The following is a 41,117-nucleotide window of genomic DNA, read 5'->3' as shown; positions in this document are numbered from 1 at the left end:
ATATTCGCGAGGATGAAAAGAAAAACAGTTTAAGCCGTCCATACATGCGGAGTAAAACTTATGAAACCGACTATGATCCAGATATGACAATAGAAGAAGCATACGAATTTTTAAAAACACTTCCAGAATTTAAAGATGCAGAAGATGTATAAGGAGGCTGACAATGAAAGAAAAACTTGTGAAATTATATAACACAATGAATATGATCGAAACAAAAGGTCGAAATACGAAAATCATGGCTGAATGTCTCGGATTTGTAGAAGGACTTATCAAAGAGGAACAGAAAAAGGAAGAACAGAAGAATGAAGTAAAGGAAAATACAGAAGAATGAAATATAATTTAGAAATCAGAGCAGGACCCACAGAGGTCTTATTTTTATGCGATAAACTAATAAAATTTTAATCTACAGTAAAGAAACAACGGAGGGCAAGGAATGCCAAACACAGGTTTCATAATTACATCAGAGCAGATTATCTGGTTCTGTTCATTTGTGGCCGGACTTTGGACACTTTGGAAGATTGTGAAAGAGATTCGGAAACCAAATGATGATCTGAAAGCTAAAGTCGAAAAGCATGATAAGCTTCTTGATAATGATAACAAGAGACTGAAAGAAATTGAAAGCTCAAATCAGATGATCTTAAGAAGTCTTTTGGTAATAATCAACCACGAGATCACAGGTAACGGAATCACTACGATGAAAGAAATCCGAGATGAATTACAAGATTTTTTGATCAAAAAATAGGAAGGAGCATACATATGTTTAAAAACACAGTATTAAAAGTTAATGTTAATACAAAAAAATGGCTGAAAGCTGCTGCGATTAGAGCTGTAAAAACTATGGCACAAACTGCAGTATCCTTAATCCCTGCAGCACAGATGATTCAACAAGTGGATTGGAAAGTTGTAGCAGGAACTGCAGCATTAGCCGGAGTAGCATCTATCTTAACAAGTGTAGCAGGAATCCCAGAAATCTCAGAGAACGAAGAATAATAGGAGGTATAAGAATATGGCAGTATATAACATTCACGGAGGACACAACCCAGCAGGAAAGATCGCATGTGGGGCAAGTGATCTGTTAGATGAAAGCAGAGAAGACAGAAAGATCTGCAAAGAGGTTGTAAGATTATTAAAGAAAAAAGGACACAAAGCATATAATTGTACAGTTAGTAACGGAACAAGCCAGACAGATGTTCTGAAAAAGATTTGTGCAAAATGTAACAAGAGAAAAGCAACACTTGATGTATCAATCCACCTGAACAGTGGTAGAAATGACCGAAAAGGAGATAAGAAAGTTGCTGGAACGGAAATCTGGTGTACAAAAGAAGAAGGCATTAAAAAGACTGCAGGTAACAGAATCCTTGCAAATATGAAAAAGCTTGGATTCGCAAATCGTGGTATTAAAACAACCGGCGGTTTATATTATCTGAATCACACAATCAATAAAGCAATTCTGATCGAGGTATGCTTCGTTGATGATAAAGATGACTATGATCTTTACAAGAAGGTTGGTTATAAGCAGATCGCAAAAGCAATTGCCGATGGTATCACAGGATAATAAACTTCGCCAACAATTTCGCCAACAAAGATATTTTAAAATATGAATTATATAAAGATATTTTAGAAATTTGGTTGAAAAAATGGCATAAAAGCGTTAGAATGAACGAAAAGAACTCGTAAAATTGCCCTCTCAAGGTCGAATCACGAGTTCGATTCTCGTTGGAGTCATAAGCCTTAAGCACGATTGTGTTTAAGGCTTTTCTTTTTTAGAACAAAGGAATGACTTGACAAAAAAATATCAATATGGTAGTCTACAAATAGAGTGAATCTGAAATGATCGGGTCCACAAAGGGGCACACCACCTTGGGTGTGAAGCTTCTTCGTGGACCCCTTTTTTTATGCCTTTAAAAGAAAGCAGGAAGAAGGAGGAAGCAGATGCGTTTAAATGGCGAGATAAAAGCATTAAAAGAACCAGTTGCACTATCTGATTTTTTAACACAGGAAGGATTTTCGGATAAGAGAATTGCAGTGGAAAAAAATGGGGAGATTGTTCCGAAAGGAGAATACTCCAATGTAATTCTAAGTGACAGTGATACATTAGAGGTTGTAGCATTTGTTGGAGGTGGATGATCAGAAGATAACAGAAAGCAAAAAAGGCAATAAATTATACATATATAAAGGAGAATAACATGAAACAGGACAAGTTAATCATCGGTGGACATGAGTTTGACTCAAGATTTATCTTAGGATCAGGAAAATATTCCTTAGATCTGATCAATGCAGCAGTGCAGAATGCAGGAGCACAGATCATTACGCTGGCACTTCGAAGAACAAACACAAATGATACAGCCAATATTCTTGACTATATTCCAGAAGGTGTCACACTTCTTCCAAATACATCTGGGGCAAGAAATGCAGAAGAAGCAGTTCGTATCGCAAGACTTGCAAGAGAAGTTGGATGTGGAGATTTTATTAAGATCGAAGTGATTCATGACTCCAAATATCTGCTTCCAGATAACTATGAAACGATCAAAGCGACAGAAATCCTTGCCAAAGAAGGATTTGTTGTTATGCCATATATGTATCCAGACTTAAATGCAGCCAGAGATCTTGTAAATGCTGGGGCAGCTGCAGTTATGCCTCTTGGGTCTCCAATTGGATCTAACAAAGGAATCTGTACGAAAGACTTTATCCAGATTTTGATCGATGAGATTGATCTTCCGATCATTGTAGATGCAGGAATCGGAAAACCATCACAGGCATGTGAGGCAATGGAAATGGGAGCAGATGCTGTTATGGTAAATACAGCAATTGCAACAGCAGGAGATATTCCAGCTATGGCAGAAGCATTTAAAAATGCAATCGAAGCAGGAAGAAGTGCGTATCTTGCAGGACTTGGAAGAGTCATTGAAAAAGGTTCTAGTGCATCATCACCATTAACAGGATTTTTGGAGGATTAATCATGAGTGTAAGAATTGATGAAAATACAGATCATATGAAATATACCGATGACATGGAAGCAATTGATTCTGATATCATGGACCGTGTCATTGCGGAGATGAACAGTTACGACGCAGATATTTATACTGCAGAAGATGTGAAGGAAGCATTGGCAGCCGAAACTTGTTCTGTTGATAATTTTAAAGCATTATTATCACCAGCAGCACTACCGTTCTTAGAGGAGATCGCACAGAAAGCACAGAAAGAGACAAGAAAACATTTTGGAAATTCTGTAGCAATCTTTACTCCATTATATATAGCAAACTACTGTGAAAATTATTGTGTTTATTGTGGATTTAACTGTCACAATAAGATCAAACGTGCACAGCTTAATTATGAAGAGATTGAAAAAGAAATGCAGGCGATCGCAGCGACAGGACTGGAAGAAGTTCTGATCTTAACAGGAGAAAGTCCTAACAAATCAAGTGTGGAATATATCGGAGAAGCATGTAAGATCGCGAAGAAATATTTTAAACTGATCGGTCTTGAAGTATATCCAATGGATTCTAAAGATTATGCATATCTGCATGAATGTGGGGCAGATTTTGTTACAGTCTTCCAGGAAACATATAATTCAGACAAATATAAGACACTGCATTTGGGTGGAAGAAAGAGAATCTTCCCATACCGTCTCAATGCTCAGGAACGCGCGATCATGGGTGGAATGAGAGGTGTCGGATTTGCTGCTCTCTTAGGATTGGATGATTTTAGAAAAGATGCACTGGCAACAGGAATGCATGCATATCTTTTACAGAAAAAATATCCACATGCAGAAATCGCATTTTCATGTCCTAGATTACGTCCGATCATTAATAACGATAAGATCAATCCAAAAGATGTTCATGAACCACAGCTTCTACAGATCATTTGTGCATATCGAATCTTTATGCCATTTGCAAGTATTACGATCTCAACACGTGAATGTGAAAGATTCCGTGACAACATCATTCAGATCGCAGCGACAAAGATTTCAGCAGGAGTAAATGTTGGAATCGGAGGACACAGTCAGGAAGAAGAAAAAGGTGATGAGCAGTTTGAGATCAGTGACGGAAGATCAGTCGATGAAATTTATCATATGATAGAGGACAATGGTATGCAGCCGGTTATGACAGATTATATTTACGTATAAAGATTTTCGTGTTACGATAAAGAAAAAACAGATGAGGTGACTGAAAATGGAATATCAAGGAATTATTTTTGATTTCAACGGAACATTATTTTTTGATAATGATAAACATGTGAAAGCGTGGAATGAGATTTCTAAGATCTTACGTGGAAAAGAAATCACATTGGAAGAACTTCACACGAAATTAAACGGAACACCGAATATACAAAATATTTTATATTTTACAGATGGAAAAGCAACAAAAGAAGATCAGAAAAAATATTCTCAAAAAAAAGAAGAATATTATCGCAAATTCTGCAAAGAAGATAAAGACAGTTTTCATCTGGTCGATGGTGTATGTGAATTCTTTGATTATTTAAAAGAAAAAGGTATTCCATTTACGATCGCGAGTGCTTCAATTAAAGAAAATATTGATTTCTTTATCGAATCATTTGGACTAGATCGCTGGATCAAGCCGGAAGATATCATTTATGATGATGGAACTTATGAAAATAAGATCGCAATGTTTCACAAGGCAGCGGATGTGATCGGTGTCGATATGAAAGATATCAGAATTTATGAAGATTCTAATTCAGGACTTAAAAATGCATATGATGCCGGATGCAGACAGATTGTTGCAATCTGTGACAAAGAAAAGGAAGAAGAATTCTTAAAACGTCCGGGAGTGATAAAGACAATGCAAGATTTTTCTTTCGCAAAAGAATTGTAATACAAATTTAAAATTGATTTTAGGGAGTTTCATAGACGAAACTCCCTTTTTGTGATAAGATAAATTGAATATACCTTAACTACTATAGTAAGGAAAGGTATAACCTTTTGAAATATAAAAATAAAGATATAAAGGAGAGTTCGATGATCAATCAGTTAGTAAACAATATTAAGAAATTAGATGCACCTATTGTTGTTGGATTAGATCCAATGCTTGATTATGTACCAGAGTATATCAAGAAAGCAGCATTTGCTGAGTATGGGGAGACTTTAGAAGGAGCGGCAGAAGCAATCTGGCAGTATAACAAAGGAATTATTGATGCTACATATGATCTGATTCCAGCAGTGAAACCACAGATCGCTATGTATGAACAGTTTGGAGTTCCAGGACTTGTTGCATTTAACAAGACTTGTGAATATGCAAAGAGCAAAGGTCTTGTGATCATCGGAGATATCAAACGTGGAGATATTGGATCAACATCCAAGGCATATGCGGTTGGACATGTAGGAAAGGTTGCAGTTGGAAGCAAGACATATAGTGGATTCTGTGAAGATTTCGTAACAGTCAATCCATATCTTGGAAGTGATGGAATCCGTCCATTTATGGAAGTATGCAAGGAAGAGAAAAAAGGAATGTTTATCTTAGTTAAGACGTCTAACCCATCCAGTGGAGAATTTCAGGATCAGCAGATCGATGGTAAACCATTATATGAGATGGTAGCAGAGAAAGTCGCTGCTTGGGGAGATGAACTTATGGGAGACTCTTACAGCTATGTCGGAGCTGTTGTTGGAGCAACATATCCTAAGATGGGAGAAGTCTTAAGAAAGATCATGCCAAAATCATACATTTTAGTTCCAGGATACGGAGCACAGGGTGGTCAGGCAAAAGATCTTGCACCATTCTTTAACGAAGATGGATTAGGTGCGATCATCAACTCTTCCAGAGGAATCATCTGTGCATATAAGCAGGATGCATATAGTCAGTTTGGAGAAGAAAATTACGCCGATGCATCAAGACAGGCTGTGCTTGATATGAAAGAAGATTTAAAACAGGCTTGGGTAAAATAAATAATTTCCCAATTATTTTGTGAGAAATTTTGTAAGGAAAGAAAACATCCAGATAAAGGAGAATTACAAGATGAGTAAGAAACAGGTAATGGCAGAGATCATTCGTCATACATCTTTATCAGACGGAATCTTTGATATGACATTGAAAGCAGAAGAGATTGCAAAAGAAGCGAAAGCAGGACAGTTCATTTCTGTTTATTTAAATAATAAAAGCAAGATTCTTCCAAGACCGATCAGTATCTGTGGGATCGATAAAGAAGCAGGAACTTTAAGGATCGTATACCGTACAGTTGGAGACGGAACCAAAGAGCTATCCGATTATAAAGAAGGCGAAACAGTGAAAATTTTAGGGCCTTTAGGAAATGGATTTACACAGAAAGATAAAAAAGCGATCTTGATCGGTGGAGGAATCGGAATTCCTCCAATGCTAGAGTTGATGAAACAGTTAGATTGTGAGAAGACAGCGGTCTTAGGATATCGTGACAGCGATATGTTTTTAAAAGACGAATTTGAGGCAGTTGGAGATGTCGTGATTTCCACAGAAGATGGATCTTATGGAACAAAAGGAAATGTTATCGATGCGATCAAAGAGCAGGGTGTCGAAGGAAGCATCATCTATGCATGCGGACCAACACCAATGCTTCGTGGAATCAAGGCATATGCCGAAGAAATGGGAATCGAAGCACAGATTTCCATGGAAGAGAGAATGGCGTGTGGAATCGGTGCATGCTTAGCATGTGTGTGTAAGTCAAAAGACGTAGACTCTCATTCACATGTTCATAATAAACGTGTCTGCAAAGATGGACCAGTATTTGATGCCAGGGAGGTGGAACTATAATGAATTTATCAGTTGATATTGCCGGAGTAACAATGAAGAACCCTGTCACAACTGGATCAGGAACTTTTGGTTCAGGTGAAGAATTCAGCGAATTTGTGGACCTTTCTAAATTAGGGGCGGTAACAACAAAGGGAGTTGCCAATGTCCCATGGCCAGGAAATCCAACACCAAGAGTGGCAGAAGTTTATGGTGGAATGTTAAATGCGATCGGGCTTCAGAATCCTGGAATCGATGTATTTGTAGAACGTGATGTCCCATATCTTAAGAAAGCAGGAGCAACGATCATAGTCAATGTTTGTGGAAAGTCAGAGAAAGATTATGTGGAAGTTGTAGAAAGACTTTCTGATGAACCGGTAGATCTGTTAGAGATCAATGTTTCCTGTCCGAATGTTAAAGAAGGCGGGATTGCTTTTGGACAGGATCCAAAAGCTTTATATGAGATTACAAAGGCGGTAAAAGCAAAGGCAAAACAGCCGATCATTATGAAGTTAAGTCCGAATGTCACAGATATCACAGAGATGGCAAAGGCAGCGGTTGATGCTGGAAGTGATGCACTTTCACTGATCAATACATTAACAGGAATGAAGATCGATATTGAAAGACGCGATTTTGTTTTGGCCAACAAAACTGGTGGAATGTCAGGACCAGCGATCAAGCCAGTTGCTGTCCGTATGGTATATCAGGTTGCGAATGCAGTAGACGTGCCGATCATTGGTATGGGTGGAATCGCAACAGCTGAGGATGCATTGGAATTTATCATGGCTGGTGCCACAGCAGTATCTGTAGGAACTGCAAACTTTATCAATCCAGCAACGACACTTGAAGTTGTTGACGGAATCAAAGCTTATATGGAAAGACATCAGATCAATGATATCAATGAATTGATCGGATGTGTCAAATAGATAAATAAAGGAGGATGAGGGTATGAATATTTTATTTTTCCTGACTCCGAAAAGCGAGGTTGCATATATTCCTGCCAATGAAAGTTTGAGGCAGGCATTTGAAAAACTAAAATATCACGGATATTCGGCGGTGCCGACATTAACCGATGATGGGAAATATGCAGGAACGATCACAGAAGGTGATGTATTACGTGCCATGGAATCTATGTGTCACTGGAATATATCAGAAGCTGAGAAAATCAAACTTCCAGATGTAAAAAGAAAGAGAAACATTCAGGCAGTGACGATCAGCACAGATATGGATGATCTTGTCGATGTAATCACAGACCAGAATTTTGTTCCGGTTATCGATGATCAGGAGAAATTTATTGGAATCGTGACAAGAAAAGATGTGATCCGTTTTTATTACGATGAATACAGAAAACAAGTAAAGAATTAAAAGATATGGAGGTTTCGATAGAAGATGGAACAGTACAAGAAAGAATTTATTGAATTTATGGTAGAAAGTGATGTATTAAAATTTGGAGAATTTACACTAAAGAGTGGAAGAAAATCTCCATTTTTTATGAATGCAGGAGCTTATGTAACAGGTTCTCAGTTAAAGAGACTTGGGGAATATTATGCAAAAGCAATTCATAGTACATATGGAGATGACTTTGATGTATTATTTGGACCTGCATACAAAGGAATTCCATTAGGAGTTGTCACTGCGATTGCATACAGTGAATTATATGGAAAAGAAGTACGTTACTGCTCTGATCGTAAAGAAGTAAAAGATCACGGAGCAGACAAGGGAAGTTTCCTTGGAAGTGAATTAAAAGATGGTGATCGTGTGATCATGATCGAAGACGTTACAACATCAGGAAAATCTATGGAAGAAACAGTTCCAAAAGTAAAAGGAGCTGCAGATGTTGAAATCGTTGGATTAATGGTATCCTTAAATCGAATGGAAATCGGAAAAGGCGGAGAAAAATGCGCACTTGATGAAATAAAAGAATTATATGGATTTGATACAGCAGCGATCGTTGATATGGATGAAGTTGTAGAATGCTTATATAACAAAGAGTGTAATGGAAAAGTTGTGATTGATGATACATTAAAAGCAGCAATTGACGCATACTATGAACAGTATGGCGCAAAACATTAAGGATGGTTCTTGTGACGGTTGAGAAAAAGAAGTTGGCCAGACGAGGAGTAAAAATATTATTTTATCTTTATATTGTAGTTATATTTTATTTTGTATTATTAAGTGAACGATATGGGAGGAGTACAGGATATGACACCTCCCACGTAAACTTAGTGTTGTTTAAGGAAATCAATCGGTTTTGGAGATATAGACATTTGTTATCTACTGAAGCAGTTGTAACGAATCTGTTTGGGAATATTTTTGCATTTAGTCCATTTGGATTTATGATACCAATTGTGATCAATAAGAAGAAAGCTTTTTTTCGTGCAGTATTTGCAACATTTTTCTTCAGTTTATTGATCGAAACAAGCCAGCTGATCATGAAAGTAGGGGTTTTTGATGTCGATGATCTATTAATGAATACGATTGGAGGACTGATCGGGTACATTGGGTATAGGATCATGGTTGCAATATATGATGTATATGACAGAAAGAGGGCGGCAAAATGAAGAGAAACAGAAGAAAAACATTTGCGTATCGTCCATCTGACAGAATTGTTTCGCGGGAATCTATCATTTCCGTGGTTTTAGGAGCAGCAGGAATTTTGGGATATTACCTGCTGCTTTTAGGTTCTGTAAAAACAGGTGGAACAAGTGGAGTATTAAGCGGAGCAGTCGGATGGATTCTGACAGCACTAGCAGCACTGGGATTGTATCTTGGAGTGCGTAGCATGGAAAACACAGCGGCAGTAATGAAATGGAAGATCATAGGCTTGGTATGCAATGGAATCGTACTAGCAGTTTCTATCATTGTTTTTGTGATCGGACTTATCACAATGATCTGACAAAATGAAAGGAAGAAAGAACTTGAATACGATGTTATCAGAAAGACATGAATTAAATAAGATCGCATTATCAGAATTAAAGAAAGATGTAGAAAAGACAAGACAGTTTTCTTCATATTTTTCCAAGATGGCAGATCTATTATTATTTTTAAATGAGATTTATGATACAAAAGAAAAATCTTTAGAGCAGTTGAAACAGTGGAATAAGATTTGGTATGAAGAAGTTTCACCAGAGAAATATGTAGATAGTTTGGGAAATCCAGCATTTTGTGTACAGGAATACGGAAAAGATTATGGACAGATTTTTTCATTTTTATATACAGAGATGCGGAGTGGATTTATTTATGCTATTGAGGGAAGACTGTTTGATCTAGTGATCAACAATGAATTATTTTTGGAAATCAGTAATTTGTTTCTGGCAGGGGAAGAACATCCACAGCAGATCAAAAATATTATTTTTGATCATATGAGAGATTACAGTGAAGATGTTTATGAGTACAGAGTGAGAGAACAATTAGATCCAGAATTGAATTTTGCAACAAAGATCGTGATGGAATCAGATTTAAGCAATCCAGATATTTTATATCAGTATGGAGAGTATATTTCTAAGAATGAAATTGATATGTTGAAGTTTTTAAATAAACTGCCAAGGGAAGAAATTACAGCAATGGCAAAGACATATGTGGATGGATTTCATGAAGGATTTATCGTTAATAATATTGATATGAGCCAAAAAAGAAGTGTAAATATCCGTTATACGATCGGGTTTGAACCAGTTGTAAGAGAAGCAGTTCGATTATTCGCAGAGATCGGCCTTGCACCGATCATATATCGCTGTGGTAAATCTGTTCTTACACGGGGATTGAATAAGATTGGTTATATTTCATCATCTCCAAACCCACAGTATGAATATGATCATAGATATGATCAGGCAGTTTTCTTTGATAATCGATTTATGAAACATAAGTTAGAATGTTATCACAATGCGTATGAACGTTACAAAGAAGAAGCTTATGTGTTCGCAGGACCAGCCTGCATGGAAACATTTGGTGAAACACCATTTTTACCTGAGAATAAAGAAGAAAATTTAAAATTAACCAAGAAACAGCAGGAGCTTTCTGTAGAATTCCAGATCAAAGCATCTGAGATCATGAACCAGTATATCAAACCAGAACAGAGAAGTTTTACGATCATAGCATATCCGATTCCAGAGATTGGAGATAGGTTTGAAGAGATTTTTCGTGAAGTGGTAAAAGTAAATACACTGGATAAAGATAAATACAGAAAGATTCAGCAACATTTGATCGACACGCTGGATCAGGCGGTAGAAGTCCACATCAAAGGTAAGGGAGAAAATAAAACAGACCTTTATGTGGCAATGCATGAAATGGGTAATCCATCCAAAGAGACAAATTTTGAAAATTGCCTTGCAGATGTGAACATTCCAGTTGGAGAGGTATTTACATCGCCGAAATTAACAGGAACCAATGGCGTATTGCATGTTGGAGAAGTTTATTTAAATGACCTTAAATTTGTGGATCTTGAAATTACTTTTAAAGACGGAATGATTTCTGAATACACTTGCAAAAATTTTGAGACAGAAAAAGAAAATAAAGCATTTATTAAAGAAAATCTGTTATATAACAGAGATACGCTTCCAATGGGTGAGTTTGCGATTGGAACGAATACAACAGCCTATGTGATGGCAAAGAAATATGATATTTTATATCAACTTCCGATTCTGATCGTTGAGAAGATGGGACCTCATTTTGCAGTAGGAGATACATGTTATAGTCATTGTGAAGAGACAGAAGTCCACAATCCAGATGGAAAAGAAATTGTTGCAAAGTATAATGAATGCTCCAAAGAAGGAGAGTATTTTCAGTGTCATACAGATATCACGATTCCATATGAAGAATTGGATTCGATCTGTGCGATCACTCTTGGAGGGGATGAAATTTTACTTATAAAAGATGGTAAATTTGTGCTTTTTGGTACAGAAACATTAAATGAACCATTGACGGAGATCGACTAAATCAGTACAATGATAAGAAAGATAAATTCCTGTAAGGGTAATATTATTGTTAATTTCATAAGATAAGGAGAAAGAAACATGGCAAAAGTAGCAATTGTAATGGGCAGCGATTCTGATATGCCTATCATGAAAAAAGCAGCAGAGTTTTTAGATCAGATGGGAATTGATTTTGAAATGACGATCATTTCCGCCCACAGAGAACCTGATATTTTCTTTGAGTGGGCCAAAGGTGCCAAAGATCGTGGAGTGAAAGTAATCATTGCAGGTGCTGGAAAAGCAGCACATCTTCCAGGAATGTGTGCAGCTCTGTTTCCAATGCCAGTTATCGGCATCCCAATGAAGACATCTGATCTTGGTGGTGTTGATTCTTTATATTCTATCGTACAGATGCCATCTGGAATTCCAGTAGCAACCGTAGCGATCAATGGTGGACTGAATGCAGGAATTCTTGCAGCAAAGATCCTTGCAACATCCGATGAAGCACTGCTTGAGAAATTAGGAGCTTACAGCGAAGAGATGAAACAGTCAGTTGTAGCTAAAGCAGAGAAGCTTGATAAAGTTGGATATAAAGACTATGAGTAATAATTGTCACAGTATAATGAAATTGATCAACATTTTAAATAATCAGGAGGATAAGTAACAATGGATTACAAGAAAGCAGGCGTAGATATCGAAGCAGGATACAAATCTGTAGAACTGATGAAAGAACATGTAAAGAGAACCATGAGAGAAGAAGTACTTGGTGGACTTGGAGGATTTTCTGGGGCATTTTCACTAAAGAAGATCAAAGACATGGATGATCCAGTCTTACTATCAGGTACAGACGGATGTGGAACAAAAGTGAAACTTGCAATGATCCTTGATAAACATGACACGATCGGTATTGATGCTGTTGCCATGTGTGTGAATGATATCGCATGTGCTGGTGGAGAACCACTGTTCTTCTTAGACTATATTGCCTGCGGTAAGAACTATCCAGAGAAGATCGCTGAGATCGTAAGCGGTGTAGCAGAAGGATGCGTACAGTCTGATGCAGCCCTAATTGGCGGAGAAACAGCTGAACATCCGGGACTTATGCCAGAAGAAGATTACGATCTTGCAGGATTTGCAGTTGGTGTATGTGACAGAAAAGATCTGATTACAGGAGAGAACTTAAAAGATGGAGATGTTTTGATCGGTATGGCATCTACAGGAGTTCACAGCAACGGATTTTCATTAGTAAGAAAAGTATTTGACATGAGCAAAGAATCCCTAAATACATATTATGATGAATTAGGAAAAACATTAGGGGAAGCGTTACTTGCCCCAACAAGAATTTATGTAAAAGCATTAAAGAGCGTGAAAAATGCTGGTGTTACAATCAAAGCATGCAGCCATATCACAGGTGGTGGATTCTATGAGAACATCCCACGTATGCTTCCAGAAGGAATGAGAGCAGTTGTTAAAAAAGACAGCTATGAAGTACCAGCAATCTTTAAACTTCTTGCCAAAGAAGGAGATATTGCAGAAGAGATGATGTACAATACATTCAACATGGGACTTGGAATGGTTGTTGCCGTTGATAAAGAAGATGTTGATAAGACAATGGAAGCAATCAAAGCAGCAGGAGATACACCATATATCGTAGGTCATATGGAAGCAGGAGAAAAAGGAGTTACTTTATGCTAAAAGTGGCAGTGCTTGTCTCTGGAGGAGGAACAAACCTTCAAGCTATCATTGACGGAATCGAGAATGGAAGTATTACAAATGCCAAGATTGATGTTGTGATCAGCAATAATAAGAATGCATATGCCTTGGAGCGTGCCAAGAAACACGATATTGAAGCAGTTGCACTTTCTCCAAAAGATTTTGAGACAAGAGATTTATTTAACGAAGCATTATATAATGAACTGGTAAACCGTAAGATCGATCTGATCGTTCTTGCGGGATGTCTGGTTGTGATTCCAGAGAAGATCATTCATGAATTTGAAAACAGAATCATTAATATCCACCCATCACTGATTCCATCATTTTGTGGAACAGGATATTATGGACTGAAAGTTCATGAGAAAGCTCTGGCAAGAGGTGTTAAAGTATCTGGTGCCACCGTTCATTTTGTTGATGAAGGAACAGATACAGGTCCGATCATCGCCCAGAAAGCAGTAGAGATCAAACAGGGAGACACTCCAGAAGTTCTTCAGCGTAGAATCATGGAACAGGCAGAATGGATTATTATGCCAAAAGCTATCGATGATATCGCCAATGGAAGAATCAAAGTCGAAGACGGAAAAGTTATTTATCTATAAATCATTCAGATCACGAAAGAAAGGAAATGAAAGATGAAAGTTTTAATCGTAGGAAGTGGTGGAAGAGAACACGCGATCGCATGGTCTGTTGCCAAAAGCCCAAAAGTAGACAAGATTTTTTGTGCACCAGGAAACGCCGGAATTGCTGAATTCGCAGAATGTGTGAATATCGGGGCAATGGAATTCGATAAACTGGTTGCATTTGCAAAAGAAAATGCAATCGACCTTACAATCATTGGAATGGATGATCCATTAGTTGGTGGTGTTGTTGATGCATTTGAAGCAGAAGGACTTCGTGTCTTTGGCCCTAGAAAGAATGCAGCGATCATCGAAGGTTCCAAAGCATTTTCCAAAGATCTGATGAAGAAATATAATATTCCAACAGCAGCATATGAGAACTTTACAGATCCAGATGAAGCAATCAAATATTTAGAGACAGTTAAAATGCCAATCGTATTAAAGGCGGATGGATTAGCTCTTGGGAAAGGAGTACTGATCTGTAATACATTAGAAGAAGCCAAAGAAGGTGTCAAGACATTAATGCTTGACAAGCAGTTTGGTGATGCTGGAAATGAGATTGTGATCGAAGAATTTATGACAGGAAGAGAAGTATCTGTTCTTGCGTTTTGTGACGGAAAAACGATCAAGTGCATGACATCTGCGCAGGATCATAAACGTGCTAAAGACGGAGATCAGGGACTTAACACAGGTGGTATGGGAACATTCTCACCAAGTCCATTCTATAACGATGAAGTAGAAGATTTCTGTGAAAAATACGTTTACCAGCCAACGATTGATGCGATGGCAGTAGAAGGAAGACCATTTACAGGAATCTTATTTACAGGATTGATGCTCACAGAAGATGGACCAAAAGTCTTAGAATACAATGCACGTTTCGGAGATCCAGAAGCACAGGTAGTTCTTCCAAGAATGAAGAATGATATCATTGATGTGATGGAAGCATGTATCGATGGAAAATTATCTGATGTAGAATTAGAATTTGAAGATAATGCAGCAGTATGTGTTGTCTTAGCATCTGATGGATATCCAGAAAAATACGATAAAGGATTCGAGATCAAAGGATTAGACACATTTAAAGACAAAGACGGATACTATGTATTCCATGCGGGAACAAAGTTTGATGGTGATAAGATCGTGACAAACGGAGGACGTGTTTTAGGCGTTGTAGCCAAAGGAGAAGATCTGAAAGCTGCCAGAGCAAATGCTTACAAAGCAACAGAATGGATTGACTTTGCAAACAAATATAAGAGAAATGATATCGGTAAAGCAATCGATGAAGCATAAAAAGATAAAGAAAAAGGATGGCGTCGGCCATCCTTTTTTACATTGTAATAATACCAAATGCATTTGCAACAGAACTGATCAAAATGATTGCTGCAAAAAACGGACAAAGATATTTGATCATAAAGCAGAAGATCTTCTTACGACGAAATGGCTGTCCATCCTTTGTGATCTCTTTTTCTAATTTATCAACTCCAACGACTTTGGATACCAGAAGGCATGTTGCGATCGCTGCGATTGGCATCATCACAGAATTTGTCATGAAATCAAAGAAATCAAGAAACTGCATTCCAAGAATCTTAAAATCCGCAAGTGGACCATATCCAAGACAGGAAAGAGTTCCAAGAAGAATCATGATCACACCCATAAAAACAGTCGATTTTCTACGGCTCCAGTGCAATTCATCTTCGAATGTTGAAACAGCACTTTCTGTCAGTGCAATAGAACTTGTCACAGCTGCGAACAGTACTAATAAGAAAAATACAATACCGATCGCAGTTCCAAATCCCATGTTTGCGAAAACTTTCGGGATTGTGATAAACATCAGTGCAGGACCAGATTTTAAAGTTGCTGCATCACCTCCAGAGAAAGCAAAAACAGCAGGAATGATCATAAGTCCAGCCATGATCGCAATGGCAGTATCAAAAATCTCAACATTTTCTGTTGATTTCTCAATGGAAGTGTCTTTTTTCATATAAGAACCAAACGTGATCAGAATTCCCATAGCGATTGATAAAGAATAAAACATCTGTCCCATGGCAGATACCACCGTCATCCATGAAAAATGCTCAAAGTTCGGCACAAGAAAATATTTAACACCTTCTATGGCACCGGGTCTTGTTACGGAATAAACTGCGATGATCAATGATAAAACGATTAGGATTGGCATCATGAATTTGGAAACGCGTTCGATTCCATTGCGGACACCAGCATAAATAATTCCAAGAGTAAATAATGTAAAGATCAAAAAGCAGATTTCGGTGGAAATCCCATTGGAAATAAAACTTGTGAAATAAGTATCACCAGCTAAAGCTTTGCTATGTCCAGAAAAATACTCGATCAGGTATTTGATGACCCATCCGCCAATGACAGAATAATAAGGAACAATAAGGATTGGAATGATCGCATTGATCCATCCGCCAAGGGATATAAAACGAGATTTTCCAAAGTTTCCAAATGCTCCAACAGGACTTTTCCTTGTCATACGTCCAAGAGAAGTCTCCGCCATGATCAAAGTGTAACCGAAGGTTAATGCCAGTATGATATAAATAAGTAAAAAGATTCCGCCACCATACTTTGCAGCAAGATATGGAAATCTCCAGATATTTCCAAGTCCTACGGAAGCACCAGCGGCCGATAAGACAAAGCCAAGCTTTCCGGAGAAAGTGCTTCTTTTGTGTTTGTTCATTATAAATTATCTCCTTTAAATAATGTTTGCATACGCATTGAGCGTATCTGAATCAGTTTAACACAGCAACAGGAAAAAAGTAAAGAAACTTATAAAAAATCTTGTGAAAAATATTGCACATGTATGCCGTAGAAAGACAAATGTTTTTGTATAATATGCCGAAAGTGTCAGATTATTAAAAAAAATACTTGCAAATATCAGAATCATCATATAAAGTAAATATTGCGGATAAGAAAAATAAACATAGATATTTCTTTCTGATGAACAAAAAGAAAGAAACTCTGGAGAGTCTCATAAGTGAGCGCCGAAGGTGTACAGTTTTCAAATAGGGAACTAATCTCTCAGGCAAAAGGACAGAGCTTTATAAGCAATGTATTCGATACTCTTTAGAGCTGATTTTATCAGCTCTTTTTTGTATATTCAGATATACAAAAATCAAGCTGTTCAAGGTTACATTCGCAAAGATTTACTTTTGGAGGAATGAAAAATGTTAAACACGCTAAACGATGTATTAAACAACGTTGACAATTTTATCTGGGGTATGCCACTGATCATTTTGATCCTTTTTACAGGTATCTTATTGACAGTCAGACTTCGAGGATTGCAGGTTAGACATCTTGGGAAGGCACTTCATTATGTATTTCATAATGAAGATGATGGTGAAGGAGAAGTTACGAGTTTTGGAGCATTATGTACAGCGCTTTCAGCAACGATCGGAACTGGTAATATCGTAGGATGTGCAACAGCGATTGTCGCAGGTGGACCAGGAGCGTTATTCTGGATGTGGCTGGCAGCATTTTTCGGAATGGCAACAAAATATGCTGAAGGAATGTTAGCAGTCAAATACAGAGTGATCGCAGAAGATGGTCACGCACTGGGTGGTCCGTTCTATTACATTGAAAAAGGAATGGGTAAAAACTTTAAATGGCTTGCAAAATTATTCTGTATTTTTGGAACAATGGTAGGTTTATTCGGAATCGGAACATTTACACAGGTGAACGGAATCACATCAGCAGTGAATAACTTCTTTGATTCATCCAATGTACATACGATCAGCTTATTTGGAATGAACTATTCTATCAGTGTTGTTGTAGCTGGAATTATCGTAACAGTTTGTGCAGGACTTGTTATTATTGGAGGAATCAAGAGAATTTCTAAAGTATCAGAAATCATTGTACCATTTATGGCTGTGACATATATCGGTGTTTGTCTGCTTATTGTGCTGACACATTTACCACAGGTGCCAGTAGCATTTGGTCAGATCATACAGTCAGCATTTGGATTAAAGGCAGCAGCAGGTGGAGCAATCGGAGCTATGACAGTTGCAATGCAGAAAGGTATTGCACGAGGAATCTTCTCTAATGAAGCAGGACTTGGATCAGCACCGATCGCAGCGGCAGCAGCACAGACAAATGAACCAGTACGTCAGGGTCTTGTTTCTATGACAGGAACATTTATTGACACAATTATCGTATGTACAATGACAGGACTTGCAATCGTTATGACAGGTGCATGGGATATGGGACTTGAAGGCGTCGCAGTTACAACTAAAGCATTTGCATTAGGACTTCCATTTCCAGCCAAAGTATCAGCATTTATATTAATGATGTGTCTGGTGTTCTTTGCATTTACTACAATTCTTGGATGGGCATACTATAGCGAAAGGTGCTTAGAATATCTGGTAAATGGAAAGAAATTCGTGATCACAGTATTCAAATGGTTGTATATTTTGGCAGTATTTATCGGACCATTTATGACTGTCAGTGCAGTATGGACGATTGCGGATATTTGTAATGGTTTAATGGCATTCCCGAACCTTGTAGCATTGCTTGCGTTAAATGGAGAAGTTGTATCTGAGACAAGAGGATATCTTGAAAGAATTGGCATCATGAAGACAGCAGTCGACGAAGCATAAAGAAAATATTACTTTACTTTAGCACTCTGATATAGTATAGTGGAACTATAAGATCAGAAAGGGAGTAAGTGCTAATGAGCAAGAAAATCAAGACAGAAGCGGCAAAAAGATTATTTCAGGCAGTACTGACATTAGAAACAGAAGAAGAATGTTTTACATTTTTCGAAGATCTTTGTACGGTAAATGAATTAGAATCGTTAGCTCAGAGATTTGAAGTGGCATCTATGTTATATGATAAGCATACATACTTAGAAGTTGCAGATAAGACAGGTGCTTCCACGGCAACCATCAGCCGAGTGAATCGTTCACTGAATTATGGGAGTGATGGCTATGATATGGTATTTAAACGAATGAAGAAATAGGCAGATGCCTATTTCTTCTTTTTTGCTTTTTTATCTTTTTTTTCTGATTGTACAGGCTGGTATAATTGGTCGATCATTTTCTCAATCATCTGTTTTCGCAAATAGATATCATAACCGAGCAAAGTAATAAAAGCAAATTGCTGAAGTTTTTCTTTCTCATTGGAATCTTCAAGATCAGAGAAGGTATTAGCTGCTTTATTAAAAGCTTCGGTGATAGATTTTTTGATCGAACTGTTATGATTATGTTCCAGATGGAAAATTTCATCATAAATCTGATAAAAAGAAGGTTTCATATCACTGTCTTCAAAATGTTCATTCAAAGGATCCAAAAGGTTCTTGATATCAGAAATTGATAAAAAGTTCTTCAAATAATAAATATAAATCAAAAGAATCATATGATTTCTTGAGTATTTCTTCTTATTAGAAGGTGGAAGAAGATGATTCTTTGTATAGTTATTGATCATGGTTTTTGTAAAGATCTTATCTTCTTCAAAACGTTTTGTATTCTTTAATTGTTCTTCCAAAAAAGTGGTGACCTGATCCATATACAATTCGATGTTTGGAAGGTCTTCTGGAAGCACATAATCAAGTTTCATCCATTCTTCGAGTTGTTTTTCAAATTCCATAATGATTTCTCCTTATCTTATGACTATATTATACGGTTATTTAAACCAGATGACAAGAGAAAATGCATAGTCCATCGGACTGGACTCGCTTCGCTCGATAAGGTATAATATCTCTTACAGTTTTAAGGAAAGGAATTTATTTATGGGAATTTATGATACATTGAATGAACAGCAGCAGGAAGCCGTATTTTGTACGGAGGGACCGCTTTTGCTTCTTGCTGGTGCGGGGTCTGGGAAGACTCGTGTTTTGACGCATAGAATTGCTTATCTGATGGATCAGGGCGTGAATCCTTATCATATCATGGCGATTACGTTTACAAATAAAGCAGCGAAGGAAATGAGGGAGAGGGTGGATGACCTAGTTGGATATGGAGCGGAACATATCTGGGTCAGTACTTTTCATTCTACTTGTGTAAGAATATTAAGACGTCATATCGATAAGCTTGGTTATGGAAATAGCTTTACGATTTACGATGCAGACGATCAGAAATCTCTGATCAAACAGATCTGTAAGCAGTATAAGATCGATACAAAGATGATGCCGGAAAGAAAGATCATTAATGAGATTTCTTCTGCCAAAGATGAATTTATGACACCTTCTGAGTATGAGACAAGACATCAGTATGATTTTAAGAAGAAAAAGATTGCACAGATTTATAAAGAATATCAAAGACAGTTAAAAGCAAACAATGCACTGGATTTTGATGATCTGATCTTTAAGACCGTGGAACTATTCCAGTTCCATCCAGAAGTGCTTGATTATTATCAGGAGAGATTCCGTTATATTATGGTTGATGAGTATCAGGATACAAATACGATTCAGTTTCAGTTAGTCAGTATGCTTGCAAGAAAATATCACAATCTCTGTGTTGTAGGTGATGATGATCAGTCCATTTACAAATTCAGAGGTGCCAATGTAAAGAATATCTTAAATTTTGAAAATGTATTTCCAGAAGCAGTAACAATAAAACTGGAGCAAAATTATCGTTCAACAAAGAATATCTTAAATGCGGCCAATGAAGTGATCAAACATAATAAAGGAAGAAAAGCAAAGAAGCTTTGGACAGAAAATGAAGAGGGGGATTTGATCGAATTTCATCAGTATGGAACAGAATATGAAGAAGCACGACAGATCATTGACAAAATAGAAGCTTTATCAAATGAAGGTTATGATTATAAAAATATGGCGATTCTTTACCGCACAAACGCACAGTCTCGTGTATTTGAAGAAAGTTTTATGATCAAGAATATTCCATATCGTATTGTTGGTGGTACAAACTTCTATCAGAGAAAAGAAGTCAAAGATATTTTAAGTTACTTAAAAGTAGTTGATAATGGTCTGGATGATCTGGCAGTGCGAAGAATCATCAATGTTCCAAGACGAGGAATTGGAGCGGCAACGATTGAAAAGATCAATGTCTATGCTGTAGAACATAATATCAGTTTCTTAGATGCATGTTTTTCGGCAGACCATATTGAAACTCTTGGAAATGCAAAGAAGAAGATTAATGGGTTTGCAGATTTGATCCGGGATTTCCGTCGTAAGATGGAAGAAGGCTCTCTGGAAGAGTTATTTAAATATATCACAGAAGAAACGGGCTATATTGCAGATTTGAAGGCGGAAGAAACAGAAGAAGCAGAAGGTAGAATTGAAAATATCAACGAACTTTTAAATAAAGTGGTAACGTATGAACAAGAGGCAGAAGAAGCAAGTTTATCAGAATTATTAGAAGAAATTGCATTAGTTGCAGATATTGATAATCTGGAAGACTCTGATAACAGAGTTGTTTTAATGACACTACATAGTGCAAAAGGTCTGGAATTTCCATATGTATTTATTTGTGGAATGGAAGATGGAATCTTCCCAAGTTATATGACAGTCATGTCTGAAAATGACGATGACATGGAAGAAGAACGACGTTTATGTTATGTAGGAATCACGAGAGCAAAGAAGAAACTTTATTTGAGTGCGGCAAAACGCAGAATGATGCAGGGAAGAACGCAGTTTAATAAGGTTTCAAGATTTATTGATGAGATCCCTGAACAGTTATTACAGTTAGATAAAGGAATCAATCTAAAAGAAAAACGTCCAGATAAAGCATTATTTTCAGCAAATCGTGGACATAAATTTAGAAAACCATATCAGGCAAAATCATTTACTTCGACCAAAATGGATACTTTATCTTATAGTGTCGGAGATATGGTAAAACATATAAAATTTGGAAAAGGGAAAGTGCTGGAAATCGTACCAGGAGGACGTGATTATGAGGTAACTGTCGACTTTGAGAAAGTTGGCGTGAAAAAAATGTTCGCTTCCTTTGCAAAGTTAAAAAAAGTCGAATAAAATGAATGAAAAAGTTAGTAAAATATAGTCAGAAGTGATATAATAAAGAAAACACACAAGAAAGGAAGGAAACGGCATGGAAAAATTAAGCGATCTTTTAGAAATGGCAAAAGTTTCAGACATCATTACAAAGAAAGAAAAAGAAGATAACAAAATCGTCTGGGTATTAGCAATTATCGGAGCTATTGCAGCAGTTGCAGGAATCGCATTTGCGGTATACAAATACCTGGCACCAGATTATATGGATGATTTTGATGAAGACTTTGATGATGATTTTGATGATGATTTCTTCGATGATGAAGATGATACGGATGTGAAAGAAGAAGATATCGAGGAAGTAGAGTAAGATTTCCTTTCTAAAGGCGAATATCTGATCACAGATAAGAACTGAAATTTTTGAAGAACACCTAATTTTTAGGTGTTCTTTTTTTGATACAATTTGTGATAAAGATGATACAAAATGTAAAACAGGTTAGAAATATAACATCAAAAAGTAAAAAAATATAGGGCGAAAAACCGCATAAACAGGAGGTTTGCGAGAAAATATAAAGAAAAAATAAAAAAACTTGAAAAAAGTTGTTGACATTTATGAAGTGATTCTATATAATAAATCTTGCTGTTGAGGAAATAACAAAACAGACAAGCACTTACGGGGTGTGGCTCAGCTTGGCTAGAGCGCTTGATTTGGGATCAAGAGGTCGCAGGTTCGAATCCTGTCACCCCGACTGTAAGCGGGTGTAGTTCAATGGTAGAACTCCAGCCTTCCAAGCTGATCACGTGGGTTCGATTCCCATCACCCGCTTTTATGAGTCTGTAGCTCAGTTGGATAGAGCAACGGCCTTCTAAGCCGTGGGTCGGGGGTTCGAATCCCTTCAGGCTCGTTTTATTATTTGTTGTTTGGATGAGCAGCAAGAATATATGGTGGGTATAGCGCAGCTGGTTAGCGCGCCAGATTGTGGCTCTGGAGGCCGTGGGTTCGAATCCCATTACCCACCCTATTATTTTGTTCATAAGATATGCAAAATAATAATAAAATTATATAAGGGTGTGTAGCTCAGGTGGTAGAGCACTTGACTTTTAATCAAGTTGTCCGGGGTTCGAATCCCCGCACGCTCACTAAAAAGCACGGATGCCAGAAATGGCTTGAATCCGTGCTTTTCTTGTATTTATGCGGTTTTTAAGGGTATGACCTGTTTAAAAATCACACCCTTAAAAGTAACCGAAAGTATCTAAAGTTTAGGAAAGTATTTGTTCCATCCGTGTTCCAATGTTCCATCTATGTTCCAAAAATCTAAGATACCATTTCATTTAGTTGTTCCATTTCTCGTTCCATAGGTTGTTCCACTTTTTGTTCCAAATTTAAAGCATCGTTTACAGCGGATATGCTATCTTCTTTTTCTAACATTAAGTGATTGTATACTTCCAGAACGACCTTTTCAGAATCCCCTACAAGCCTTGCAATCATCTTTATGCTAATCTTAGGGAACTGGTAGCATAAGTTTGTGCAGTAATTGTGACGGAAGATGTGACTTGTTAAATCTTCGATAGGACTTTCACTGACCGCCTGCATTGCTTTTATGATTCTCCCCCACATCCTGCGGAAACCAGATTTTGTCATAGGCTTGTAATCACGATTTATGAATAAGTATTTCCTACCATCTTTTCTAAGTTGTTTTATGTAACTAGAGATTGTATCAAATACGTTATCTGGTAACGGTAACGTTCTTTCTCCGTTCTGTATGTTTTTTACTGTTTTTTTCTTTGGTATGTTGTCTGATATGTCGTGTGATTTGTCGATAGATACTGTATGTGCTTTTAAGTCAAAGTCCGCTTCTGTTAGTGCTAAGGCTTCTCCACACCGCAATCCACAGCCGTAAATGATATAGACATATATTTTATCCATTAAATTAAAATCTGCCTTAAAAACGGCTCTCTGTTCGTCTGGTGTCAATGGGCGTTTTTCTTTTGCTTTGTAACTTATAGATTCAAAGTTGTCAAATATATCTGCAAATGATTGTGCGGAATAAATGCGATCGCAAACAGCAGAGTGCAGGACCTGCTTAAATGTCATAACTATTTGTTGTTGTGTCCGCGGTTTGCCTTTAGCACCGTTCAGAATCAATTGTAAGTGGCTTCGCTGTACATCTTGTAGCTTAATGTATTTAACGCTGTCAAAATGGACGTTAATTACATTGTCGTACATTTTATTTGTATTGTTAGCTCTGTTAGATTCTTTATATAAGACTTTCCATTGTCTGGCATAATCAATAAATAGTATATCAGAGTCAATCATTGCCTGCCGTTGGTCCCTTAGTTGCTCAAACTCCTTTACGATTCTTTCTAAATCTTTAGAGCTTTTCTTGGACCGCAGGTGTTTGTATCGTTTTTTACCGTTATCCTTGTATGTACCATCCCACACGTTGGTAGAATAGTAACCATCTTTTCCTTTTTTAAACTTAGCTGTTGCCATTGTATCACTCCTTTGTTAATTAAAAATGGGTACAAAAATAACAGCCATGCAAGAGTAGTTTTTTTAGAATCTTGAAAAATAATATAGGTGTGTTACAATAGATATGGAATTTTCTATATTAAAATTTTACGATGTTATGGAAAAGAGTTGCCGTTTCTTTTTAGTCTTCTAACGGTGGCTCTTTTTTTATGCTGTTGAAATTATAAGCTGTTAATGATACAATATAAATGTATAAAATGTATAATATGTGTCTTACAAATTCTTTATAAAAGGGCTACCGTGATTTCTGCCTTTCTGCGGTAGCTCTTTTTTTACACCCTTGCATGACCGTGCTGTTAATGATACAATAGTAATTGGCGAAACTTTCTTATCAAAAACAGCACCAATTGTTTTTGGAGACTGTACCCATGGGCTGTGGGTGCGGTCTTTTTTTATTGTTATTTAACTTCCCAAGATTTACCGCAGTCTTGACAAATTGCCATTTGTTTACTGTTAATGTCTGTCTTGGATTTCTTTGTTTCTTTGTATTTAGATTTCTTAGGTGTTAATGCCCATGCACCAAAGGTCATGCCGATCATGGCTTTACGACCTAAACTGTTACCTGCACGAGTCACAACACTTTTCTTTCTTACTTCTGATTTTCCTTTAGTTTTAGCGGAATCCTGCACAAACTCATATCCTATGTTTAGGCTGTGACATTTAGGACAATAAGGTGCATCAAGATAAAAAATCTTATAAAATTCTTCGGCTTTTTGGCTGTCTACCTTTTTCAAAATCTCATAGTAAGCATCCCTAGACCTGTCTTTATCCGCTTTAATCTTGCTTGCATTAAATCCAAAATTACCGTTAAATTTACGCATTTCATAATCGTATGTAAACTGATTAATAGCATCTTTTGTATAATCCAATTTGACGATAATATCCTCTTTTGGGTTCTCTTCTGCCTTATCAAAACGGCATAAATAAAAGCTGTCTTTTGCCACATAAAGTATATGCGTTAGTGTAGAAAGAAAACCGCTATCTGTATATTTGCCTGCTGTGATAATTAAATCACTAGGTTCATTAATAATACCTTTTTCTATAGCAATTTCTATCGTTTTTTCATCAATTTCATACTGCGGAACTTCATTATCAGCAGTAGAAACAGTAGTTAATTCTTTTAAGATTTCCTCTGTAGGGCATCCGCAGTTAGGACACGCAGGAGCTTTTTCGGAGAACTCTTTTCCACATTCTGTACAAGTTATTAATGCCATGTAAAATCCCTCCTTTTGTTAATGTGTAACAGGCAACATACCAACCACAATCCCCAACAAATCCCCATCAAGAAACCACGGTTTTATGCGGTTTGTAGGACTTTTTACATAGTAGAATCCCCAACAAATACCCAACAAATCCCCATCAAAACACCATCAAGGTATGTTTTTTACTTCTGAAAATCTCAAAAACCACGTATTTATGCGGTTTTCAGCACTATGCAAAAAAATATTTTATTTTATGGTTGACAAATCACGTTTTATGGTGTATTTTTATTTTCTTATATATAACTATAGTATCTAAAGACTATAGTTATATATAACCTATATAGTATTATAATAAATAATATATTTATATTTAATTAAAAAGAAAAAAATAAAACAAAAAAAGAAAAAGTTTAGAGCTGTTTAAATGCAATTAGCTGTGGGGTGTATCCTGTCAGCATTGCAAGTTGCTCTTTTGTATAATCTTTGTGTTCAAGTATCACTTCGTCTGGTATCAAAAGTTCAGAAGCAAATGTCTGTGCTTCTTGTTCGATAGAGTTCTCATAACAGTTCTTGCCAAATGAGAAGAAATAAAAATCTTCTTTGTGCAGGACCGCATGACCTAACGCATGAGCTAAGACCTCGTAATACTTTTTTTCGTTGTCTAATAATTTTTCGTTTATGTAAATAAAATCTCTTTCGTGAATCTTTAAATAGCAACCAGATATTTTTTTTAAGTCCCCGATCTGGATGATTATGTCTAATTCTTTTGCAAGCCTAACGGGGTTTCTGGTTTCGTATTTTTTAATCAAATTGTATACAATAGATTTAATTTGATTATGATTCATACATTCATATCCTTTCTTCACTTATTTTTCTGTTTAAGATATATAAGTGACATTTCATATTGAGCTAATATTGCGTCAAGAGATTCATCGTCAAGTTTTTCCCCATCGTAGTAGATAGGGTGTCTAGTTCTGTTTTTAAGTAAATCTCTCATTCTCTCTAGTTCATCTTTGATGTCTATTCTTTGATTTTTTTCTTCATTTTCCTCCTTTCCAGTCATTATAAAATCCAATGACACATTAAAATAGTCAGCTATTTTTTTCAATTTTTCGGCATTTGGTTTAGAAGTGCCGAGTTTGCTTAAATAGCCTTTTCCAAAACCCAAGTCTCCCTCAACCCTGTTCATAGATACATGATTGATTTTACATAGGTGTCGGATGCGTTCTTTCATGTCCATGCTTGCTCCTTTCACAAAGTTCTGAAAAAATCGCAAAAAACTATTGACAAACTGAAAAAATCGCATATAATTAAGATATAGCTTCTGAAAAAATCGCAAAACAATAGCGAGGCAGTTTGCTTGAATAGTTTTTTAATTTTTTGTGGTAATTAGATTATAGAATATATTCAGAACTAAGTCAATATTATTTTGTGATATTTTCAGAACAATAAAAGAAAGAAAGGAGTGTAAAAATATGTTAGTCGGCACGAAAGTTAAAGAAATTGCCAAGAAAAAAGGAATCTCACTTAATCAACTGGAAAAAGATACAAAAATTGCAACAGGTAGTATTTCAAAATGGGACAAAATTAGTCCATCGTTTGAAAAGGTGTGCAATGTAGCAAAGGCATTAGATGTCAACGTTGATGAATTAATAGGAGAGGTGGATGAGTAGTGAAGAAAAAGAAAATGAAAAAGAAAATGAGAAAGCTATCAAAGAGAGTAGCCGTCCTTGAAAAAAGAGTAGATGAAATCAAGGACAGCATGAACAACACAGGGAAGAAACTTGTAAGGTAGCAGAAAAGAGGGTGTATATGAATTTTGACGATTTGTTTTACTACCTAAATTACGGTAGGACGAGAAAACAAAAAAAGAGAGACTTAATGTTTTTAAGAACTCTCTTCTTCATAAAGCTTGCTACATTGATTTTGATGATAGTAATGCTTGCTATTTATGTATATCTACTAATAGCGAAATAAAAGCAATGACAACAGAAATAAAAGCTAAAGCAGTATTGATAAGGACCATACCTTTAGTCCATAACCATTCTTTACGAATTGCTTTGATAAGCTGTTTATCATTTTCTAAAAATTTTAAAATTTCATCTTGAACCTTTTGATTTTTGGAATAGTCAGAAGATTTCATTTTATCAATGGTTTCTTCATCTGGTTTATCAAGATGCGGTAAAGGATTTTTAGACATAGTATACCTCCTAAGGAGATTATAACACAGAAAGGAGTACAGAAATGTATATTCCACCATTTCAATTAGGAATATTTGTAGGAGCTGTAGGAGTAATTGCACTTGAAATCACAGCTGTATTAATCGACAACTACAGAAGTAAAAAGAGAAGAGAATCACGAAAGAAATAAAAATGCCCCATGCGGTACTGAAACTACCACACAGGGCGAATGTAACCACTAACCATAGCTTAGCGGTAAGGAAATTATAACACAATTTTTTTAACACCGCAAGAAAGAGGTGCGGAATGGAAGATAAAACAAAGCAGTGGAAAGACTTAGAAGAATACTTTGCAACAGAGGTAATTGAGCAAAGTAAACGGACAGCAAAAAGATGGTTTGCAATCTGGTTAATTACATTCATTGCATTGGTTACGACAAATACAGTGTGGATATATGTGTTCAACTCATATGAATACGTTCAGCAGGACGGAAGCGGAGTTAACAACTATCACACCGATATTGATGGAGACTTAGAGAATGGGACAAAGAATTAAAGCTAAGAAGAACGGCAAGTACAGAAAAGTGGCGTTCAGACAGGCAGGAATGAAGAAAAGAGGATACTACCGCAGGAAGAAGCGGAGAAAGTGAGGTAAAGTTGGAAAAAACAAAGTATGCAAGCAATGATACAGAAGTACTAAAAAACAGATTACTAGTGACGGATGAAGAGTTACGTTGTGTGTTAGGGGTTGGAAGAAAAACCGCTAAAGCAATAGCACAACAGGCGGACGCAGTCGTCAGAGTTAACGGCAGAAAGTTAAATTCGATGGAAAAAATCAGACAGTACATTGATACAGTAGCAGGAAAGTAAGAGAAAGGAGTAAACATGGAATACCCGAAAGCAGTTATGAAGATGGGAGAACTTGTTAAGATGGGGTTTCCGAGATCGTTTCTTGACGAAGCTTATCGGGAACGTGGACAAGACTTTGCACAAAAAGGTCCTAAGTCCAATTCTCCTATATTTTTCGATACAGAAAGATTTGAAAAATGGAGAATAAGAAAGCTAACAAATGAGAACCAAGCAATGCAGAGAGGAGGGTTTTAAATGAAAATGGGAGCATTTATGATGGGGTGCGGACTGTTAGTCTGCGGATTAGATTTAATGCCATTCTGGTTTATGGGTACTTGCGTAGCCGCAGGACTGGCATTAATCGCACAAGAGCGTGATAGATGGAAATAAAAAAGCACCCAGACGTGCAGGTCTAAAGTGCTTAACAAAAAAGTTTATAAACCGATTATAGCAGGAAAAGGAGAATGTGACAATGATTATTACAAAAAAAAGAGTTTAAAGATACGGTTAAAAAAATAATCGTTGATGGAATCAGCAACACACGACAAGAGAATGTAACAGAGGAAAAAAACGCAGAAGCTGACAAAAAGTTAGCAACAGTGTTGACAGACTACTATGAAAAAGTAATTAGAAACATCTTTCGTGGAGAAAATTGGACGTACAGTGAAGACGAATTAGCTAATGTTTCGGCTTCGGTTTTGAATGATGGATTTTCTGACAATCCAGAACCACTGGTATTTATGGAAAATTTGGCGTGCATTGCAAGTACTAGATTACTGATTAACATATTAGAAGAAAAAAGGCAGGAAGAAGAGCCACAGGAAAAGGAATTTGACGTAGAAGAGATTCTAAAAGAAGCAGGGGAGTGTGAGTAGTTATGATCGTGACAGGATACACAAACGAATACGGAACAGTAATCCCTGTGGAAGATGCAGACGATTATATCCAAAAGAGAATAAAAGGAAATGAAGAGGATAGAGAGTGGTTTATCGACTATATGTGGGATATGCTCGAAAACAATGTGAATGAACTTGTAAAACTTAGAGAAGCATTTTTTGACGATGTATGCAGTGATAAAGAGGTCGATGAACAGGGAAATGACCTTAACTGCATCGAGGAATATATCGAAGAATAGGAGATTGAAAAATGGCAAAATTATATGAAATCAAAAATGAACTTAATGAGTTATTATTAATGGCTGATGAGCAGGGACTATCCATTGATGATATTAAAGACACTATGGATGGAATCGAATTTGAATTTGAAGAAAAGGCTGATTCCACAGCAAAGATGATTAAAACACTGATCGCTGATGCGGATGCAGTAAAAGCAGAGAAAGACAGGTTAGCAAAAAGAGAGACAGCATTGAGAAACAGTGCGGACAACTTAAAGAAGTATCTTGAAACAATGATGCTTGAAGTAAAAAAGAAGAAGTTTAAAACAACACTGTTTAGCTTCAATATCCAGAAAAATCCTAAAACTGTAAAGGTAGAAGTTGAGGAATTGTTACCTAAAAAGTATCTGATTAAACAGCCAGACAAGGTTAACAGGAAACAGCTTCTTGATGATTTGAAAGCAGGAGTCATTGAAGCTAACGAAAACATGAGACTGGTACAGACGGAAAGTTTAAGAATTAGATAGGAGTGTTGGAAGATGGAGAAATTTAGAGATTTAAGAGCTGATGAAATTGATTGCAGAGTTGCAATTGTAAAAGATAGCGGAGTGTCAATCTTATTATATAAGGATGCAAGATGCGACATGAATATCCTTGATGAAGCAATTGGTATCACAAACTGGAAAAGGCATCATGAGGTAATTAATGGCAATCTTTTCTGTACTGTAGAAGTATGGGATGAAGAAAAGAAAGAATGGATTTCCAAACAGGATGTAGGTAAAGAATCCTACACAGAGAAAGAAAAAGGGCAGGCGTCAGATTCATTCAAGAGAGCTTGTTTCAATCTCGGAATCGGACGAGAACTGTACACAGCACCTTTTATCTGGATTCCAAACAAATACGTTAACATTGAGCAGGGAAGAAACGGAAAACCAACAACAAATGACAAATTTAAAGTTGAAAAAATTGTAATCGAGAAAAAAAGAATTGTAGGACTGTCAATCATTAACGATACAACACATAAAAGAGTATTCATCTATGATGGCAGAACAGAGGAAGAAAAGAATGGAGACAAAGGCGAGAATAAGTAATATATCCATTGATTTTGAATCTGGAAAGCAGGTTATTTCCCTTGTATGTGAAAAAGACATACGAGGGGAATATGACCGACTAAAAGATAAGGAATGTCGGCTAAAGGTTGTACAGTACCGTGAGGGCAGGAGTTTAGATGCAAACGCATACTTCCACGTTCTGGTTGGAAAGATTGCAGAAGTAACGGACAACAGCAAGGTATATATAAAGAACAAACTCATAGCAGAGTACGGACAGCATGAGATTATAAATGGTTCTCTTATATCACTTCCGCTAGATAACGATATAGAAGTGTACGACCTTGAATTTTGCCACCTACAACCGACAGCCAGTACAACTACCAATAAGGCAGGTAAGTTGTTCAGAATCAATCTGGTAATGCGTGGGAGTCATACCTACGACACAAAGGAAATGTCTGAACTAATAAAAGGAACTGTTGCAGAAGCAAAAGAGCTTGGAATTGAGACAGCAACACCGCAGGAGATAAAAGAAATGGAAGAAAGGTGGAGAGTAAAACTTGAAAAAGCTAACTAGTGTATTTACAGAAAATATGGACTGTTGCATTTACACAGGTTCTTACATAGTGGAAAGACATCATATTTTCGGTGGTTCTAATAGGAAGAAAAGTGAAAAATATGGATTTGTCGTACCACTAAGACCAGACTTTCATCCGAACGGTGTACATTTTAACAGAAAAAATGGAGATATAGATACAAAGCTTAAGACGATGGCTCAAACATATTATGAAGAGAATATCGGTAGCAGGGAAGAGTTCAGAAAGGAGTTTGGCAAGTCATGGCTGTAACATACACTATTCAAGGCAGACTGGACGGACTTAACACTTTTATTTATGCAAACAGGACCAATCCCTACAAAGGTGCCAGATGCAAAAAAAACAATCAAAAAATTTGCAAGGCATACATACCACAATGGCTAAAGAAAAAGCACATAAAATTCCCAGTGATTCTGGAAATTAAGTGGTATGAAAAGAATAAAAGACGTGATCCAGACAATGTCTTTTCGGCTATTAAGTACATATTAGATAGCTTGGTAGAAGTAGGAGTGTTCCCAAACGATGGTCAGAAACAGGTAGAGGGTATCGTTAACTGGATAAAGGTCGATGCAAAGAATCCAAGAATCGAGATAACAATCTACGAAGACGGAGACAAATATTAAGCAGGAGGGCAATGATGCAAATAAACATAAATACAGACTGGGAATGGTATGAAAACACAAATGTATTTAGATTGTTTTATCATTGCCTACTACATACAAATTTAGAGGACAAGCGGTACTGCGGAAAAGAGATAAAGGCAGGACAATTTGTTTCAAGTCGTGCAAGAATATCCGCAGAAACAGGGCTAACAGTAGACCAAGTCAGAACTGCTCTTAAGAAGCTAAAGGACACAGGGTACATATCCACAAAAAGCACAAATAAATACACGACATACACAGTAAATGGGTATCAGAAGTACATAGATTGTGGACAAGTTGCAAAAGCAACTACCGAGGAAAACACGGCAGTTGAAAATGGAACAAAAATGGAACAAACAGAAGAAGATGCAAAGGAAACTTGCGAGAAGTCGAACAAAAAAGCAATCAATGAATGTTTTGAAAGACTCTGGAAAAAGTACCCGAATAAACGTGGTAAAGGACAGGTATCCGACACAAAGAAAAAGACTTTGTATGAGATAGGAGAAGAAAAAATAGAAAGAGCTTTGAAAAGGTATCTGGATGATTTATCTAAGGACAGCAGTTGGAGAAAGCCACAGAACGGCTTGACATTCTTTAACAGCGGTTACGTGGATTATCTGGACGAGAACTACGAAAAGCCATCAGAACCGAAGCCACAGCGGAATCCTGCGAGCGTTTTAGCCTGCGAGAGGGATTATGATTTTGACAGCTTAGAGATGCAGTTGATGCAGAAGCAATTAGAGTAGGGAAAAGGAGTGATGGAAAATGTATCAGATGAGTTTTTTTAGTAATGAGACAGCTTTACGAAGCCATTCCATTACTAAACAGACCAGAAGAGAATCACACAAAAAGGTTAATAAAGAAGCAATACATATCTTGATTTTAGAACAGCTCGAATACGGAGCAATGACAGCAAGAGAGATTGCAACGGTACTGTATAAGCACAAAAAAGTGTTAGAACCGACAAGGCAGCAGGTACAACCAAGATTGACGGAATTAGTGCAGGATGGGCGTATTGAGGTATGCGGTAAACGACATGACAGTTTGACAGACAGGAACGTGGCAATCTACAGAAAGGTGGTGGAATAAATGGGACGTAAAGTGTATACGGAAGAGTTTAAACAACAAGTTCTTGCCGACAGCTACGAAAAAAATGAAGTAACGATGGTTGCAAAAAAATATGGTATACACCCATCCACCTTACACAAATGGAAAAGACAGCAAAAAGCAATAGAGGATGATACTGCATACACAAAAGACTACAAAAAAGCGGTTATTAAGACCAAGTTGTTAAAAAAATATACGGCAAAAAAATGCTCACGGATTTTTAAAGTGCCAGAGTATTTAGTTACTTTTTGGGAAGAAGAATTGGGCAGTGAATTAATGGAAGAAATCAGAACGCAAAGATACATTAAAAAAAGGCGTGTATTTGTTCGTGCAACGTCACATTCTGGTTATTGGAAATAGAAAAGGAGATCAAAAAAATGAAAGGTTATAAAGCATTTAATAAAGGATTAATTTGTAAAGACAAACAGTACAAAGAAAATGAAGTTTTTGAGGAAGAAAAAGCAGTTCCATGCCACAGCGGTATGCATTTCTGCAAGAATCCGTTCGATGTTCTTAATTATTATAATCTGGTAGATGATAACGGAGATTTTTCAGACTTTGCGGAAGTAGAAGCACCAGAAGATGCAGAAGTAAAAACAGACGATAATATTAAATATTGCACAACAAAACTTAAGGTTGGAGCGAAGTTCTCTTTTGCAGGGTTTATTAAGGCTTGCGTAGATTTTGCGATTGAGAAAACACAGACAGAAAAAAATGACTCTGGGGACTCCGCACAGATTGGTAGCTCTGGGGACTCCGCACAGATTGGTAGCTCTGGGAACTCCACACAGATTGGTAGCTCTGGGAACTCCACACAGATTGGTAGCTCTGGGAACTACGCAAAGATTGGTAGCTCTGGGGACTCCACACAGATTGGTAGCTCTGGGAACTCCACACAGATTGGTAGCTCTGGGGACTCCACACAGATTGGTAGCTCTGGGGACTCCACACAGATTGGTAGCTCTGGGAACTACGCAAAGATTGGTAGCTCTGGGGACTCCACACAGATTGGTAGCTCTGGGGACTTCACACAGATTAAAAGCACAGGATACGACAGCATTATTTGTTGTGCAGGGGATGATAGTTGCGTAAGTGCTAAAAAAGGAAGTTGGATTACTCTTGCGGAATGGAAATATAGCTATGAGAAAGATAGATATGTTCCTAAGTGTGTAAAGACAGAGTATGTGGACGGAGAGAGAATCAAAGAAGACACGATGTACAAATTAATTGATGGAGAATTTACAGAAGTTTAGTAACTAAATAGCATCTTTTCTGGTTTGATTCTCTGCCTAAGTAACTGTAAATAATGTTTTTTTTGTATTTTCAGATTCTTCCATTTTTCATCTTTATTAGGCAGAGACTCAAGCCAGAAAAGGCTTGTTGCACAGCAGGATTTTTATATACCACACGAACAATTAAATAAGAATCCTCGCAACGCATAAGCAACAAAACTCTTTAATTATTTGTTGTATAAGTCATGATTTCCTCTGCTATTAACGGCAGGGGAGAGAATGGACAGTAAAGGAGTAAGAAATGCAAATTTATAATATAGAAACGAAAGCAATTATAAGCGGAGAAGAAATAAAAGAATTAGATGATTGTTTTATTTTGTCAAATGTTGATGAGAGAAACGATACACATACAACTATTAGATGTTTGAAACCAACATGGAACAAAGTAATTTGTAAAGAAACGTGTTTACAGCGTATTACAAGTCAGCTAAATCAACTTACACAAAACACGGTTTTAGGAGTTGATGAGTTAAGCAATAATACAGATACACTCATGATGAGAATAACATTGAAAAATGTTAAAAACAAAAGTCTATTGATATATAACAAACAAAATAAAACAACATACATTGATTGTTGGTTTATCAGTAGTAGATTTTTAGATCAAGCCATAGAAGATTATTTAACAAATAAGGAGGATTAAATATGGGAATTAAAAATCTAACAGAAGCAGAAGAAAAAGAGTTTTACAGACTTGTTGGGAAGATGAATGGAAAAGAACCAGACAAGAAACAGGATGTAAAGGTAAATAAACCACAAATATCAGAAAGATATTTTTACATTAGTGATGGAGTTATTGTAGAAAGCATGTGGGCGAATGATCATTTGGATGAAGCAAGGTGGGAATTAGGAAACGTCTTTTTTACGGAAGAAGAAGCGGAGTTTGCAAGAGAAAAGAAAAAAGTAGAAGTAGAACTTGCACGGTATGCAGATGAACACAATGATACCGATTATAGCGGAAATGATTATTACCATATAATTATGCATACAGGAGTAAAAATTACAAATGTTTTTGGATATTGGAAAGGGAAAGTTGCAGGAGCAACATATTTTACATCTGAAAAAGTTGCTAAAGATGCAATCGAAGCAGTAGGAAAAGACAGAATCCTTAAATACATCTTTGGGGTAGAAAGTGAGGAAAATGAGTAATGAATTTAGAAGAAGCTACTAAATATATGAAAAGTAAGGTAAAAGAGAAATATAAGGACGGCACGGTTCAACTAGCGGCTCTGCACGACGAAGAAGCTAATGATTTTTTCAAAGAAGCGGAAAACTATAAACGGCTTGAAATCTGGCTGGAAGAACTGAAAGAGTTGAGAGAATACAAGAAAAAGATGAAAGCACAGTTTCTTGATGATATTGAGAATCCGTTGGAACCAATTAAGCTAAGCAGTGCGTTAGAATCAGAGATATTTAAGTATGAGTATAGGGCAGAACATGATCCACAAAAGATTAGTCCTTTAGATTATACAATCATATATGCATTAAAACATTGTTTGGAAGAGCAACTGAAAGAGGTGGAATAAGATGAACATTGGAAAAGCGTTTGCAGTATTTCAACAAATAGAGTCTAAAAAATATACAAAAGATGAAAAGTACGAAGCGATACATGATGTAATAAATGCAGCGACAATAAACAGTATCACAAAAAAGCAGGTGTTAAATGTAGTGTCATGGTTGTTCAATAAGCAACAAAAATATAGATGGCACGACTTAAGAGATAATCCGAATGACCTGCCAGAAGATAATAAACAAGTTTTAGTTTCTATAAAAGATGGGTGCATTCACAGAACATGGCATGACTCTCACGGATGGAGAAACCGTAACAGTAAAATTAGATATTATAGCGATAAAAGTGTTTTGGCATGGCGAGAGATTGAAGAATTTGAAAGCGAGGAAGAAAATGAAGATTAATGCAAAACAACCAAGTATTAAAACATACACATTAAGTCACTTCAAAATTGGAGAGGTGTGTATGGGTGTGAGAGATGAACATTATTATCTTGTAGTTAAATCAGAAAAAGAAAAGAAACAGCTTGTTGATTTGACAGAAAACGAGATTATAAGAGATGCAGGATACATGAGATTTATACCGGCGACAGCAGAACTTAATATCAAGGATGTGGGGTAAAATTTATGAAAAAAATATTATTTGTCGTATTTTCAATGACAATAATGAGTTGTGTGTTAGTAGGTTGTAATGCTATAAGCAAACAAGACAATAACGGAAACGAGTTGCCTGTACTAAAAACAATCTCAAATAATGCAAGCGACATTGTGTATGACACTGAAACAAAAATTGTTTATTGGGATACGTATGGTAGTTTGACACCTTATCTTAGCAAAGACGGTAGATATTGCAGGTATGAGAAAGGCAAGATCGTGCCGATTGAAAGGAGAGAATAACATGAAAATAGTTGACATCAACACATTAAAAGGTTCAGACAGACACGGCAGTTGTATAGAGTGCGAAAAAGATTTTGCAGAAGATAAAGGAATGAAAAGAATTGTTTTCGGTACAGATCAGAAGCGTACCATCTTCTTATGTGACAAATGTTACCATGATTTATTAAAAGAGATGACAAAGAAAAGATTAAAAGAAATGGGGGTTGAAATATGCAGAAAATAACAAAATGTCCATACTGCGGCAGTGATCATGGAATGTTTGTAAAGTTTAAAGCTAATGGAACTGACACATATAGCTTTAATGGAAAAATGGAAAACAGTGAAGTCACGGATTACTTTAGTTATAACAAAACAATGAGATGCGTGGAATGTAGCAAACGTATTATGAGCTATGAAGAATATGAACGTGATTATCTTGTTGAAGATTAGAAGCACAATGAAGTAAAGGAGTATCAATGGACTTAGAACAAAAAGCAATAGAAAGAATCAAAACAGCATCAGAAATGAGTCTTGAATATTACAAACAGCCACTTATCTGCACATACAGCGGTGGCAAGGACTCAGATGTATTGTTAGAACTATTCAAACGTTCTGGAGTTCCTTTTGAAGTACAGCACAGTCACACCACAGCGGATGCACCACAAACAGTGTGGCACGTTCGTGATAATTTCAAGAAATTGGAAGAGGGGGGGATAAAGTGCAGTATTAACTATCCAAGGAAGCCAGACGGAACCAGAATCACAATGTGGAATCTCATTCCAAAGAAACTTATGCCACCTACACGGCTAGTAAGATATTGTTGTAAAGAATTAAAAGAAACAGCAGGCATGGGAAGATACGTGGCAACAGGTGTTAGATGGGATGAAAGCACAAAAAGGAAACACACACGATCAGAATTTGAAAAGGTAGGGGCATCAGTTAAAACAAAGGAATCGTTTGATGATTCTGTAATGATCAATAATGACAACAATTCTAAAAGAAGAATTACTGAATTGTGCATGCAGAAGCACAAGATGGTTGTAAATCCCATTGTTGATTGGAGAGAGGAAGATATATGGAACTACATAGACCAAGAGAATATATCTGTTAATGAATTGTACCAATGCGGATATAAAAGAGTTGGATGCATCGGTTGCCCAATGGCAGGCAGAAAAGGAAGATTAAAGGAATTTTACGATTTTCCAACATTCAAACTAAATTATATCAGAGCATTTGACAGGATGTTAGAAGCAAGAAAAGCAAAGAATCTTCCTACACAGTGGGAATCTGGAGAAGAAGTATTCCTGTGGTGGATAGAAGATAAGAATGTTGCAGGGCAAAGAGAGTTTAAGGTAGCAGAAAACGGACAACTTATGTGGTAAAGGAGAAAATAAATGAGTTATTCATGGTCAACAGAAGAATATAGCGATCATTACAGCACAGATTTTGACACAATAGAAGAATGTATCAAAGAAGCTAAAGACATGGGATGCAAAGCAGGTACAACTATCTGGATTGGAAAAGTAGAAGAAGTGGATATAAGACGGGTAGACCTAACAAGCATACTAGAAGATTTACACAGTGCTGTATATGATGATGTAGGAGAATTTGCCGAAGATTGGTACATAGAAGATATAGACAGCAAAGAAGCCTACGAAAAGTGTGAAAATGCTATAAATGATCTGGTTGTTAAATATATCGAAGAAAACGGCATGAAACCAACGTTTGCAAAAGTAGTAGATGCAGAACTGTATGTTATCAAGTAGGAGGAAAGAACATGGACGTTATCAAACAAATAGATTACATGATCGCTTGTTTAGAGGTGGCAAAAGAAGAAATCAACTATAAAAAAAGATATGAAATGAAAATAAAAATGAGAGAGGATAACGACTGGAACTGGTATAAGAGAAACAGGACACCAAGCAATACACTTATCAAAGAGAATCTTAGAAATGTTGGAAGAACAGGATTCAAGCTTGCGAAAGATTTAGAGGTGGTTGTTTATAAAGAAGTGGAGATGAAAGAATGATACTAAAAATCTTACTTGTTATCATCGGTATTATCTTAGGACTGGTATGCAGTAGTTTATGCCAGTCCGCTAAAGCAAGAGATACGATCACAATGACATTAGAAGATTATGAGCATATCGGTGCCGTTTTTAACAGCTTGCCGATAAGAGAACGACATAAAAATTTAAAGAAGCAGGACGTAGCATTATATAGATGCCCTAAGTGCGGAAACTACATAGCAGAATGGACAGAAGTTTGTGAGTGTGGGAACCGGTTAGACTGGGGAGAAAGTGAGGACTTACATGTTAATAATGACAAAAGATAGAGAGATTCTGAATCTTGATAATGTTCTTGAAATTCGGGCAAGCGAAGAAAATGTAGAATGTGAGCTAATGAATGGATATATTTATATAATACAATCATTCAAAACACATAAAAAAGCAGAAGATGCATTAGACAAGATACTTAATCAATATGACAGAGGACAAAGGGTTATCAAGTTATAAAGGAGTGTTACAAATGTTAGTACTTACACAAAGTCAACGAATGGCTATCAATACTGAATATGTAGATTGTATGTTTATCCAGAAAGAAATAAAAAAATACGGTTTATATTTTATTATGGCATCCGATCAAGAAAAAGTCGCTATTGCATATTACGAAACAGAGAAAGAAGCAATGGAAGAACTCAAATTGATGCTGACTTGTAGGAAACAAAAACAAGATGCATATTTTATCAAACAAGAAAAGGCGGGGTTATCATAAGTAGTAAATACTTTAATAACAGACAAGCACCTGCACAACAACGCAGGGTTAAGAATCGCATTTTAATGCGTTATCAATGCGTTTTTAACGAGTTTTAATGCGTTTCCACTCGATAAGCATACAAAAGGAGTGTGATTATATGAAATGTGTTTGTATGGGATGCACAGAAGCAACAGGAAGAAGTTGGGATTGCCACACCAGATGTGACGGTTATAAAGAGTTCCAAGCAAGAAATGAGGAAGAAAAGAACGTTATCAAGAAGAAAAATCCTTATTACTGGTCAGAGGACAGAGAAAAGAAGATAAAAAGAAATGCTTTAAACAGAAACAGGAGGGGAAGAAAATGATCTATAAAAAACCAGAAAAGTTAAATAAACATATTATCAAAAATACACTAGATTTTTATGATTGTGTCACAGCAACAGTGCAAGAACAAATAGTTGTAATGGCTTTAAAAGAACTTTTAGAGTATAGAGAGACAGGATTGACACCAGATAAGATTAGAGAAATGGACAAGATGTATTTAGAGAAGTGCCAACAGGTTAACAGGCTGACGTGTACCTGCGAAATGTACGAAAGGATGGCTAAAAGTGAGTAATATATTATTTATAGTAATGTATGGTATCGCAGAAACAGCACTTGGACTATGTGGAGCAACAACGGCTATATATTTATTGATTTTTTGTGTTGATCTGGCAGTAAATCATACATTACAGGAATTTAAAAAAGATAAAAATACACAAAAAGTTTTAAAAATTGCAATGTTATCATCTTATGTATGTGTGTTATCAACTGTATTTTGTGCGGTAATTGCAGGATTTAAAGGAGTTTAAAATGAATAAGCAAGACTTATATACCTTATGTACATTAATACCGCCTACTGACGATTACAGCGGTCACAATATGTATCTATGCGGTAAACGTGACGGATTTAATGAGTGTGTGCAGATGCTGAAAGAAAGTTTAGAAAATATAAAAGAAGAAGCAGAGGATTGAACCCCTGCTTCTTTTATCTGTATGAAAAGTTGTGATCTAAAATTTCTATATTGTAGTTTCCAGTCGTACCACTTACCTGCTGATGCGTGATGATGTAGTTAGCTGTGATACCTGCGGTAATGAACGCTGTTAAGATGATTGATAATAATATTTTTTTCATGTTGTCTCCTTTTCTACCCTCGTAACCTCCGGGGTGGGTGGTGTATGTTATGCAGGTATTACAAGGCTGTCACGATCAGCCTTGACAAGACGATTTTTATTAAGCCTATCTTTCCACTTTTCAACAAGTGACTCATGGAGCTTTAAGGATTCCTGTTCACTGTGCGTTGTATAAGAATCAATTTCTTCGAAATCATCCATATACATTACAACGGTTTGATATTCGTGTAATACTTCCACATAAACTGTGGAAATAATACATTCTGTTTGATGTAACCAAAATTTGTGTCTTGCAATTGTTTTATTCATTTTCAATCCCTCCTATTCTTTTCTGATTGCTTTGTTCTCTTAACTTACTTTTATTATATCACTTTAAAAAG

At 36.5% G+C, this 41,117-nt stretch carries 69 protein-coding genes, 5 tRNA genes and 1 riboswitch; of the genes, 65 read left to right on the top strand and 9 right to left on the bottom strand.

Annotation, left to right across the window (positions count from 1 at the left end; genetic code table 11):
* The first annotated feature begins 163 nt into the window (after positions 1 to 163).
* The 20 genes from KE503_RS10830 (at position 164) to purD (ending at position 15,234) form a co-directional block, all read left to right on the top strand.
* Positions 164 to 331, top strand: coding sequence for a hypothetical protein (locus KE503_RS10830; protein WP_212385212.1), 168 nt, complete (start codon positions 164 to 166; stop codon positions 329 to 331).
* Positions 332 to 433: 102 nt separating this feature from the next.
* A complete protein-coding gene (locus KE503_RS10825) occupies positions 434 to 742 on the top strand; it encodes a hypothetical protein (RefSeq protein ID WP_212385211.1) in 309 nt (102 codons plus the stop codon).
* 14 nt (positions 743 to 756) lie between these two features.
* Positions 757 to 990: a holin gene (locus KE503_RS10820; RefSeq protein WP_212385210.1), complete on the top strand. Its 234-nt coding sequence runs from the start codon at positions 757 to 759 to the stop codon at positions 988 to 990.
* Between the two features lie 16 nt (positions 991 to 1,006).
* The gene (locus tag KE503_RS10815) at positions 1,007 to 1,555 is read left to right on the top strand and encodes an N-acetylmuramoyl-L-alanine amidase (RefSeq protein ID WP_212385209.1); all 549 of its coding nucleotides are present in this window, start codon (positions 1,007 to 1,009) and stop codon (positions 1,553 to 1,555) included.
* Positions 1,556 to 1,932: 377 nt separating this feature from the next.
* Positions 1,933 to 2,127 carry a sulfur carrier protein ThiS gene (gene thiS, locus KE503_RS10810; RefSeq protein ID WP_022375383.1) on the top strand — a complete coding sequence of 65 codons (195 nt, stop codon included), beginning with the start codon at positions 1,933 to 1,935 and terminating at the stop codon, positions 2,125 to 2,127.
* A 59-nt stretch (positions 2,128 to 2,186) separates the two neighbouring features.
* Entirely contained in the window at positions 2,187 to 2,957 is a 771-nt protein-coding gene (locus KE503_RS10805; protein WP_055197406.1) for a thiazole synthase, read from the top strand.
* Between the two features lie 2 nt (positions 2,958 to 2,959).
* Positions 2,960 to 4,126: a 2-iminoacetate synthase ThiH gene (thiH, locus tag KE503_RS10800; protein ID WP_055197408.1), complete on the top strand. Its 1,167-nt coding sequence runs from the start codon at positions 2,960 to 2,962 to the stop codon at positions 4,124 to 4,126.
* Between the two features lie 46 nt (positions 4,127 to 4,172).
* Positions 4,173 to 4,832: an HAD family hydrolase gene (locus tag KE503_RS10795; RefSeq protein ID WP_022374239.1), complete on the top strand. Its 660-nt coding sequence runs from the start codon at positions 4,173 to 4,175 to the stop codon at positions 4,830 to 4,832.
* 143 nt (positions 4,833 to 4,975) lie between these two features.
* Positions 4,976 to 5,899, top strand: a complete 924-nt coding sequence (gene pyrF, locus KE503_RS10790; RefSeq protein WP_055197410.1) for an orotidine-5'-phosphate decarboxylase — start codon at positions 4,976 to 4,978, stop codon at positions 5,897 to 5,899.
* Between the two features lie 70 nt (positions 5,900 to 5,969).
* Positions 5,970 to 6,737: a dihydroorotate dehydrogenase electron transfer subunit gene (locus tag KE503_RS10785; RefSeq protein WP_055197412.1), complete on the top strand. Its 768-nt coding sequence runs from the start codon at positions 5,970 to 5,972 to the stop codon at positions 6,735 to 6,737.
* Positions 6,737 to 7,639, top strand: a complete 903-nt coding sequence (locus tag KE503_RS10780; RefSeq protein WP_022375656.1) for a dihydroorotate dehydrogenase — start codon at positions 6,737 to 6,739, stop codon at positions 7,637 to 7,639. The genes KE503_RS10785 and KE503_RS10780 overlap by 1 nt, the downstream gene beginning before the upstream one ends.
* A gap of 22 nt (positions 7,640 to 7,661) precedes the next feature.
* A complete protein-coding gene (locus KE503_RS10775; protein WP_022375657.1) occupies positions 7,662 to 8,078 on the top strand; it encodes a CBS domain-containing protein in 417 nt (138 codons plus the stop codon).
* A gap of 24 nt (positions 8,079 to 8,102) precedes the next feature.
* The gene (gene pyrE, locus KE503_RS10770) at positions 8,103 to 8,786 is read left to right on the top strand and encodes an orotate phosphoribosyltransferase (RefSeq protein ID WP_022375658.1); all 684 of its coding nucleotides are present in this window, start codon (positions 8,103 to 8,105) and stop codon (positions 8,784 to 8,786) included.
* Between the two features lie 2 nt (positions 8,787 to 8,788).
* Positions 8,789 to 9,274, top strand: a complete 486-nt coding sequence (locus KE503_RS10765; protein ID WP_055197416.1) for a VanZ family protein — start codon at positions 8,789 to 8,791, stop codon at positions 9,272 to 9,274.
* Positions 9,271 to 9,609, top strand: a complete 339-nt coding sequence (locus KE503_RS10760; RefSeq protein WP_022375660.1) for a hypothetical protein — start codon at positions 9,271 to 9,273, stop codon at positions 9,607 to 9,609. Before KE503_RS10765 ends, KE503_RS10760 begins: the two co-directional genes overlap by 4 nt.
* 31 nt (positions 9,610 to 9,640) lie before the next feature.
* Entirely contained in the window at positions 9,641 to 11,644 is a 2,004-nt protein-coding gene (locus tag KE503_RS10755; protein WP_055197533.1) for an aminopeptidase, read from the top strand.
* 78 nt (positions 11,645 to 11,722) lie between these two features.
* Positions 11,723 to 12,226: a 5-(carboxyamino)imidazole ribonucleotide mutase gene (purE, locus tag KE503_RS10750; RefSeq protein ID WP_022375662.1), complete on the top strand. Its 504-nt coding sequence runs from the start codon at positions 11,723 to 11,725 to the stop codon at positions 12,224 to 12,226.
* A gap of 60 nt (positions 12,227 to 12,286) precedes the next feature.
* Positions 12,287 to 13,312: a phosphoribosylformylglycinamidine cyclo-ligase gene (purM, locus tag KE503_RS10745; RefSeq protein WP_022375663.1), complete on the top strand. Its 1,026-nt coding sequence runs from the start codon at positions 12,287 to 12,289 to the stop codon at positions 13,310 to 13,312.
* Positions 13,306 to 13,929 (top strand): phosphoribosylglycinamide formyltransferase, encoded by a 624-nt coding sequence (gene purN, locus KE503_RS10740; protein WP_022375664.1) that lies wholly within the window; start codon positions 13,306 to 13,308, stop codon positions 13,927 to 13,929. Before purM ends, purN begins: the two co-directional genes overlap by 7 nt.
* 33 nt (positions 13,930 to 13,962) lie before the next feature.
* Positions 13,963 to 15,234, top strand: a complete 1,272-nt coding sequence (purD, locus tag KE503_RS10735) for a phosphoribosylamine--glycine ligase (RefSeq protein ID WP_212385208.1) — start codon at positions 13,963 to 13,965, stop codon at positions 15,232 to 15,234.
* Between the two features lie 37 nt (positions 15,235 to 15,271).
* On the opposite strand, the gene KE503_RS10730 is transcribed toward purD, so the two are convergent.
* On the bottom strand, positions 15,272 to 16,639 hold the full coding sequence (locus tag KE503_RS10730; RefSeq protein ID WP_022375666.1) for a sodium-dependent transporter: 1,368 nt from the start codon (positions 16,637 to 16,639) through the stop codon (positions 15,272 to 15,274).
* Between the two features lie 271 nt (positions 16,640 to 16,910).
* A riboswitch (glycine riboswitch) is annotated at positions 16,911 to 17,006 on the top strand.
* Positions 17,007 to 17,126: 120 nt separating this feature from the next.
* Here KE503_RS10730 and KE503_RS10725 point away from each other — a divergent pair.
* On the top strand, positions 17,127 to 18,554 hold the full coding sequence (locus tag KE503_RS10725) for an alanine/glycine:cation symporter family protein (protein WP_022375667.1): 1,428 nt from the start codon (positions 17,127 to 17,129) through the stop codon (positions 18,552 to 18,554).
* 74 nt (positions 18,555 to 18,628) lie between these two features.
* A complete protein-coding gene (locus KE503_RS10720) occupies positions 18,629 to 18,916 on the top strand; it encodes a YerC/YecD family TrpR-related protein (protein ID WP_015530549.1) in 288 nt (95 codons plus the stop codon).
* Positions 18,917 to 18,924: 8 nt separating this feature from the next.
* Here the strand turns inward: KE503_RS10720 and KE503_RS10715 are convergent, their stop codons facing one another.
* The gene (locus KE503_RS10715; protein ID WP_022375668.1) at positions 18,925 to 19,542 is read right to left on the bottom strand and encodes a DUF1836 domain-containing protein; all 618 of its coding nucleotides are present in this window, start codon (positions 19,540 to 19,542) and stop codon (positions 18,925 to 18,927) included.
* Positions 19,543 to 19,684: 142 nt separating this feature from the next.
* Here KE503_RS10715 and pcrA point away from each other — a divergent pair, with 142 nt between their 5' ends.
* From pcrA to KE503_RS10680, 7 genes are all read left to right on the top strand, one after another.
* A complete protein-coding gene (pcrA, locus tag KE503_RS10710) occupies positions 19,685 to 21,886 on the top strand; it encodes a DNA helicase PcrA (protein WP_055197435.1) in 2,202 nt (733 codons plus the stop codon).
* A 76-nt stretch (positions 21,887 to 21,962) separates the two neighbouring features.
* Complete coding sequence (locus KE503_RS10705; RefSeq protein WP_022375670.1) at positions 21,963 to 22,232, top strand: hypothetical protein; 270 nt, start codon at positions 21,963 to 21,965, stop codon at positions 22,230 to 22,232.
* A gap of 304 nt (positions 22,233 to 22,536) precedes the next feature.
* Positions 22,537 to 22,611, top strand: a tRNA-Pro gene (locus tag KE503_RS10700).
* A gap of 6 nt (positions 22,612 to 22,617) precedes the next feature.
* Positions 22,618 to 22,688: transfer RNA gene (locus KE503_RS10695), tRNA-Gly, on the top strand.
* A gap of 5 nt (positions 22,689 to 22,693) precedes the next feature.
* A tRNA-Arg gene (locus KE503_RS10690) sits at positions 22,694 to 22,767 on the top strand.
* 40 nt (positions 22,768 to 22,807) lie between these two features.
* Positions 22,808 to 22,881 (top strand) — tRNA-His (locus tag KE503_RS10685).
* Positions 22,882 to 22,929: 48 nt separating this feature from the next.
* Positions 22,930 to 23,002: transfer RNA gene (locus KE503_RS10680), tRNA-Lys, on the top strand.
* 175 nt (positions 23,003 to 23,177) lie between these two features.
* Here the strand turns inward: KE503_RS10680 and KE503_RS10675 are convergent.
* The 4 genes from KE503_RS10675 to KE503_RS10660 form a co-directional block, all read right to left on the bottom strand.
* Positions 23,178 to 24,356, bottom strand: a complete 1,179-nt coding sequence (locus tag KE503_RS10675) for a tyrosine-type recombinase/integrase (RefSeq protein WP_212385207.1) — start codon at positions 24,354 to 24,356, stop codon at positions 23,178 to 23,180.
* Positions 24,357 to 24,793: 437 nt separating this feature from the next.
* The gene (locus KE503_RS10670) at positions 24,794 to 25,609 is read right to left on the bottom strand and encodes a hypothetical protein (protein ID WP_212385206.1); all 816 of its coding nucleotides are present in this window, start codon (positions 25,607 to 25,609) and stop codon (positions 24,794 to 24,796) included.
* Between the two features lie 398 nt (positions 25,610 to 26,007).
* Positions 26,008 to 26,442 (bottom strand): ImmA/IrrE family metallo-endopeptidase, encoded by a 435-nt coding sequence (locus tag KE503_RS10665; protein ID WP_212385205.1) that lies wholly within the window; start codon positions 26,440 to 26,442, stop codon positions 26,008 to 26,010.
* A gap of 17 nt (positions 26,443 to 26,459) precedes the next feature.
* Entirely contained in the window at positions 26,460 to 26,837 is a 378-nt protein-coding gene (locus tag KE503_RS10660) for a helix-turn-helix domain-containing protein (protein ID WP_212385204.1), read from the bottom strand.
* A gap of 235 nt (positions 26,838 to 27,072) precedes the next feature.
* Here KE503_RS10660 and KE503_RS10655 point away from each other — a divergent pair, with 235 nt between their 5' ends.
* The gene (locus tag KE503_RS10655; protein WP_212385203.1) at positions 27,073 to 27,270 is read left to right on the top strand and encodes a helix-turn-helix domain-containing protein; all 198 of its coding nucleotides are present in this window, start codon (positions 27,073 to 27,075) and stop codon (positions 27,268 to 27,270) included.
* A complete protein-coding gene (locus tag KE503_RS14725) occupies positions 27,270 to 27,392 on the top strand; it encodes a hypothetical protein (RefSeq protein WP_283093077.1) in 123 nt (40 codons plus the stop codon). The genes KE503_RS10655 and KE503_RS14725 overlap by 1 nt, the downstream gene beginning before the upstream one ends.
* Before the next feature lie 150 nt (positions 27,393 to 27,542).
* Here KE503_RS14725 and KE503_RS10650 read toward each other — a convergent pair whose 3' ends face one another.
* Positions 27,543 to 27,797, bottom strand: coding sequence for a hypothetical protein (locus KE503_RS10650; RefSeq protein ID WP_212385202.1), 255 nt, complete (start codon positions 27,795 to 27,797; stop codon positions 27,543 to 27,545).
* 44 nt (positions 27,798 to 27,841) lie between these two features.
* Between KE503_RS10650 and KE503_RS14720 the strand changes: the two genes are divergently transcribed.
* The 34 genes from KE503_RS14720 (at position 27,842) to KE503_RS10490 (ending at position 40,578) form a co-directional block, all read left to right on the top strand.
* Positions 27,842 to 27,967 (top strand): hypothetical protein, encoded by a 126-nt coding sequence (locus KE503_RS14720; protein WP_283093076.1) that lies wholly within the window; start codon positions 27,842 to 27,844, stop codon positions 27,965 to 27,967.
* A gap of 116 nt (positions 27,968 to 28,083) precedes the next feature.
* Entirely contained in the window at positions 28,084 to 28,332 is a 249-nt protein-coding gene (locus KE503_RS10645; RefSeq protein WP_212385201.1) for a hypothetical protein, read from the top strand.
* A 101-nt stretch (positions 28,333 to 28,433) separates the two neighbouring features.
* Positions 28,434 to 28,646: a hypothetical protein gene (locus KE503_RS10640; RefSeq protein WP_212385200.1), complete on the top strand. Its 213-nt coding sequence runs from the start codon at positions 28,434 to 28,436 to the stop codon at positions 28,644 to 28,646.
* A gap of 15 nt (positions 28,647 to 28,661) precedes the next feature.
* Entirely contained in the window at positions 28,662 to 28,880 is a 219-nt protein-coding gene (locus KE503_RS10635; protein ID WP_212385199.1) for a hypothetical protein, read from the top strand.
* The gene (locus KE503_RS14715; RefSeq protein ID WP_283093075.1) at positions 28,881 to 29,015 is read left to right on the top strand and encodes a hypothetical protein; all 135 of its coding nucleotides are present in this window, start codon (positions 28,881 to 28,883) and stop codon (positions 29,013 to 29,015) included.
* A gap of 209 nt (positions 29,016 to 29,224) precedes the next feature.
* On the top strand, positions 29,225 to 29,500 hold the full coding sequence (locus KE503_RS10630) for a hypothetical protein (protein WP_212385198.1): 276 nt from the start codon (positions 29,225 to 29,227) through the stop codon (positions 29,498 to 29,500).
* A 2-nt stretch (positions 29,501 to 29,502) separates the two neighbouring features.
* Entirely contained in the window at positions 29,503 to 29,760 is a 258-nt protein-coding gene (locus KE503_RS10625; RefSeq protein ID WP_212385197.1) for a hypothetical protein, read from the top strand.
* An 11-nt stretch (positions 29,761 to 29,771) separates the two neighbouring features.
* Positions 29,772 to 30,266: a siphovirus Gp157 family protein gene (locus KE503_RS10620; RefSeq protein ID WP_212385196.1), complete on the top strand. Its 495-nt coding sequence runs from the start codon at positions 29,772 to 29,774 to the stop codon at positions 30,264 to 30,266.
* Between the two features lie 12 nt (positions 30,267 to 30,278).
* The gene (locus tag KE503_RS10615) at positions 30,279 to 30,830 is read left to right on the top strand and encodes a hypothetical protein (protein WP_212385195.1); all 552 of its coding nucleotides are present in this window, start codon (positions 30,279 to 30,281) and stop codon (positions 30,828 to 30,830) included.
* Complete coding sequence (locus KE503_RS10610) at positions 30,778 to 31,365, top strand: hypothetical protein (protein ID WP_249183043.1); 588 nt, start codon at positions 30,778 to 30,780, stop codon at positions 31,363 to 31,365. The genes KE503_RS10615 and KE503_RS10610 overlap by 53 nt, the downstream gene beginning before the upstream one ends.
* On the top strand, positions 31,349 to 31,636 hold the full coding sequence (locus KE503_RS10605; RefSeq protein WP_118683133.1) for a phosphoenolpyruvate carboxykinase: 288 nt from the start codon (positions 31,349 to 31,351) through the stop codon (positions 31,634 to 31,636). Before KE503_RS10610 ends, KE503_RS10605 begins: the two co-directional genes overlap by 17 nt.
* A complete protein-coding gene (locus tag KE503_RS10600) occupies positions 31,627 to 32,007 on the top strand; it encodes a RusA family crossover junction endodeoxyribonuclease (protein WP_212385194.1) in 381 nt (126 codons plus the stop codon). The genes KE503_RS10605 and KE503_RS10600 overlap by 10 nt, the downstream gene beginning before the upstream one ends.
* Before the next feature lie 11 nt (positions 32,008 to 32,018).
* On the top strand, positions 32,019 to 32,771 hold the full coding sequence (locus tag KE503_RS10595; protein ID WP_212385193.1) for a hypothetical protein: 753 nt from the start codon (positions 32,019 to 32,021) through the stop codon (positions 32,769 to 32,771).
* A gap of 19 nt (positions 32,772 to 32,790) precedes the next feature.
* Positions 32,791 to 33,114 (top strand): hypothetical protein, encoded by a 324-nt coding sequence (locus KE503_RS10590; RefSeq protein WP_212385192.1) that lies wholly within the window; start codon positions 32,791 to 32,793, stop codon positions 33,112 to 33,114.
* Positions 33,115 to 33,492, top strand: a complete 378-nt coding sequence (locus KE503_RS10585) for a transposase (protein WP_212385191.1) — start codon at positions 33,115 to 33,117, stop codon at positions 33,490 to 33,492.
* 17 nt (positions 33,493 to 33,509) lie between these two features.
* Positions 33,510 to 34,385, top strand: coding sequence for a DUF7666 domain-containing protein (locus KE503_RS10580; protein ID WP_212385190.1), 876 nt, complete (start codon positions 33,510 to 33,512; stop codon positions 34,383 to 34,385).
* Between the two features lie 280 nt (positions 34,386 to 34,665).
* Entirely contained in the window at positions 34,666 to 35,067 is a 402-nt protein-coding gene (locus tag KE503_RS10575; RefSeq protein ID WP_212385189.1) for a hypothetical protein, read from the top strand.
* A 2-nt stretch (positions 35,068 to 35,069) separates the two neighbouring features.
* A complete protein-coding gene (locus KE503_RS10570; protein WP_212385188.1) occupies positions 35,070 to 35,573 on the top strand; it encodes a hypothetical protein in 504 nt (167 codons plus the stop codon).
* The gene (locus tag KE503_RS10565; protein ID WP_212385187.1) at positions 35,573 to 35,950 is read left to right on the top strand and encodes a hypothetical protein; all 378 of its coding nucleotides are present in this window, start codon (positions 35,573 to 35,575) and stop codon (positions 35,948 to 35,950) included. The genes KE503_RS10570 and KE503_RS10565 overlap by 1 nt, the downstream gene beginning before the upstream one ends.
* Position 35,951: 1 nt before the next feature.
* A complete protein-coding gene (locus tag KE503_RS10560) occupies positions 35,952 to 36,338 on the top strand; it encodes a hypothetical protein (RefSeq protein ID WP_212385186.1) in 387 nt (128 codons plus the stop codon).
* Positions 36,328 to 36,555, top strand: a complete 228-nt coding sequence (locus tag KE503_RS10555) for a hypothetical protein (protein WP_212385185.1) — start codon at positions 36,328 to 36,330, stop codon at positions 36,553 to 36,555. The genes KE503_RS10560 and KE503_RS10555 overlap by 11 nt, the downstream gene beginning before the upstream one ends.
* Before the next feature lie 5 nt (positions 36,556 to 36,560).
* Positions 36,561 to 36,830, top strand: coding sequence for a hypothetical protein (locus KE503_RS10550; protein WP_212385184.1), 270 nt, complete (start codon positions 36,561 to 36,563; stop codon positions 36,828 to 36,830).
* Position 36,831: 1 nt separating this feature from the next.
* The gene (locus KE503_RS10545) at positions 36,832 to 37,053 is read left to right on the top strand and encodes a hypothetical protein (protein WP_212385183.1); all 222 of its coding nucleotides are present in this window, start codon (positions 36,832 to 36,834) and stop codon (positions 37,051 to 37,053) included.
* On the top strand, positions 37,041 to 37,259 hold the full coding sequence (locus tag KE503_RS10540; protein WP_212385182.1) for a hypothetical protein: 219 nt from the start codon (positions 37,041 to 37,043) through the stop codon (positions 37,257 to 37,259). Before KE503_RS10545 ends, KE503_RS10540 begins: the two co-directional genes overlap by 13 nt.
* A 26-nt stretch (positions 37,260 to 37,285) precedes the next feature.
* Positions 37,286 to 38,191 carry a phosphoadenosine phosphosulfate reductase family protein gene (locus KE503_RS10535; RefSeq protein ID WP_212385181.1) on the top strand — a complete coding sequence of 302 codons (906 nt, stop codon included), beginning with the start codon at positions 37,286 to 37,288 and terminating at the stop codon, positions 38,189 to 38,191.
* Between the two features lie 12 nt (positions 38,192 to 38,203).
* On the top strand, positions 38,204 to 38,575 hold the full coding sequence (locus tag KE503_RS10530) for a hypothetical protein (protein WP_212385180.1): 372 nt from the start codon (positions 38,204 to 38,206) through the stop codon (positions 38,573 to 38,575).
* Positions 38,576 to 38,586: 11 nt separating this feature from the next.
* Positions 38,587 to 38,838 (top strand): hypothetical protein, encoded by a 252-nt coding sequence (locus tag KE503_RS10525; RefSeq protein WP_212385179.1) that lies wholly within the window; start codon positions 38,587 to 38,589, stop codon positions 38,836 to 38,838.
* On the top strand, positions 38,835 to 39,143 hold the full coding sequence (locus KE503_RS10520) for a hypothetical protein (RefSeq protein ID WP_212385178.1): 309 nt from the start codon (positions 38,835 to 38,837) through the stop codon (positions 39,141 to 39,143). The genes KE503_RS10525 and KE503_RS10520 overlap by 4 nt, the downstream gene beginning before the upstream one ends.
* The gene (locus KE503_RS10515) at positions 39,121 to 39,324 is read left to right on the top strand and encodes a hypothetical protein (RefSeq protein WP_212385177.1); all 204 of its coding nucleotides are present in this window, start codon (positions 39,121 to 39,123) and stop codon (positions 39,322 to 39,324) included. Before KE503_RS10520 ends, KE503_RS10515 begins: the two co-directional genes overlap by 23 nt.
* Before the next feature lie 13 nt (positions 39,325 to 39,337).
* The gene (locus tag KE503_RS10510) at positions 39,338 to 39,583 is read left to right on the top strand and encodes a hypothetical protein (RefSeq protein ID WP_212385176.1); all 246 of its coding nucleotides are present in this window, start codon (positions 39,338 to 39,340) and stop codon (positions 39,581 to 39,583) included.
* 139 nt (positions 39,584 to 39,722) lie between these two features.
* A complete protein-coding gene (locus KE503_RS10505; protein ID WP_212385175.1) occupies positions 39,723 to 39,929 on the top strand; it encodes a hypothetical protein in 207 nt (68 codons plus the stop codon).
* The gene (locus KE503_RS10500; protein ID WP_212385174.1) at positions 39,926 to 40,180 is read left to right on the top strand and encodes a hypothetical protein; all 255 of its coding nucleotides are present in this window, start codon (positions 39,926 to 39,928) and stop codon (positions 40,178 to 40,180) included. The genes KE503_RS10505 and KE503_RS10500 overlap by 4 nt, the downstream gene beginning before the upstream one ends.
* On the top strand, positions 40,173 to 40,415 hold the full coding sequence (locus KE503_RS10495; protein ID WP_212385173.1) for a hypothetical protein: 243 nt from the start codon (positions 40,173 to 40,175) through the stop codon (positions 40,413 to 40,415). The genes KE503_RS10500 and KE503_RS10495 overlap by 8 nt, the downstream gene beginning before the upstream one ends.
* Position 40,416: 1 nt before the next feature.
* Complete coding sequence (locus tag KE503_RS10490; protein ID WP_212385172.1) at positions 40,417 to 40,578, top strand: hypothetical protein; 162 nt, start codon at positions 40,417 to 40,419, stop codon at positions 40,576 to 40,578.
* A gap of 13 nt (positions 40,579 to 40,591) precedes the next feature.
* Here KE503_RS10490 and KE503_RS10485 read toward each other — a convergent pair whose 3' ends face one another.
* Positions 40,592 to 40,738 (bottom strand): hypothetical protein, encoded by a 147-nt coding sequence (locus KE503_RS10485; protein WP_212385171.1) that lies wholly within the window; start codon positions 40,736 to 40,738, stop codon positions 40,592 to 40,594.
* 47 nt (positions 40,739 to 40,785) lie between these two features.
* Positions 40,786 to 41,046 (bottom strand): hypothetical protein, encoded by a 261-nt coding sequence (locus tag KE503_RS10480; RefSeq protein WP_212385170.1) that lies wholly within the window; start codon positions 41,044 to 41,046, stop codon positions 40,786 to 40,788.
* Positions 41,047 to 41,117: the final 71 nt, after the last annotated feature.

The organism is Anaerostipes sp. Marseille-Q3525, assembly GCF_018223505.1.
GTDB lineage: Bacteria > Bacillota > Clostridia > Lachnospirales > Lachnospiraceae > Anaerostipes > Anaerostipes amylophilus.
The sequence above is the reverse complement of the archived record's forward strand: the minus strand, read 5'-3'. Positions and strand labels throughout refer to the sequence as shown.

Coding starts and splice junctions, on each gene's coding strand:
- KE503_RS10530 (WP_212385180.1), top strand. CDS start 38,204: ATGAGTTATTCATGGTCAACAGAAGAATATAGCGATCATTACAGCACA.
- KE503_RS10580 (WP_212385190.1), top strand. CDS start 33,510: ATGAAAGGTTATAAAGCATTTAATAAAGGATTAATTTGTAAAGACAAA.
- KE503_RS10570 (WP_212385188.1), top strand. CDS start 35,070: ATGGGAATTAAAAATCTAACAGAAGCAGAAGAAAAAGAGTTTTACAGA.
- purN (WP_022375664.1), top strand. CDS start 13,306: ATGCTAAAAGTGGCAGTGCTTGTCTCTGGAGGAGGAACAAACCTTCAA.
- KE503_RS10555 (WP_212385185.1), top strand. CDS start 36,328: ATGAAGATTAATGCAAAACAACCAAGTATTAAAACATACACATTAAGT.
- KE503_RS14715 (WP_283093075.1), top strand. CDS start 28,881: ATGAAAATGGGAGCATTTATGATGGGGTGCGGACTGTTAGTCTGCGGA.
- KE503_RS10730 (WP_022375666.1), bottom strand. CDS start 16,639: ATGAACAAACACAAAAGAAGCACTTTCTCCGGAAAGCTTGGCTTTGTC.
- KE503_RS10705 (WP_022375670.1), top strand. CDS start 21,963: ATGGAAAAATTAAGCGATCTTTTAGAAATGGCAAAAGTTTCAGACATC.
- KE503_RS10635 (WP_212385199.1), top strand. CDS start 28,662: ATGGAATACCCGAAAGCAGTTATGAAGATGGGAGAACTTGTTAAGATG.
- KE503_RS10795 (WP_022374239.1), top strand. CDS start 4,173: ATGGAATATCAAGGAATTATTTTTGATTTCAACGGAACATTATTTTTT.
- pyrE (WP_022375658.1), top strand. CDS start 8,103: ATGGAACAGTACAAGAAAGAATTTATTGAATTTATGGTAGAAAGTGAT.
- thiS (WP_022375383.1), top strand. CDS start 1,933: ATGCGTTTAAATGGCGAGATAAAAGCATTAAAAGAACCAGTTGCACTA.
- KE503_RS10590 (WP_212385192.1), top strand. CDS start 32,791: ATGTATCAGATGAGTTTTTTTAGTAATGAGACAGCTTTACGAAGCCAT.
- KE503_RS10525 (WP_212385179.1), top strand. CDS start 38,587: ATGGACGTTATCAAACAAATAGATTACATGATCGCTTGTTTAGAGGTG.
- KE503_RS10820 (WP_212385210.1), top strand. CDS start 757: ATGTTTAAAAACACAGTATTAAAAGTTAATGTTAATACAAAAAAATGG.
- KE503_RS10500 (WP_212385174.1), top strand. CDS start 39,926: ATGATCTATAAAAAACCAGAAAAGTTAAATAAACATATTATCAAAAAT.
- KE503_RS10490 (WP_212385172.1), top strand. CDS start 40,417: ATGAATAAGCAAGACTTATATACCTTATGTACATTAATACCGCCTACT.
- KE503_RS10520 (WP_212385178.1), top strand. CDS start 38,835: ATGATACTAAAAATCTTACTTGTTATCATCGGTATTATCTTAGGACTG.
- purE (WP_022375662.1), top strand. CDS start 11,723: ATGGCAAAAGTAGCAATTGTAATGGGCAGCGATTCTGATATGCCTATC.
- KE503_RS10830 (WP_212385212.1), top strand. CDS start 164: ATGAAAGAAAAACTTGTGAAATTATATAACACAATGAATATGATCGAA.
- KE503_RS10780 (WP_022375656.1), top strand. CDS start 6,737: ATGAATTTATCAGTTGATATTGCCGGAGTAACAATGAAGAACCCTGTC.
- purM (WP_022375663.1), top strand. CDS start 12,287: ATGGATTACAAGAAAGCAGGCGTAGATATCGAAGCAGGATACAAATCT.
- KE503_RS10650 (WP_212385202.1), bottom strand. CDS start 27,797: ATGTCTAAAAATCCTTTACCGCATCTTGATAAACCAGATGAAGAAACC.
- KE503_RS10815 (WP_212385209.1), top strand. CDS start 1,007: ATGGCAGTATATAACATTCACGGAGGACACAACCCAGCAGGAAAGATC.
- KE503_RS10760 (WP_022375660.1), top strand. CDS start 9,271: ATGAAGAGAAACAGAAGAAAAACATTTGCGTATCGTCCATCTGACAGA.
- KE503_RS10655 (WP_212385203.1), top strand. CDS start 27,073: ATGTTAGTCGGCACGAAAGTTAAAGAAATTGCCAAGAAAAAAGGAATC.
- KE503_RS10485 (WP_212385171.1), bottom strand. CDS start 40,738: ATGAAAAAAATATTATTATCAATCATCTTAACAGCGTTCATTACCGCA.
- KE503_RS10825 (WP_212385211.1), top strand. CDS start 434: ATGCCAAACACAGGTTTCATAATTACATCAGAGCAGATTATCTGGTTC.
- KE503_RS10785 (WP_055197412.1), top strand. CDS start 5,970: ATGAGTAAGAAACAGGTAATGGCAGAGATCATTCGTCATACATCTTTA.
- KE503_RS10620 (WP_212385196.1), top strand. CDS start 29,772: ATGGCAAAATTATATGAAATCAAAAATGAACTTAATGAGTTATTATTA.
- KE503_RS10675 (WP_212385207.1), bottom strand. CDS start 24,356: ATGGCAACAGCTAAGTTTAAAAAAGGAAAAGATGGTTACTATTCTACC.
- KE503_RS10505 (WP_212385175.1), top strand. CDS start 39,723: ATGAAATGTGTTTGTATGGGATGCACAGAAGCAACAGGAAGAAGTTGG.
- KE503_RS10625 (WP_212385197.1), top strand. CDS start 29,503: ATGATCGTGACAGGATACACAAACGAATACGGAACAGTAATCCCTGTG.
- KE503_RS10575 (WP_212385189.1), top strand. CDS start 34,666: ATGCAAATTTATAATATAGAAACGAAAGCAATTATAAGCGGAGAAGAA.
- KE503_RS10585 (WP_212385191.1), top strand. CDS start 33,115: ATGGGACGTAAAGTGTATACGGAAGAGTTTAAACAACAAGTTCTTGCC.
- KE503_RS10545 (WP_212385183.1), top strand. CDS start 36,832: ATGAAAATAGTTGACATCAACACATTAAAAGGTTCAGACAGACACGGC.
- KE503_RS10725 (WP_022375667.1), top strand. CDS start 17,127: ATGTTAAACACGCTAAACGATGTATTAAACAACGTTGACAATTTTATC.
- KE503_RS10515 (WP_212385177.1), top strand. CDS start 39,121: ATGTTAATAATGACAAAAGATAGAGAGATTCTGAATCTTGATAATGTT.
- KE503_RS10720 (WP_015530549.1), top strand. CDS start 18,629: ATGAGCAAGAAAATCAAGACAGAAGCGGCAAAAAGATTATTTCAGGCA.
- KE503_RS10550 (WP_212385184.1), top strand. CDS start 36,561: ATGAAAAAAATATTATTTGTCGTATTTTCAATGACAATAATGAGTTGT.
- KE503_RS10480 (WP_212385170.1), bottom strand. CDS start 41,046: ATGAATAAAACAATTGCAAGACACAAATTTTGGTTACATCAAACAGAA.
- KE503_RS10540 (WP_212385182.1), top strand. CDS start 37,041: ATGCAGAAAATAACAAAATGTCCATACTGCGGCAGTGATCATGGAATG.
- KE503_RS10645 (WP_212385201.1), top strand. CDS start 28,084: ATGGAAGATAAAACAAAGCAGTGGAAAGACTTAGAAGAATACTTTGCA.
- purD (WP_212385208.1), top strand. CDS start 13,963: ATGAAAGTTTTAATCGTAGGAAGTGGTGGAAGAGAACACGCGATCGCA.
- pcrA (WP_055197435.1), top strand. CDS start 19,685: ATGGGAATTTATGATACATTGAATGAACAGCAGCAGGAAGCCGTATTT.
- KE503_RS10805 (WP_055197406.1), top strand. CDS start 2,187: ATGAAACAGGACAAGTTAATCATCGGTGGACATGAGTTTGACTCAAGA.
- thiH (WP_055197408.1), top strand. CDS start 2,960: ATGAGTGTAAGAATTGATGAAAATACAGATCATATGAAATATACCGAT.
- KE503_RS10775 (WP_022375657.1), top strand. CDS start 7,662: ATGAATATTTTATTTTTCCTGACTCCGAAAAGCGAGGTTGCATATATT.
- KE503_RS10610 (WP_249183043.1), top strand. CDS start 30,778: ATGATGGCAGAACAGAGGAAGAAAAGAATGGAGACAAAGGCGAGAATA.
- KE503_RS10715 (WP_022375668.1), bottom strand. CDS start 19,542: ATGGAATTTGAAAAACAACTCGAAGAATGGATGAAACTTGATTATGTG.
- KE503_RS10535 (WP_212385181.1), top strand. CDS start 37,286: ATGGACTTAGAACAAAAAGCAATAGAAAGAATCAAAACAGCATCAGAA.
- KE503_RS14720 (WP_283093076.1), top strand. CDS start 27,842: ATGTATATTCCACCATTTCAATTAGGAATATTTGTAGGAGCTGTAGGA.
- KE503_RS10600 (WP_212385194.1), top strand. CDS start 31,627: ATGGCTGTAACATACACTATTCAAGGCAGACTGGACGGACTTAACACT.
- KE503_RS10510 (WP_212385176.1), top strand. CDS start 39,338: ATGTTAGTACTTACACAAAGTCAACGAATGGCTATCAATACTGAATAT.
- KE503_RS10615 (WP_212385195.1), top strand. CDS start 30,279: ATGGAGAAATTTAGAGATTTAAGAGCTGATGAAATTGATTGCAGAGTT.
- KE503_RS10670 (WP_212385206.1), bottom strand. CDS start 25,609: ATGGCATTAATAACTTGTACAGAATGTGGAAAAGAGTTCTCCGAAAAA.
- KE503_RS10755 (WP_055197533.1), top strand. CDS start 9,641: ATGTTATCAGAAAGACATGAATTAAATAAGATCGCATTATCAGAATTA.
- KE503_RS10595 (WP_212385193.1), top strand. CDS start 32,019: ATGATGCAAATAAACATAAATACAGACTGGGAATGGTATGAAAACACA.
- KE503_RS10660 (WP_212385204.1), bottom strand. CDS start 26,837: ATGGACATGAAAGAACGCATCCGACACCTATGTAAAATCAATCATGTA.
- KE503_RS10765 (WP_055197416.1), top strand. CDS start 8,789: ATGGTTCTTGTGACGGTTGAGAAAAAGAAGTTGGCCAGACGAGGAGTA.
- KE503_RS10560 (WP_212385186.1), top strand. CDS start 35,952: ATGAACATTGGAAAAGCGTTTGCAGTATTTCAACAAATAGAGTCTAAA.
- KE503_RS10565 (WP_212385187.1), top strand. CDS start 35,573: ATGAATTTAGAAGAAGCTACTAAATATATGAAAAGTAAGGTAAAAGAG.
- pyrF (WP_055197410.1), top strand. CDS start 4,976: ATGATCAATCAGTTAGTAAACAATATTAAGAAATTAGATGCACCTATT.
- KE503_RS10665 (WP_212385205.1), bottom strand. CDS start 26,442: ATGAATCATAATCAAATTAAATCTATTGTATACAATTTGATTAAAAAA.